This window comes from Prochlorococcus marinus (assembly GCF_001180245.1).
Lineage (GTDB): Bacteria > Cyanobacteriota > Cyanobacteriia > PCC-6307 > Cyanobiaceae > Prochlorococcus_A > Prochlorococcus_A marinus_F.
In genome coordinates, this window is record NZ_CVSV01000131.1 from 169,073 (window position 1) to 226,743 (window position 57,671).

Genomic DNA, 57,671 nt, shown 5'->3' on the forward strand with positions numbered 1-57,671 from the left:
ATCTGAAAGTCAATTTTTTAAAATTGAAAATATACTTAAATTTAGTAAAGTTTCTGAGATCAAATTAAAACCTTTAAGGAAAATTGAATATGATTCAAATTTCTCAGAATTTAATAAGTTAATAAAAAATAAGAAGGATGCATCGGATAAATATTTTTTTGTTACTAAAAATGGTAGGTGGACCGGTTTTGTTGATGAGAATATTTTAAAAACTGTTTCCTTGAAAAAATGGGAACAGAACTTTGTTGGAGATTTTAAGAAACCAATCGATAGTTTTGAAAGTGTATCTTATAACGATAAATTATGGATAACTATAGAAGCACTTGAAGAAACAAATGAAGGTTATTTATTGGTTCTAAATGCTGCAAATATCCCTTTGGGGATAATCGATAGGTCAAAAATTGGAAACTTTGTCTTGAATAAATTAGGTTTTAATTTGCCTTCAGATATTATTAACAAATTAAACTTTAAAAATAATTATCCCTTAGGAATTGAATTACCGAGAATAATTAATTCAATGAAGCAGAAAGGAGATCTTTAATAATTCTTGCCATTAAAAATTTCTATTTTTTATTATCTATGGCAATATTTTTGAAAGTTATATTTGATTTATTTTCCAGGAATGAATTTCTCAAATGTTGAACTATTTCATCATTTGTTAATTTTAAATTTATTTTTGGTGGAGCTTCTTCTTTGAATAATTTGAACCACAAATCTCTTGAAGGATTAGTTTGAATTTCTCCATGTTGAAGGAATGCACCTTTTTTACGAAATTGAGCACTACCTATTCTCTTAAACCCATCCTGATCAACCAAATCGGAAATTAATGAAGTCCCAAAACAATTCGTTTTAATACTTGATTTTCGTAAATTACCATATTGTAAGTTTAGACCTAATTCTCCAAAACTTTTAATTAACCAATTATTAACCATTTCATAACTTAAGACTTTATAGTAAGTTTTTTTAAATGTTAATGCATATGTTATGCCTCCTGAATGCAGAACAGCTCCCCCTCCAGAGGGACGTCTAACAATATTAATTTCCCCATTTGATAATAAATTTTTCCAATGAAGAGGAATTTCCTTTTGGTGAAAGCCAATTGATAGCCAATCCCCAGTCCAATAGTAGAACCTTAATGTGAGAATTATTTCGGGATTCGAAATTGTCTGATCTAAAGAATTTAAATCTAAAGCCATTTGATCAAATCCAGGTAAATTATTTGTTGAAAAAATTAAAGCCTGATTTCCAATTCCCAAAATTAACTTTGTAGGTTTATATATGATAATTTTCAATAAATTTTTTCTTTCAATTTGTTAATTACGTAACATCATTTTGTAATAGTGTTTCAAATCTTCTCTTTTCGGTGGAGAATATAGAAAATAATTTTTTTACCATGGAGCCAACTCAAACAATAAATCTTATTGCATTAAGCCTCATAGTTGTTATGCATGCAGGAGTTTTAGCATTAAGACTAGGAATTAGTTTAGGTAGGAACTAAATTCTATTAGAAAATTTAAAATTTATAAGGTAATAATAAAGTAAGACTGAATTGATTTATTCAGTAAAAATATCAATTACTTAATTTGTCAAAATCTTTTTATAAAAATAGTATTTTATTCAAAAAATATTTTGGGTCTGTATTTCTAAAAAGACAACAGAAACAGGATAATTTTGTATCATTGATTTTTTTAATTATAAAAATTAGCTTTTCCCTTTTAGCAATAATAAGCCTGATTAAGCTTGGCTATAGTTCTAAAGTAAGGTTGACCAGATTAAGGGAAATTGAAGAATCATTTTTATACGAAAAATATAGATTTAATCTTTTAAAAGATAAGTTTGATGATTTATTCTCTTATGAAGGTGCGCAAAGATTTATGAAGGATCAGGATCAAATAATTTCTAGGGACATTATCAGAGTAATATGGCGTTGATAAGGATGATCTTGAATCATCCTACTTTTCATTCTTCAATTAACTTTTTTGCTAGTGAGTAAGAACATTAAGGGTTTAGTTCTAATAACAGGAACAACTTCAGGCGTTGGATTAAATACTCTAAAACCTCTTTTAAGATTTGGATGGGAGGTCATAGCAGTAAATCGATCAAATAAAAGAGCTATAAAAATAGCTGAGGAATTCTTGACAAAAGAGGAAGTTGAAAATGTTCACTTTATAGAAATAGATCTTTCTAACTTGAATGATGTGAGAAAAGGTTGCGATGAAATATTAGAAAGATTTAAGAAGCCAATAAATTCTCTTATTTGTAATGCAGCAGTTTATAAACCGAGACTAAAGAGACCTGAAAGGTCTGCTCAGGGATTTGAAAACTCTATGGCAGTAAATCATTTTGGGCATTTTCTTATGATAAACCTACTTATGGAAAATATTTTATCTTCTGAAAGAGAAATTGTTTTAAATGGCAAATTAACTGTATTCAAGCCAAGGATTACAGTATTAGGGACTGTTACGGCTAATTATTCAGAACTTGGAGGAAGGATTCCTATTCCTGCTCCAGCTGATTTGGGAGATTTATCTGGATTCAAAAATGGTTTCTTATCTCCAATAAGTATGGCTAATGGAAAGAAATTTAAACCTGGTAAAGCTTATAAGGATAGTAAACTTTGCAATATGGTGACCGTTCAGGAATTATCAAAAAGATATCCTGAAGAGAAGATTATTGTAAATTCTCTATATCCTGGATGTGTTGCTGATACAAAACTTTTTAGAGATACACCTTGGTTATTTAGATTCCTTTTCCCGATATTTCAAAAATTCATAACAAAAGGATATGTTTCACAAAGACTGGCAGGAGAGAGAGTCGCTAAAGTGGCAACTTATAAAGAATTTGCTAAACCATCAGTCCATTGGAGCTGGGGAAATCGTCAGAAAACTGGTAGAAAAGCTTTTTCTCAAAAGTTGTCAAAAAGAATAATTGATACGAAGACCTCTCAACAAACATATGATTTAACACGCCAATTGGTTGGATTAGAGTAATTTAGACTAATCAAATCCTAATAAATCGAAAATTTCTCTATCTTTAAGTGGATTACCTTCTAAAGGCTCTACTTTTTCAAGCATATTTTTGGCAAGAGATAAATATTCATTTTGAACTTCAATAACATCTTCAGTAGGTTCCATTTCAAAAATGGTGCATTTTTTTAGTCTTGATCTTCTAATGGCGTCGACATCTTTAAAGTGGGCCATAGTTTTTAAACCTGTTCTTTCATTGAATTTATCAATTTGATCTGTTTCTTTTGATCTATTTGCGACTACCCCACCTAATCTGACTTTATAATTTTTTGCTTTTGCTTTAATTGCAGAGACAATTCTATTCATAGCGAATATCGAATCGAAGTCATTAGCAGTAACAATTAGACAATAATTTGCATGTTGCAATGGAGCTGCAAATCCTCCGCAAACGACGTCTCCTAGGACATCAAAAATAACAACGTCAGTATCTTCTAATAAATGATGTTCTTTTAATAGTTTAACTGTCTGACCGGTTACATATCCCCCGCACCCTGTCCCAGCAGGAGGACCTCCACTTTCAACGCACATTACGCCATTAAAACCTTCAAACATGAAATCGGTTGGCCTCAATTCTTCGCTATGAAAATCTACCTCCTCAAGAATATCGATAACTGTAGGAACCATTTTGTGCGTTAAAGTGAAAGTACTATCATGTTTCGGATCACATCCAATTTGTAGAACCTTTTTACCTAATTTTGAGAATGCTGCAGAAAGGTTTGATGATGTAGTTGATTTCCCAATTCCACCTTTCCCATATACGGCAATAACTAAAGCCCCTTCCTCAATATTTATTTTTGGATCTTGCTTTACTTGAACACTTCCTTCTCCATCAAGAGGTCTATTTATAGTACTTGTCATTTAAAGCATAAAACACATTATTATTTATATTCTTGCAGCGCAAATACACATGAAATATGTTTCTAAACAAATATGTATTTAATTGTATTAAAAGCCGGAAATTTGTTCTTATAACTGAATTTTTAGGATTAAATCTATTAGATTATGAGTGGAAATACTCATGACTTAATTTTAGTTTATTAGTAAAAACTAACTGAAATATGCTTTGGCATCGTAAAGAGTTTCATCGCTTATCTCTGGAATTCCTCTCAAGATTGCATATTTTTCAGTATTTGTTTTAACTTTACCTCTTACAAAAAATGGAACTTTTGTTAATTCAGCTCTACCAGATTCAGTCCATATAATTCCTTCTTTACTATTTTTTTCTTTTTTTTCGTCAGAATTTAAAATGTTATTTGTGTTTGTCGCTGTATGTCCCAAATGGCTTTGATGACCATCAACAAACTCAAAGTCATGTTTGAACATATCAATAAGATGCTCTTCTAAGCCCATCATTAGGGGATGTACCCAGTCATCAAAAATCACATTTGCTCCCTCCCAGCCCATTTGAGGGCTATATCTTGCAGGAACATCTTGAACATGCATTGGAGTACTAATTACTGAGCATGGAATGCCGAGTCTTTTTGCACTATGCCTTTCCATTTGGGTCCCTAAAACTAGTTCAGGGGCGGTTTTTTTCATGGCATCTTCCACTTCTAAATAATTGTTAGTTATCAGAGCCTCTAGATTTAGATCTTTTGCAGTTGCTCTTACTTGCCTGGCCATCTCCCTGCTGTAAGTTCCAAGACCCACAACTTCAAAACCCAATTCTTCCTTGGCAATTTTGGCTGCGGCAATTGCATGTGTTCCATCACCAAAAATAAAAACTCTTTTGCCAGTCAGATAATTTGAGTCAACTGATTTTGAGTACCAAGGAAGCTTTGATTTATTCTCTAATTCTTTTTTATTCGTCAAAGGAAGATCTAATTTCTTATGAACTTCATTTATAAATTCAGTTGTATTTTTTATTCCAATTGGAATAGTGTTTGTATATTCCATTCCAAAGTTCCGTTTAAGCCATTCGCATGATGCTTCCGCAATTTCTGGATAAAGACAAATATTTATTTCAGCATCAATTAGTCTTTTAATATCATCTGGACTAGCACCTAATGGCGCAACTACGTTTGTATCTATTCCTTGCTCTGAAAGTATGCGTTGGATTTCGATTACATCATCTCTGCATCTAAATCCTAGTAATGAAGGGCCAAGTATATTAACTTTTGGTCTCCTACCTAATTCCCTCCACCTAAGGGGATTAATTTTGTCTGAAGAACTTACTTTTTCTTTTAAAAGGGTTCTTGTTAGTTGATAAAAGGTTTCTGACGCCCCCCAATTTTCTTTCTTGCTATAAGCAGGTAATTCAAGATTAACAATAGGCATATCAAACCCCATCCCTTTAGCAAGTGCTCCAGGTTGGTCTTGGATAAGTTCTGCTGTACAACTTTCTCCGACTAAAAGAGTTTTGGGTTTGAATCGTTCAACGGCTTCCTTGATATTTTTCTTCACTAATTCTGCTGTATCGCCTCCAAGGTCTCTAGCCTGAAAAGTTGTATAAGTTACAGGAGGCCTTTGCCCCCTCCTCTCGATCATGGTAAAGAGAAGATCTGCATATGTATCTCCTTGGGGGGCATGAAGCACATAATGAATGTCTTTCATTGACGAGGCAATTCTCATAGCACCAACATGTGGTGGTCCTTCATACGTCCAAAGAGTTAATTCCATAGTTTTTAATGCGTTACTAAAGTTTTTGAAGTTAGTATTTGATTTCTTTTTAAAGGTTTGGAGAAGAGACCAGCCAAATCTGCGGCTTGATCAATTCCATGAATTGGACTAAATACCATTTCTATTGACCACTTAGTACTAATCCCCTCCGCCTCAAGTGGGTTAGCTAAACCCATGCCACAAACTACTAAGTCTGGATTAGATTCTCTCACTCGATCTAATTGTTTTTCTACATGTTGCCCTTCAACAATTTTTGTATTATCAGGTAATAAATTAATCTCCTCTCTCATTAAATCCTTATTTAGGTAAGGAGTGCCTACCTCTATAAGATCCATTTCGCATTCATTATGCAAGAATCTTGCCAAAGATATCTCTAGTTGCGATTCAGGAAGAAGAAATAATCTTTTCCCCTTAAGTATTTTTTTGTGTGAATCAAGAGCAAGTTTTGCTCTACTGATTAAAGGCGAAATAATTTCATGAACTTTAAGTTCACTAATTTTGAAAGCTTTCGCTGCAGCTAAAAACCATTTTGTACTGCCTTCGATACCTAGAGGAAATGGAGCTGAAATTATTTCACAACCCCGATGTTTGAGGTCTCGTACCGTATCACTTAAATAAGGCTGAGTTAATAATACTTTTGTATTTTTGCCAATCTTTGGTAATTCTGTTGATTGTCGTGGTGGAAAACTCTCAATATTTGAAATTCCTAAATTTCTAAAAATCTTTTTAAACCTATCCTCTACATTATTTGCGAGAGTCCCAACTAATAATAATTTTTCCTCTTTTGATGACTCCATTAATGGAATTAAAGCTTTTAAGGCGCCATCCTCTCCTTGGGTAAACGTTGTTTCTATCCCACTGCCAGAGTAATTAACGAACCTTACTTGACCTAAAAATCTTTTATTTAATTTCTCTGCGACAGTTGCAAGATCTAGTTTAATTACTTCACTTGGACAAGATCCAACTAGAAAAAGAGTTTTTATTTCTGGTCTTCTTGCAATAAGATCATTAACCACTCGATCTAACTCTTCATGAGCGTCAGCAAGACCAGCTAGATCTTTTTCTTCAAGAATAGCTGTCCCAAATCTTGGCTCAGCAAAAATCATAACTCCAGCAGCGCTTTGAATTAAATGAGCACATGTCCTTGAACCTACTACCAGAAAAAACGCATCAGGCATTCTTCTGTGGAGCCAAACAATTGAAGTTAAACCGCAAAAAACTTCCCTCGGTCCAGTTTCTTTATTAAATTCAACTTTACTCATTAAAAATTTTCAAGAGCTTATATTTCAAGCTTGCATAAACTTTTTAATTTAAGAAAGTAATTAATAAGTTCTCTTACAAAATGAACACATTTAAAAAACTTATATGAATGTTTAAATACTTAAATGGGAATTATGGAAAAAACTTTTTGGGCGTATTTTAATTTCTGTAGAAGGAACTTCCTTGACTTGTTTTTGATATTTTCCATACATTTCTAGCTATTTTCGTTGCTAATAATCCTGCTCTTTCTAACTTAGATTTTCCGGGCTTTGCTCCAATTAAAGCTGTCACTTCTGAAGTAGTTAAAGGTGCTCCAGTATTTATAGCTAATTGCGTTAACTCCAATCTATCTCTAAGGTTCTTAAGATTTACCTTCTCGATTTTATCTTCTTCTAACCAACTAAAAGATGGATCTTTCTGAGATAATTTTTGCATCAAGCTTAAGCTGACTAATCCAAGAGTTTGATCAGGAGTTAATTCTTTTTCAGTGCCAGAAACATTTGGTTCTTTTTTTTGAGAAGTTCCCATAAAAATGCATATCTTTTACTTGAAGTTATCGTTTTGTGGGAAGCATGCAAGTAAATTTAATGGAAAAAATGAACCATTATCCGTTATAGTCGCGTGAATGGAACCAACTTCTAGCTTAAACAGAGGGGAACGAAAGAAAGGGAGTTCTCTTGTCACAGGATCTGAGGTACAATCTCAGGCTAGTGGTGCAAGCTGTTTTATTACAACTGACTCAGAAAAGTCGTTGGTATCCAGACAAGCAAGTCAAGTAGAACAAATTGAGTTAAGAACATATGTTTTTTTAGATTCTCTTCAGCCTCAATTGGCTGCATATATGGGAACTGTTAGTAGAGGTTTTTTACCAATCCCTGGAGATTCATGCCTATGGATGGAAGTTTCACCTGGGATGGCCGTGCATAGAGTCACTGATATTGCCTTAAAGGCTAGTAATGTAAGACTTGGACAGATGATCGTTGAAAGAGCATTTGGTTCTCTTGCCCTCTACCATAAAGATCAAAGTACTGTTTTGCATTCCGGGGATGTTGTCCTAGATGCTATTGGTAGTGAAGTTAGAAAAAGAACCAAACCTTCAACAAGTTGGACAGAAGTTATTCGAGCTATTACTCCAGATCATGCTGTTTTAATAAATAGACAAAACAGGAGTGGATCAATGATTCAATCTGGTATGAGTATGTTTATATTAGAAACTGAACCGGCTGGGTATGTCTTAAAAGCAGCAAATGAAGCAGAAAAAGCATCAAATATAACTGTTGTTGATGTAAAGGCAGTTGGAGCTTTTGGTAGATTAACTCTAGCAGGGAAAGAAGGAGATGTAGAAGAAGCAGCAGCTGCTGCTATAAGAGCAATTGATGAAATTTCAAATTATTGAGAAATTTTTTAATTTAAACCAATTTCTTTTTTTAGATAAGGTGACATAATTTTTGCAGCTTTACCCCTGCTTCCTAGCTTACTAAGTTGCGATTGTGAGAGCTCTCCATAAACACAGTTTGCTTCTTTTACCCAAAAAATAGATTCGAACTCCCCATGTGGATATTTTGGGGTCTTAAGAATTTCTCCCCAGCATATTCCAGTTGTATCCTTCACTAAGTTTCCTGAGGGATCACATAAAACCATACAACTTATAAATCTTGCGCTCCGGTAAGGACTATCAGAAAGTTCATTAATTAATTTTTTAATTTTTTCAGCGTTGGTTTTGGCATATCGAGCAGAATATATGCCTGGTCGGCCATCTAAGATATCAACTTCAAGGCCTGAATCGTCACCTAATGCCCAAGTTTTTGTCTCTAAAGCGGCTGCTTTTGCTTTTAAAAGTGCATTCTCAAAATATGTGTTTCCAGTCTCTTCGACATTTAAATATTCTGGTTGCTTCTGAACCCTTAAAGACAAAACATCCAGCATTTCTGAAATTTCAGAAACTTTGCTTTTGTTGCCACTAGCAATAGTTAGGACTGGAAGGTTCAAAATAACAAATAAATTTATTGAGAATATTATCTTACTTTAAAGCTAGATACGGAGACAGGAAAGGTTGAACATTCCACACCTGTGTAGACAGGGCCTGCCTCGTACGGAAATAACATAATGTAAATTTTTTCTTAACACAACAGTATGTTTTGATGCACTAACTAATTTGCATAAGTATTGACATATCAATAGTACCAAGGGTGATAAGTTTAACTTATGAATGATAGAAAAAACATTAATGGAGATTTTATCGAAAACGCTTGACTTATAAGTACTTAATGAAGCATTCTTCGAATTGAACATTCCACATTTAGTATTTAGTAGACAATGGCTACAGAAACAATGGGTATCGCTCTCGGCATGATCGAGACACGCGGACTTGTACCTGCAATCGAAGCAGCAGACGCAATGACAAAGGCAGCAGAAGTTCGCCTTATTGGTCGTGAATTCGTTGGCGGCGGTTATGTCACAGTATTAGTTAGAGGCGAAACAGGCGCAGTTAACGCAGCTGTAAGAGCTGGTGCAGATGCTTGTGAAAGAGTTGGTGACGGTTTAGTTGCAGCTCACATTATTGCTCGTCCTCACAGAGAAGTTGAACCTGCTCTAGGTAACGGTGAATTTCTTGGTCAAAAGGACTAATTAAGTAAAGCAAGATTTATAAATTTTGCACAATAATTATTTTCCCTACACAGACCTAAATTTATCCTTATGAGTAAGAAGTATGATGCAGGGGTAAAGGAGTACAGAGATACCTACTGGACTCCAGAATATGTACCCCTAGACACCGATTTACTAGCCTGTTTCAAATGTACAGGTCAAGAAGGTGTCCCCAGAGAAGAAGTTGCAGCAGCTGTTGCCGCTGAATCTTCAACAGGTACTTGGTCAACAGTTTGGTCCGAGTTACTTACAGACTTAGAATTTTATAAAGGACGTTGTTATCGAATAGAAGACGTTCCTGGAGATCCTGAAGCTTTTTATGCTTTTATTGCATATCCTCTAGATCTTTTTGAAGAAGGTTCTATTACAAACGTATTAACATCTCTAGTAGGAAACGTTTTTGGATTTAAAGCTTTAAGACACTTACGTCTAGAAGATATTAGATTCCCAATCGCTTTCATCAAAACTTGCGGTGGTCCACCAAATGGAATTGTAGTTGAAAGAGATCGTTTAAACAAATATGGAAGACCTCTTCTTGGTTGTACCATTAAACCTAAATTAGGATTATCTGGTAAAAACTATGGTCGAGTTGTATATGAGTGCCTTAGAGGTGGTCTTGATTTAACGAAGGATGACGAGAATATAAATTCTCAACCATTCCAGCGTTGGAGAGAAAGATTTGAGTTTGTTGCAGAAGCAGTTAAGCTTGCCCAGCAAGAAACTGGAGAAGTTAAAGGTCACTACTTAAACTGTACTGCTAACACTCCTGAAGAACTCTACGAAAGAGCTGAATTCGCTAAAGAGCTAGATATGCCAATCATCATGCATGATTACATAACTGGCGGTTTTACTGCAAATACTGGATTAGCAAACTGGTGTCGTAAAAATGGCATGCTTCTACATATTCATAGAGCTATGCATGCTGTTATTGATAGACATCCAAAACATGGTATCCATTTCAGAGTTCTAGCAAAATGTTTGAGACTCTCCGGAGGAGATCAATTACATACTGGAACAGTTGTTGGAAAACTAGAAGGTGATCGTCAAACAACTCTTGGTTACATTGACAACTTAAGAGAGTCATTTGTTCCTGAAGATAGATCAAGAGGTAACTTCTTTGATCAAGATTGGGGTTCAATGCCAGGAGTATTTGCCGTCGCATCAGGTGGTATTCACGTTTGGCATATGCCTGCACTCTTAGCAATTTTTGGAGATGATTCTTGTCTTCAGTTCGGTGGAGGAACACATGGTCATCCATGGGGTTCAGCTGCAGGAGCTGCAGCTAATAGAGTCGCTTTAGAAGCTTGTGTAAAAGCACGTAATGCTGGTCGCGAAATCGAAAAAGAGAGTAGAGACATTCTTATGGAAGCTGCTAAACACAGTCCTGAATTAGCTATTGCTCTTGAAACTTGGAAGGAAATTAAGTTTGAATTTGATACCGTCGACAAACTAGACGTTCAAGGTTAAACCAGATTTCAATATTGAGGAGATTCTCCTTCTCCTCAAACTTCTACAAACCTCGTTCTATTACGAGTATTTTCATTCACATTTAAATTAATTATGCCTTTCCAGAGCACAGTAGGCGACTATCAAACAGTTGCAACCCTGGAAACATTCGGTTTCTTACCACCGATGACCCAGGAAGAAATATACGATCAAATTGCATACATAATTGCTCAAGGCTGGAGTCCTGTTATTGAGCATGTTCATCCTAGTGGAAGTATGCAAACTTATTGGTCTTATTGGAAGCTCCCATTTTTTGGGGAAAAAGATCTTAACTTGGTTGTAAGTGAATTAGAGGCATGTCATAGAGCATACCCTGATCACCATGTAAGAATCATCGGATACGATGCTTACACTCAAAGCCAAGGAACAGCTTTTGTAGTTTTCCAAGGACGTTAAATCTACTTTATGTAGTAAGTATCTTTCTCCAAAAAATATTTTTGGAGAAAGTTTTTTCAAAAGAGTTTCACATTTGAAGATTATGTCAAAAAAAACCAGTAGAGAGATTGCATTAGAAAGAAGAAAGGCGATGAGTGATAGCGGTAAAAAAGCTGCTGCTTATTCTTCAACTACTAAAGATAGAGTTCGATCTTCTCAAGATATACAGATTTCTGGGACTCAGTCTTCTCCTAATAATCAAAATATTTCTAAACCAGCTACAAATCATATTCCAAAAACTCAGGTTAACAGAAAGTCTTCTTCAACAACTTTATCTAGTAAAGAGTTGGTAATAGAGAGAAGAAAAGCAATGTCTACCCATGGCAAATCAGCTATAACTTCATCCGATAGAACCCGTACTGATGCTAAAAAAGAAAGTCCTGTAACCACAGTTAAATCAACAATAAGTAAAAAACAAGAAAGTCAAGGTTCAACTATTACAGAATCTAAGTCTCTAAAACCAAACGTTAAAAGAAGAATTAATCAGAAGAGAAAACCTATAACTAATACAAGTAGAGATATTGTTTTAGCGAGAAGAGAAGCTCAATCTAAGCATGGAAAATCAGCAACTAAACAAAATACCAGTGCAGCTTCTTTAGCGAGAAGGGGAGACCCAGATTTAAGTAGTAGAGAGATTTCTCAGAGAGTGAGAGAGCTAAGAAGTAAAACTGGTGCCACAGGCAAAAAAGGTAATGGTAAATGTAGACCATGTGGTCCAAATAAAAATGGAGCTAAACAAAATATTGCTGACGCTAGCTGGAAAGTTGGTAAAAGTGAAACTGATTCCGGTCAAATAGTTACTGGAACACAAGCTAATAGATCTGTAAAAACCACAGGTAATGAAGCAAGTACATGCAGAACTGTCACTGGCACTCAATATATGGGAGCAGAAGTAGTTGACCAATTTTGTCAAGATAGACCAAGTTATAAACAACCACTTAGATCTACTGTTACCTCTACAACATCAGGTAATAAAGTAACTGGAAATGAAGTCGGTAGATCTGAAAGGGTCACAGGCGATGAGCCAGGGACTTGTAAAAACCTTACAGGTACTGAATATGTATCTGCCAATCAATCACAGAAGTATTGTGGTGATGTTTCAAAAAATCCTTCAAAGGTTAAACATAGTACTACAACTGATGGATTAAAAGTATCTGGATCACTTCCTGGTAGATCAACTCTTGTTACTGGAGATGAATCTGGTTCTGGACATCAGTTAACTGGAGATCAATATCTTGGCTCAGAGCCAAATCCAAAAGGTAAGGTATTTGAAAAAGTAGGGAGTTACAACACTCTTAATGGGAATAATGTAACTGGTACAGGTGTAGGACGATCAGACCATATGACAGGTAATGAACAGGGGAGTTGCAAAAATGTAACTGGTGATGAGTACATAGGATCTCAACAATATGAGAAGTTTTGCGGTTCAAAACCAAAACCAGAAGCTAGAAAAGTAGGTTTAAGCCTTTCTTCAAAGTCAAATTTAATAAGCGGGACTATGACAGGAAGATCAAAAATAGTAACTGGAGATGAACCAGGTTCATGCAAAGTGTTAACAGGAACACCATACGCAGGCTTAGATCAGATTAATGATAATTGTAGTACTGAGATTTCTGAAGATATGAAATCCCGATCAACAGTTAATTCTGGAAATAATTCAAATGCCAGACTTACAGGACAACAACCAGGAATTGGAGGAGTAATGACTGGTGCTAAGAAAGGTGCGTGTAAAAATCTAACAGGGACTCCTTATGTTGGTGGAGATCAGTTCTCACAAGCTTGCGATAATCCTCCAAATGATACTGCTTATGCAAATCCAGAAAAATCAGCAGGTAACTCTTGGAATGAATTCTCTGTTAAATCACCATCAAGAGATAAATATTCTGAAAAAAATACTCAAGGAGTTACAGGTAATGAATATGAAAATGGTTCAAAGGTAACAGGACCTTTTGATATGGCAGTTGATAAGGTCACTGGGACTGAAAAATTTAGATTTGAACCTAATAAAAATATTACTTATAAACAAAAAATGGAAATTGAAGAGGCAGACCGTGTTGCAAAGACACCTGAAAAAAGAGTCGCATCAAGGATTACTGGTGAAGGACAATCAGTAGGAAACGTAACTGGAGATGATTGGGATCGCGGCGATAAGGTAACAGGTACAGAAGGAGCTTCCTCTAGAAAGCGAAATCCATCAAGAGCAGGATTTATGAGCGCAATGCCCCCTATGGAAGTTAAAAGAAATGAGGAAACAGAAAAACCAGATTTCTTGATAACTGGATCTAGTGGAAATACTCGTGAAGGACAACTTGTTACCTTTTCAGGTGGTGCAAGAGGTTAAGTAAATAATGCCTTTAAGAGGACTGGCTAAAGCCAAGAACTTCACATTGGGGCCAACAGCTCCAATGAAAACTTTTACTGAAAATATCCATATACAAACTAAAGAATCAAATAATTTCCCAAATTCTGGAAAGTCTCATAAATTAACCAACAATATCCAAAATGAAAATCTATTTAGGTATGAAAGTAAAATAAAAGGTGATTTTGACGAAATTGTTCCAACTCTCAAGGAAATTGCTCGAATTCAACATCACGAAGATTTTATAAATAAGGCTCAGAAAATATCAAGAAAAAATTTGGGAATAGATTTACCCCTACATGTATTAGATAAATCCTGGGTTAAACCTCTTGATATGAGGGCTTTATATGCATGGTGTGCTTTCAAACAGCATGAGAAACTTAGCGATAATTTTTTTAACAATGATCCACTTGAAGGTGCTGCTGGAAGTAGGGATGCGGAAGACTTTGAAAAATTTCTCTTAGATTGTGGAATACATTTACTTGATATAACTCCTTGTTCAGATGGAAGATTAGCTCATTCAATTGCTTATGTAATGAGAATACCTTTTAGTTCAGTAAGAAGAAGATCCCATGCTGGAGCACTATTTGATATTGAAAATACCGTTAATCGATGGGTAAAAACTGAACATAAAAGATATAGAGAGAATATCCCTAATGAAGCGCATAATGATACCAGGTATTTAAAAGTTGTAACTTATCATTTTAGTTCTGTAGATCCTTTGCATCAGGGATGTGCAGCTCATGGGAGTAATGACCAGTTAGCGGCAGAAGAAGGTAGAAGTAAACTATATGCTTTCAAAGAGGCTGTAGAGAATAGCTTTTGCTGTGGTGCTTCTGTGGATTTAATGTTAATTGGACTTGATACAGACACTGATTCATTAAAAATACATTTGTCAACAAGGGATGGAGGGATTGATTTAGAAAAAACTATTTCTACTTTGGAAATTTATAATTCAACAATAAACTTTTCACAAGAGGATGCAGAGAGAGAAATTTGTCAAATAGTTTCTAAACAATCTTCAAAAGATAAACTAAGTGGACTAGAAAAATTTATGTATAAATTAATTGTCAATAATATTTCTCAAATTGATTATGTTAAGAGTTTTCATAATGGTTCCTATGAAGATATTGGACATGCAGAGAGGTTTATTGGAGTAGGTATAGGTTTTAAAGAAGTACATCTCAGAAATTTAACTTATTTTGCTCATTTAGATACAGTCGAAGAAGGGGCTCCAGATTTAGATGTAGGAGTGAAGATTTTTTCTGGATTAAATGTTTCTCAAGATCTACCTATTCCAGTAGTAATAAGATTTGATTACTCTGGAAAAGTGCCTGGTGCAAAAGAGAGGGCAATAAAAGATTGTGAAAGAGTTAATAATGCGATATCAATTAGATATAAAAATTTAGTTGATCAAGGTTTGTTACATACTTGCTCTACTATTAGAGATAGGGACAACATTCATTCCGCCAAAATTATTGGAATGTCTTTAGATAAAAAAACAGAGGAGGCTCACTAATTATGTTGATTTGCAAGGTTGTAAAACCACTTGTTTCTACCAATAGGATTCCTGGTTTTGAACATAAACATCTGCAGGTTGTATTAGATGGTTCTTCTAAAAAAGTTGCAGTTGATGCTGTTGGCTGTAAGCCAGGAGATTGGGTTATTTGTGTTGGAAGTTCTGCTGCTAGGGAAGCAGCTGGAAGCAAATCTTATCCAAGCGATTTAACGATTGTTGGAATAATTGATCATTGGGATCCTGACAAGTCATAAAAAAAGGAGGATATAAATTATGGAAATTATGAAGGTATTAGGAAGAATGGTATGTACTCAAAGAGTCGCTGGCTTAGGACATATGAATTTAAGAATTTTGGAAAATAATAAGGGCAAGAAATTAGTTGCAGTTGATCCTGTTGGTGCCAGAGAAGGTAACTGGGTTTTTACTGCCAGTGGCTCTGCTGCGAGATTTGCATGCCCTAACCCAGAAGTTCAAACGGATTTAACAATTGGAGGTATTATTGATTATTGGGAGAGTGACTAAAAATTTTAACTTCAAAAATTTATTGAGAAACTTTGTTGAATGTATAGTGTAATTAGTCTTGAATAAAGAATGTAATGTGGAATGAAAGAGAATCACCTTTGAGGATTGAAAAAAGATTTGAATTTGATCAATACTCAAAAATTAGTAAATTCATGGGGGAAATTGAGAAATTATGCAAAGAAAGGGATATCTATCCAAATATCAGCTTCGGTAAGAATTTTGTAAGTCTTTCAATATTTTTAGATAATAAAGAAATATCAGAAAAGGAAAAAGACTTTTCAATGGATATTGATAAATTTTATTTAGAGTATTAGTCCTTTTTAATAATTATTAGGCTTTGCAATATCTCTTTTGATTAAAGCCATTAAATATGTTGGGGCTTTATATCTACCAGGTAGACATCTATTTAAAGTCTCAAGATGCGCCCAACACACTGTCTTTTCTATATCTTTAACTGAGTTTCCTTTTAAGATTAATAGTCTAAGAGCTTTGCAAAATAAAGGATAACCTGCTTCTAGTTCATCTATATTAAGCTTTGCTGCTGACATAGATCAAAGATGAATTATCAACTAATAATCTATACAACTATGGTGCACAATTGGTTCATATTTCAAATTTCTCAATAATTAGAAATTAATCTAGAAATGCTACGCAATCTATTTCAACTAAAACGCCTTTTGGTAGAGATGAAACTTCCACACAGGCCCTTGCTGGAGGATTCTCTATATTAAAAAAATCACTATATATTTTATTGACAATTTGAAAATTACCTAAGTCCGTTAAGTAAATAGTTGTTTTTATTACATCCTCTATTTTGGCTCCACCAGCTTTAAGAACTTCTGCAAGATTTTTTAAAACTTGAATAGTTTCCTTCTCTATATCACCTAAACATGTTATTTCATTTAAAGCTGGATCTATAGCAATTTGACCAGAACAATAGATAAAATCCCCAGCTTTTATTGCTTGATTATAAGGTCCTACTGGATCTGGAGCATTTGATGTTTTAATTACTTGTTTGGGGGACATTTGTTTAAGAAGATACCTATCTATTTAAACCCATAAATCTTTATTTGCTCTTAAAAAAGTAAATTCTTCTAAATTTTTTGCTCTTAAGAAAAGGTTTATTTTCATCTCTTCATCAAGTAAAAATGGAATTGTCAATTCATTAAGTGAAAGTTTTTTTTCAACTTCCGAAAGTTTATTTTTTATATCTTGATCTTTTGGCTTGAGATTCAATGCCCACAATATATTTTCCTTTGTATATTCATGTGCACAATATATCAGAGTATTTTTTGGTAAAGATTTGATTCTTTCTAGTGAAGAATACATTTGTTGATAAGTTCCTTCAAAAATTCTTCCACAGCCTCCAGAAAATAATGTGTCACCAATAAAAAGAACAGGATCTTCCCCATTCAAAAAGTAGGCAATATGTGAGTTTGTATGACCTAATACTTCAATTATTTTTACTTCTTCCCCTAAAATATTTAAAGTTTCTCCATCTTCAACAGATACATTTTGAAAAGGGATTCGCTTTTTTTCTTTGGAGGAAGCAATCACCTTTACATTTGGCCATTTTTCAATAAGAGACTTCGTCCCTCCAATATGGTCTGAATGATGATGAGTTTGCAAAATAGCTTCTAAGTGAAAATTGTTTTCATTTATATATCTAATAACAGGTTCGTGTACAGATGGATCTATAACTACAACGGATTTATCTTTTACCAACAACCATATGACGTTATCACTTAGAACTCTAAGTCCGATTATATTTCGAGCTTTATTAAATTCCATTGTTAAATTAGAATGAAGAATCCTTGGAAGAAATTGATCTATGATTACTATAGCTTTACCAAAAGGAGCTCTGTTAAAAGATTCAATTTCAACTTTTAAAAAAGCTGGGTTAGATTTCTCTAATGCGTTGGAAGAAAATAATAGATCATTAACCTTTGAATCAAATTGTAAACGGGCAAAAGCTCTATTAGTACGAAATGGAGATGTGCCTGTTTATGTAAGTTATGGTCAGGCTGATTTGGGTATTGTTGGGTATGACGTTTTACGAGAATCTGAATTGAAAGTAGCAAAATTATTAGATTTAGGATTTGGGGGTTGTCATATGTCGTTGGCGGTTAAGAAAAATAGCAATTATTTAAAACCAACCGATCTTCCAGCGAATTGCAAAGTAGCAAGTAAATTTATAAAAACAGCAAGATTTTATTTTGAAGAATTAAATATTCCTGTAGAAATAGTTCATTTGACGGGATCAGTCGAGCTTGGTCCTATTACAGGTATGGCAGAGGCAATAGTTGATTTGGTGGCTACCGGAAAGACTCTCAAAGAGAATGGTTTAATTAAAATAGATGATCTTTATTACTCGACTGCAAGACTAATTGGAAATCCTTTATCTATGAGGTTAGATGATAATCATCTCAGAGATACAATTTTATCAATAGAATCAACTAATGCTTTATAGAAGATTAGCTAAATGTTTTTTAAAGATTTTAGAAGGATTAAAAAGTTAGGTAAATATTTAACAAAAGATAAAAAAACAATCTATCTAATCTTGATAGTTTTGTTACCTGTTTCTTTCTCTGGTGCTATTCAACCATTATTAGTGGGTCAGGCAATTACCATTCTAAAGAACGAAACTACAGATGTTTGGCTAAGTAAAACTTTCTTTGGGCAGTCGATAAATGCCATTATCGTAACTTTATTTATAACTGTTTTATTCAGATTAGTTCTGCAGGGATATCAAACTTACAATATCCAAGCAGTGGGACAACGTTTGACAGCAAGAATAAGAAGAGAACTTTTTGATCATTCAATATCTTTATCTCTTAAGTATCACGATAAAATGCCTGTTGGGAAATTATTAACAAGATTAACAAATGATGTTGATGCTTTAGCCGAGGTTTTTGGTAGCGGGGCAGTAGGAGTCATTGCTGACTTCGTTAGTCTGATAGTAATTTCTTTGACAATGCTTTCAATTGATCGGGGCCTTGCCATTTTATTACTTTTGACTCAAATCCCAGTTTCATATTTTATTATCTGGCTTCAAAAACGTTACAGAAGAGCCAATTATCAAGTAAGGGAAGAATTGTCTCAACTAAACTCTGATTTTCAAGAGAATCTTCAAGGTTTAGAAGTCGTTCAGATGTTCAGAAGAGAGGCTTTTAATAGCAAGAAATTTTCCAAAACTGGAGTTGCTTATAAGAAAGCAGTTAATGGAACAATATTTTATGACAGTAGTATTTCGGCGTTTATAGAATGGATTTCTCTTGCTGCAGTTTCCTTGGTTTTGGCAGTTGGGGGATATCTTGTTACTTCTGGAAATATTGGTTTAGGAACATTAACAACTTTTATTTTATATTCTCAAAGACTTTTTGAACCTTTAAGGCAGCTTGCAGAAAGATTTACTCAAATACAAGGAGGTTTAACAGCTGTAGAAAGAATAAACGAATTATTGGATGAAGAAATACAGATTAAGGACTCTACTTCCGCAAAACATTTTTTAGAAAATGCTAAAAATGTAAATAAAAAATTTAAGGGCAAAATTGAGTTCAAAAATGTTAATTTTTTCTACAACGAAGGAGAGCACATTATAAAGAATTTATCTTTCAAGATTAATCCAGGTGAGCATGTGGCTTTTGTCGGTCCAACTGGTTCAGGTAAGACAACCATAATAAGACTATTGTGTAGATTGTATGAACCTCAATCGGGTCAAATTTTAATCGATGATATAGATATCAAAGATATTCCTATTGCAACTCTTAGAAATATGTTGGGAGTAGTTTTGCAAGATACCTTTATCTTTAGTGGAAATGTCGCAGATAATTTAAAACTGAATTCGAATCTGGACAATCTTGAATTAGAAAATCTTTGTTACGAATTAGGGTTAGATAATTTGTTAAAAAAATTACCAGAAGGTTTGAACACCTCACTAAGAGAAAGAGGGGCAAATCTCTCTTCTGGAGAGAGACAACTTCTTTCCGTAGCTCGAGTAGCGATTAGAAATCCTGTTGTTTTAATAATGGACGAAGCAACAGCGTTTATGGATCCCTCAACAGAAGCTACTTTGCAGAAAGATCTTGAGAGAATTCTGTCAAAAAGAACAGCATTAGTAATAGCTCATAGATTAGCAACTATTGAAAGTTCTGATAAGATTTTAGTCTTGAAAGGGGGATCATTAGTTGAGGAGGGAACGCATAGTGAATTAAGACTTAAAAAGGGTTTATATTTTCAGCTCTCTGAGCTTCAACAAAAGGGATACGTGAATTTTTAATGATTTTTAGAAACCAAGGATCGTTAATAAAAAAATCAAACAGCATATCAAAGGATGAGCTGATAGATCTCTATGGTTTAAATTCTTATGAATTCACTCAAACAACTAAAGAAGAAATATTTGTATGTAGTAAAAATAAAGATTTAGATCTAATAGAACTAGATCAACTTTTGCAAACTGTTGGTTGGAGCAGAAGGCCTATAAGGAGAGTAAAAAGAGCTTTAGATTACAGTATTTTGGTTGTTGGGTTATGGCGTCATGATGATAAATTTCCCAGACTAGTTGGATTTGCAAGATGCACTGGCGATGGAATTCTAGAAGCAACAGTTTGGGATGTAGCTATTAACCCTGTCTATCAAGGACTTGGATTGGGGAAAGAGATAATGAGATATGTTCTAAAAGAATTGAAAAATATTGGCATTTCTAAAGTAACCCTTTTTGCTGATGCTGAAGTGGTTTCATTTTACAAAAGACAAGGTTGGATCTTAGAACCTAGAGGGTCGAAATGTGCTTTTTGGTATGCAAATTAATCATTTTTTGTAGTAGTCAGAATATATAGATTTTAACGATTCGCCTTTTAACCATCTTCTTCTAAAGTGCCAGTTCTTAATTGCTTGGAGAAAAATATTAGTTCTTTCCCATTTCCTTGAACTTATAAAAATAGGAAAATTTAATTGTTTTAAATCTTTTTTTTGGTTTAATCTCATTAAAAAATCTACATCTTCCATCAAAGGTATATTTCTAAATCCATTATTCTTAAAATAGATTGTTCTATGAATTATTAAACCTTGATCACCATACGGTTGTTTAAAAAATTTACTTCTAATATTCACGAGAATTTCGAGAACTCTATAAATTATCTTTTTGTGATTAATTTTGAATTCAAAATAGTAAATAATATTCTTGTTTCCCTTTAAAAATGAGTTTATTTTTTTAAACCAATCATGAGTTAATCTTGTGTCTGCATGTAAAAATATGAGCCAATCTCCTTTTGAATTTTTAGCTCCAATATCTAATTGTAAACCTCGATTCCTTTCTTTGGATATAAATACTTTCGCTCCATAAATATTTGCTATATCGATAGTTTTATCTTCACTTCCAGAATCAACAATTATGATTTCGCCCTCTTTCTGAATACTTGACAAGTCTGAAAGCAATAATGGCAAATTACTAGCTTCATTAATAGTTGGAATGATAATTGAAATTTTTGACAAGTCGATTATTTTCTATTTTCAATATCAATAATTGTATCTATATCTATTTTTTTATCTAGAAACTTGTATTTTAATTTTTTAGAAGCAAAATTATCAATTGTATTTTGCAGAACATTTTCTGTTCCCCACTTTATGTTGATAAAAGGTAAATATGTATGTGATAACATTATTTTTTCTGATAAACCGATAAGCCAATATCCTCCATCGTTAGATGGTCCTAAAATAAGATCATTATGTTGAAGCTCTTTTAGAGTATTCAATAAATCTTGATGACATAAATCTGGAAGGTCAGTACCAATAAAAATAATATTTTTGATCTTATGCCTTGCACAAAATCTTTTGTTGACAATTATTTGCCGTTTCATTCTTTCTCCCAAGCAGCCTTTCCCCTGCAAATTAAATTTTTTGATTCCTAATTCTCTAGACCATTTTCTACAATTTCCTACTCCCAAACCAGTTATGGCAATAGAAATATCAAGCAGTTTATTTTCTTGAAGAAATTTTGCAACTGAGATAGTGTGTTTGGTCATTACACTTTGTATTTTCGCCGAATTACTTTTACCTATATCTTTTGATAATCTTGTTTTGCATCTTCCAAAACCATGCCATTTCGCCATGATAATAAGTAATGCTTTATCCAATAATTTAGTGAAATTTAAAATAATTATATGCCTATTAAAAAATATAAAATTTATTTTTATAAATTTAGTCGATTCTTTGTTAAATAATTTTAAATTTGTCGTGATCTTGTGATTTGATAATGGCCAATTATTAAATTCCAACTAGATTAATAATCTAGAGAATAAAACTTTGCAAGCAACTAATCCTATTTGGGCGGAAGTTCAACAATCACTCCAAAAAACTTTAAGTAAGCCTTCATTTGAGACATGGATAAGGCCTGCTAAGTTTAATTGTTTTGAAAATGGCTTATTAACTTTAATCGCCCCAAATACATTTTCTAGTGATTGGTTGAGAAAGAATTATTGCGAAACTATTGAAAAAGCTGCGAAGGAAATCTGCGGTCATGATGTAAAAGTTGTTTTTAAATCTGAAACGAATACCAGCAGCGATTTAACAAATGAAGATAAAGCTAACGAAAAGAATATTCATCATAAAACAAGATCTTATCCTAGTAATAACCAAAATAATTCTTCAAAAAATCAATTCAAAAATCCTAATGGTTTAAATTTACGCTACGTCTTTAAAAGATTTGTTGTAGGTCCAAATAGTAGGTTGGCTCATGCCGCAGCTTTAGCCGTTGCCGAATCTCCTGGGAGAGAATTCAATCCATTATTTATTTGTGGAGGAGTAGGCCTTGGTAAGACTCATTTAATGCAAGCAATAGGTCATTATCGAGTAGAAATAGATCCAGAAGCAAAAGTTAAATATGTATCTACAGAGACTTTTACAAATGATGTTATTAGTGGTATTAGAAGAGATGGAATGACAGCTATTCGAGATAAATATAGAAATGTAGATTTGATTTTAATAGATGATATACAGTTCTTAGAAGGCAAAGAGTATACACAGGAAGAATTCTTTCATACTTTTAACGCACTTCACGAATCAGGAAGTCAAATAGTTATTGCAAGTGACAGACCACCAAATCAATTGTCGGGAATTCAAGAGAGATTAATTTCTAGGTTCTCAATGGGTATGACCGCAGATATTCAACCACCTGACCTTGAGACGAGGACAGCCATCCTTCAAAAAAAGGCGGAACAAGAGAGGATGAGTCTTCCAAGAGATTTAATTCAATTTATTGCAGGAAGATTCACTTCGAATATTCGAGAATTGGAAGGAGCATTTACTAGAGCTGTTGCATTTGCATCAATAACAGGTTTGCCAATGACAGTTCAATCAATTGCTCCAATGCTTGATCCTAATAGTGTTGGTGTAGTTGTTACTCCAAAACAAGTTATTAATAAAGTGTCAGATTTCTTTAAAGTTTCTACTGATGAATTGATCAGTTCAAGTAGGAGAAAACCAGTAAGTCAAGCTAGACAAATAGGTATGTATCTTATGAGACATGGTACGGATCTAAGCCTACCAAGAATTGGAGATGAGTTTGGGGGTAAGGACCATACAACAGTTATGTATGCTATCGAACAAGTTGAAAAAAAGTTATCGATTGATCCAAATATTGCAAGTCAAGTTCAAAAAATAAGAGATTTACTTCAAATAGATTCAAGAAAAAATTTATAGTTTTACTTATAACTAGAAATGAAATTTATTGGATCTTGATCATATCTATGCCTAAAAGGTATCTTATCTATTTCATTGATATTACTAAGCGATTCAATTTTATTTAATGATTGCCTTAATAACCTTGCTGAAATAATTGGCATATCTCTTGGAACTGAGATCCTGTTTTTTAAGTATCTTAGAGAGATTCCTGAAAGTTTTTTAGGGATTAATACTTCACCTGTGATCATATGGCTCAAAGCTGATCTCAATGATTCGTCAAAGGCTTCTTTATTGTATGGGTTTACCTTTATTAAATTGTCCTTATGCTTTATCACTCTTTTAAGAGCAATTGTTGCATAATATTTTGACTCATAATTTTGGTTTAATTCATAATTACCTAAACCCTCCCCAGTATCTATTAGCTTAGAGAAAGTAATCTGTTGTTCATTGCTTTCTTTATAGCATCCTCCCATTTGTGGGGGTAAATCATGAGAATGAGTATGAAAATCTCCTTGAGTGCCTCTATAAGCACTTGTCCCCTCAAAAAGGGTAAGCCAGTTATCTACATGACGATAATTAGATCTTAAATTAAACCCTTTATAATAAATAAGAGATGCATTCATTCTCTCGATATAGGGAATAAAAATTATATCTCCAACACCAGGCTCTATATCACCCGTGTTAGAAACTGATGGATCAACAAACCCTGATTTTGATCTACTTAAGATTTCATCGAGTTTAGAAATGGATTCTTTAAATCTTTTTTTTCTAAAAGAGTTATCTATAAAATTAAAGCTTTCTCGGCAGAGCCAATTACACCAGGATCTGAAAATTTCTCTTTCTAACTCTCGAATTTTGATGAGGTGACTAGATGTTAGAAAAGATCCAAGTGCTCCAAATTCATTTTCTAAAAAAGCAATGATATCGTCGCTTTCAGTTATAACTTGTCCTTTAAATTCAATTGCAGGTAATTTCCCTGATCTGACTTTTTCAAGGAACCAACTTTCCTTTTGGCCGTAGCAAAACATATTTATTTTCTTGACTTTGTATGGAATTTTCTTAAATTCAAGCCATAACCATATCTTCTGACAGTAAGGACACCAAGAATGCCTATCCCTATAAAGGGTAACTAATACATCATTTTCGCTATGTCCAAATAATCTTAAATTTGCGTAGGAATTATTTATACCATGGACTCTATCAAGATCTTCAATTTCAAATTTATTTAAATCATCCCATGTCAAAATCCCATTCATTATTTGAATTAAAGCTATAAACTAACGTTATAATAATTGATTAAAAAAAGTCTTGGAATTTGAATTTGATTTAGTTGTTGTTGGCGCTGGATCTGGAGGACTCGCGGCGGCTAAACGTGCGGCTAGTTATGGAGCAAAAGTCGCAATCATAGAAGCAAATCAAATAGGAGGAACTTGTGTGATAAGGGGATGTGTGCCTAAGAAATTAATGGTTTATGCAGCTAAAAGTAAAAAAAATATGGATTCTTCTGAAGGATATGGATTAAAAAATGAAGGTATTAATTTTGAATCAAATATTTTGTTGAAGAATGTTAGGGAGGAGGTTTCTAGATTAAGTAATTTACATAGAAATTCTTTAAAAAAGATGAATATAACTATTTTTGAAGGCTTAGGAAGATTTATTACTGAAAATGAATTAGAAATTATTTGTTCAAACACAAAGAAAATTAAAAACAAAATAAATTCAAAAAAAATTCTTATTTCAGTTGGAGGTAAACCAAAGAAATTAAATATTCCTGGGGTAGATTTGGCATGGACTAGTGATGATATTTTTGAATTAGAAAAGTTTCCCAAATCAATATTAATAGTAGGAGGTGGATATATTGCTTGTGAATTTGCTTCTATTTTCAGAAATTTAGGTACTGAAGTAACTCAATTAATTAGAGGTCAACATTTACTTAATGGTTTTGATGAGGATCTTTCTTCATGCCTAGAGGAATCACCTACTTTTACTGAAATCAATATAATCTCCAATACTCAATTAAAGTCTATCAGGAAAGTAAATGGAAATCTGGAATCTACCCTAGACTCGGGAGACAGACTCATAACTAATAATATTCTTATTGCTACAGGAAGAGAACCAAATCTTTTGCCTTTAAATTTAGATTTTTTAAATCTAAAGATGGATGGCCAATATTTAGATGTCGATGAACTTAATCAAACAAGTAACGCAAATATTTTTGCAGTTGGCGATATAATAAATAAGCCAAACCTAACTCCAGTAGCAATAGAACAAGGGAGAGTTTTTTCGGATAATTTTTTTAATGATCAAAAAAGAAAAGTAAATTATGAATATATCCCTAAGGCCGTTTTTACTATTCCAGAAATTTCAACAGTTGGCTTAAGTGAGAAAAGAGCTAAAGAGATTTACTCTGAAAAAAATATAAAAATTTTCAAATGCAAATTTACCCCTATGTCTAATACCTTTAAAAAGAATAAATCAAAATGTATGTTGAAGATTGTAGTTCATAAGCTAACTGACAAAGTCCTAGGATGTCATATGTTTGGAGAAACATCGTCTGAGATTATTCAAATGGTATCAATTTCATTAAATGCAGGGATAACAAAAAAAGACTTTGATATTACAATGGCTTTGCATCCAACTATCTCAGAAGAATTTGTGACTATGTATGGATAAAATTATGATTTAGAAAATTTTAATTTTTCTTGAACAATTAGAAATACTATAAGTAAGGCAAAGTAAATAAATAAACCTATCCTTAATTCAGAAAGGAAGTTAAATTCATTCAGGAACAGTATCTTATCGAGAATGTAGAAAATATAAAGATTAAGCAAAATAAATCCTTCAATTCTTGTGATTTCCCCTTTGCTCCAGAAAATTGGTAAGCATGCAAAGGTAGTTAAAACCATAAAAGGTAAGTCAACTTTTATTAGACTCTGTTCAATTACTAAACCTTTAAATCCTGAAAAAATACTGCAACTTCCAAGGATTAAAAGTTGATTGAGTAAATTACTTCCTATTACATTCCCAATCGCAAGATCTGTTTTGCCTTTAAATGCAGCAATTATTGAAGTTACTAATTCTGGTAAAGATGTCCCAGTTGCGACGATAGTTAAACCAATAACAATTTCATTTACGCCCAAAAGGGTAGCGAGCGTTTGAGAACCATTTACTAAAATATTTGAACCAAAGCTTAAAAGAAATATCCCCAATATTAACTTTAGTAAAATATTCATTTTCCCTTTATGGTTATCTTTTAATTCTTCTATCTCTGGTTCAGCATCTTTTGTCTCCTCTCCTTTCTCATTGATGGTATTGATTTCCCATATTGTATTTAAGATTAAACAAAATATTAGAAATATCCCTGCTTGCAATGTTAATAAGCCTGTTGATGACATAGCCCAAACTGCACAAGAAATTGCCATTAAAAGAGGCACATCTCTTCTGACTATTCTGCTTTTTACTTTAAGAGGTGTTATCAATGAGCTTATGCCCAAAACAACGAGAACATTAAAAATATTGCTTCCAATTACATTGCTTGCCGCAAGCGAATCACTGCCTTTTAAAATTGAACTCAAACTTACCAACAATTCAGGAGAGCTTGTTCCAAGAGAAACTACTGTCAAACCAATTACTATTTGAGGTATTCCTAAAATTAATGATAAAAATATGGCTCCTTGAATAAAGAACTCTCCTCCAGCAAAAAGTAGAACTACGCCTAAAAATATTTCTATTATTGGAAATAAAAAATCACTCATATTTAGGATTAAATTTAGATAATAAAAATTTTCATAATTGGTTAATAACTATCCTCGAATATCTACAATTTATTGTCAATTTTAATTTGTTGTTAAAATTGATTAAATAGAAAAAATTTTGAAGACTTTAAACATAATAAAACCTGATGATTGGCATTTACATTTAAGAGAAGGTCTTGTATTAAAAAATATCATTCAGTTTACTTCGGAATATTTTGGAAGAGCCATTGTTATGCCAAATACTAAAAGTCCCATAACATCAATCAATAGCGCTATTTCTTACAGGAAATCTATTTTTGAAGCGCTACCAGAAAGTTCTAAGTTTGAACCATTAATGACAATTTATCTAACAGATGACACTGATGAAGGGGAACTAATTAATGGTTTTAAAAATAATGTTTTTTTTGCAGCAAAATTATATCCTGCTAATGCCACAACAAATTCCAGTCATGGAGTTAGGAAAATAGAAAATCTATATAAGATCTTTGAATTAATGCAAGATTCTGGAATGCCTCTTTTAATTCATGGGGAAGTGACTGATTCTGAAGTAGATGTATTCGATAGAGAAGAAGTTTTTATAGATAAAGAACTTTCTCAAATAACCAAAAGATTTCCAAAATTAAAAATCGTTCTAGAACATATAACCACCTCTTATGCAGTGGATTTTGTGCAAGAAAATAATATTGGGGCTACTATTACTCCGCATCATTTGCATATAAATAGAAATGCAATGTTTTTTGGAGGCTTAAATAGTGATTTTTACTGCTTACCAGTTGCTAAGAGGGAAAATAATAGACTCGCTTTAAGGAGAGCGGCAACAAGTGGGAAAAAATGTTTTTTCTTGGGGACTGACTCTGCTCCACACCTTAGGAAGTGGAAGGCGTTTTGTGGATGTGCAGGCATTTTTAATTCGCCAGTAGCAATAGAAAGCTATTTAACAGTTTTCGAAGAGGAGGATGCTCTAGATAATTTTGAAAAGTTTGCAAGTTTGAATGGCCCTAATTTTTATAATGTCCCACCAAATAAAGAAAAATTAAAATTAGTTTCTAGACCTAACAAAATTAAAGAATATATTGATGTTGTTGAAGAAAAAAATATTGTCGGACAAATAAAACCATTTCATGCAGGTGAAACTTTACAATGGCAAGTAGAAGGAATAGTAAATTAAAAAAAATTAGATTTAATCTGACAATTAAAAGTGTAAATATTCCAATTTTTCTTGGTTAAATGGGTTACTTTCAGCTACGATTAGAAAGCGCAAATTCCTTTGGGAGTGTGGCGGAATTGGTAGACGCGCCGGACTTAAAATCCGTCGAGCGATTTAGCTCGTGGGGGTTCAAGTCCCCCCACTCCCATTATTTAATTATTTATTTTTAGTTCTGACGATAACTTCCAATAGTTGTTATGTTTTAACTAAGCAACCATAAATCAAAATGGAAAGTTTTTTCAATAATTCACTCGCTACTTTAATTGCTTATATTGGAATTTTTTCTACATATTTATTGGTTATTCCATTATTACTATTTTACTGGATGAATAATAGATGGAATATTATGGGTAAATTTGAAAGATTAGGAATTTATGGCCTTGTATTTCTTTTCTTTCCAGGTTTAATTTTATTTTCTCCATTTTTAAATCTCAGACTAAAAGGAAGCGGAAAAGGATAAATAATTGACTAAAGGTAAAGTTATACAAATAGGTTTTTTTATTTCATTAATAGGATTAATTAGTTATAAATTTGCACCGCAAATTGGTATCGATAATTTTACAGCCACTACTCTCTCAAGTTGCATCTTAATTGTGATTGTTATTACTTGGGTAACATCTTATGTTTATAGAGTTGTGAATGGAAAAATGACTTTTATGGAACAAAGGAAGCGTTATAGAAAGGAGTATGAAAAAGTTGTTAATGATAAGCTAGAAACCAAATTCAACTCATTGTCAAAGGAAGAGCAGCAAAAACTAATGGAAGATTTAGAGAAAAAAACATAAATTTTTATGGAAAATATCAAAAAATTATGAAAGATAACAAAATGCAAATTACTAAAAATGAATCTTTATCTAAGGTAGATGAGATGTTTTGTGAGTTAAAAAATAAGAAAAAATTAGCTTTGATGCCTTTCATAATGGCTGGAGATCCTAATATTGAAATAACCTCTGAGATCCTATTAAAGTTACAAGAAAATGGAGCTGACCTGATTGAATTAGGTGTCCCTTACAGTGACCCCCTTGCAGACGGACCTGTTATTCAAGTGGCGGCCTCTCGCGCCTTAAAGTCAGGAACTAGCCTAAGAAAAGTAATAAAACTTTTAGAGTCTTTAAAAGGTAAATTAAAGATTCCCATCATCCTTTTTTCTTACTTAAATCCATTACTATGTTTTGGTTTTGAAAAGTTTTGTGAGATGGCATCTAATGCTGGAGTTTCCGGACTAATAGTTCCTGATCTCCCTTTAGAAGAAGCTTATAAATTTTCTAAAATAGTTAGTAACCATTCTATGGACTTAATTTTATTGGTAGCTCCCACAACTCCTTTTGAAAGAATGAAAAAGATATCAAATCATACAAAAGGCTTTACTTATTTAGTAAGTGTTACAGGCGTCACTGGTGAGAGAAACAAAATGGAAAACAGAGTAGAAAATCTTATTTCTAAATTAAAAGATGTAAATAGCAATCCAATTGCTGTTGGTTTTGGAATATCCACTCCAGAACATGTTAATAAAGTTCGTGAGTGGGGAGCAGATGGAGTAATTATTGGAAGTGCATTTGTAAAACGAATTTCTGGTTCAAGTGAAAAAGATGTTGTCGATCATGTTGGTAAATTTTGTAAAGAAATGCGTTTAGCTGCTGATCAAAAAAAATAAATACAAAGATTATTTATAAATTAAAAGTACTTATTAGAGAAAATTAATTAAAATTTTATATCCAATTTATTTTTGTTGTCTTTAAGATTATTCTGTAGGTAATAATCTTATTTGTTTTCTTCCGAGCTTAATTTCGAATTCATCACCTGCTTTTAAGTCAAGAAGTGCTGTATATGCTTTCCCTATCAGAAGATTTCCATTTCCTTGAACTGTAGCTATGTAACTAAGTTTTCTTCCACCTTTTCCAATACCCGAAACTCCAGAATCACCAAGATTAACCCCTTTTGCTTCTAAAAGTGCTTCATAAAATGCAGTAAAGTTTAAGCGTTCACCTCCGTTTTTCTTGGTGGAAACATATCCACAGGCGCGAACTAGGTCAGATTTGCTAGCATCACCCAGTTCTTTAACTTTTGAGAGGAGATCGCTACCAGTTAGCATAATTAATTAAAAGAAAGTTGTATTAAATAACATAGCAATTTGGGTGTAATATATGCAATTATTTAGTATATATTTATCCAATTATTTATATTTAAAAATGGAAAAGTTTGTAGTTTTTGGAAGTTACTGTGAAGATGCAATTTTTAAAAGGGAACCATTTCGTGAACAACATCTTAATAGACTTAAAAACTTAAAAGATCGCGATATTCTAGTTACATTAGGGCCAACAAAATGTACCAAATATTTGTTTGGAATTTTTAATGCTAATAATGAAAAAGAGTTGAAAGATCTCATTGAGGAGGATATATATTGGGAAAAAGGTATATGGATTAATTATGATATTTATCCATGGATTCAGGCATTTTAAATATGATTTAAAAAAAAATTTTAGTAATTATTAACTATTAATTAAAAAGAATCAATTACAGAGAAAATACATAATATTTTTGCTTTAATAATTCAATGATTTTTCATATTTAGGAGTTAAAACAATATTAAATTAAGAGTTAGTTTTAAAATGTTTTTTAATTTTTAATTAAAAATATAATATTTTTAAATAACATTTATTTACTAGTATCTTGATTTATCTGGTTTACTAATGAGTCGATATCTAATTGACTATAAGGTGGTGTTTGTTTTATTTTTCGATAATTGTTCTTGATATTGTTTAACCATTTTTGCTCAATTTTTATAAGATTTTTTGCAATATTGAACATGCCGCCTTTTTTATATAATTCTTTCATTTTGAGAATAATCTCCGAGGTTCTGCTCGATTTAATATTTAATTCATTTGCTAAGTCTTTTTGGGTAAATCCATGCGATTTTAACCAATCTTTTATGAAGGAGACAAGTTCTTTTTCTTCCTGTATAGATAATTTACTCATTCAATAAAAGGGAAATAATTTATTAAGCTTATTTTCTGCTCTTGCCCTTATTGAGGGAGTCATGTATTTGCTCCATATACTGAGTACTGCTGTAAGAGCTACGAAATCATCACTAAAACCAACTAAAGGCATAAAGTCAGGAAAAAGATCAAATGGCATAATCAAATATGCTAGAGCAGCCATTAATGAAACTCTCACTTGTGCTGGAGTATAAGGATCTAAAGCCATCTCCAAAACTTCTAAGGCAGGCTTGGCAATTGTTCTTCCTGCTTTAATAAGAATCTTGATAATGATATTTTCATCAAATGTTGAACTCTCTAAAACTTCAGCATCATAGATCTTTTCTTGGGTTTTGTAATTCTCTTTCATCCTTATAAATGAAATTTAAATTTTTTAATGGAATTTTTAGGTAATACTATCAACTAATCCATTCTGTATTCCTGCTTTTCTAAGTTTTCTTAAAGCTCGTTGAACAACTTGACGGCAATATTCCCTGCTGCAACTCATATGTCTTGCAACTTCAGCTAAAGTTCTCCATTCATTTGAACCGTCTAAACCAAATCTTAGACTTACGATCTTTCTTTCTTTTTCTGTTAAATTTGCTTTATCTAATAACTTCCAAGCAGAGGCGGTCCTTTCGGCTAATTCGGCTAATTCCATTGGGGGAGTTTGATCACTTGGAAGAATATCAACTAACTCGGAAGGATCTGATTTTGATTTAACAGTACCTTGGAGGCTAACAGTGATGCTTCTTAATTCACAAGAAAGAAGTTCGTCAATTTCCTCTTTGGTTATTTTCATTTCTTCAGCTAGCTCATCACTATTGGGTGGAATACCCTTAAGTTGCATAAGCTTTGATTTTGCTGCTCTTAGTTTTGTAAGTTTTTCATTAATGTTAACAGGGATCCTTATCGTTCTACTTTGAGTTGACAATGCTCTATTTAAACCTTGCCTAATCCACCAATAAGCATAGGTAGAGAATCTATGTCCTCTCGAAGGATCATATTTTTCTACGGCCCTTGTTAGACCTAATGTCCCCTCTTGGATTAAGTCCAGTAATTCTAATCCTTTCCCTTGGTATCTCTTGGCAAGGTTGACAACTAGTCTTAGGTTGGCTGTTATCATCTCGTTTTTAGCTTTTTCACCAATTTTGATCTTTTTTCGCTCAGCTTCGGAATATTCACAAGCGGGACCTTTGCCTCCTGCCTGTTGACATCTATTAACAAGTACAACCATTTCTTGGACTTTTCTGCCCATTGTGAGTTCTCTTTCAGGAGTCAAAAGTTGATGACGACCTATTTCACCAAGAAAATCGCTTAATGAACTCACGATTTACCTCTTTGTTGATATATTCAACTTATAGTCAATTTAGTAATAAGCCATACATGTAATAATTAATTAATAATTAATTAATAATTATTAATTAGTTAATTAACATTATTTTTTAAAATTTTAGGTTAAAAAATTATAAATTATAAATTTTTATTATTTAAATTTTTCTTCTTGATTCTAGAACAGCAAGTACATCTCTCCACTCAACGCCCTTATGCATAAGGGCTACTTGCAGATGATAAATTAAATCAGCAGCTTCATTTGAGATTGAATTTTTATCATTATCTTTGCAAGCCATTATAAATTCTGCAGATTCCTCTCCTATTTTTTTCAAAATAGTATTACTACCTTTTGTTAATAAATGATTTGTGTAACTTTTTTCTGATGGATTAATTAATCTTTCTTTAATTGTATTGAATAATTCAGAGCAGATATTTGAGAAGGGAGTTGTTTTTTTCTCTTTTTTCTCACTTTGATGAATTTGGATTTCGTTGAAAAAACAACTTTTTTCCCCAGTGTGACATGCTCCTGAACCATTTTGTTTAATCAAGAGTATTAGTGCATCATTATCGCAGTCAAATCTTATCTCCTTAAGTATTTGGGTACTTCCACTTGTAGCTCCTTTTCTCCAAATTTCGGATCTTGATCTGCTCCAATAATGAACGTTTTTGGTTTCAAGTGTCATTGTCAAAGATTCTTTGTTCATCCAAGCAAGCATAAGAATTGATCCGTCAAGCCAATCTTGTGCTATTGCAGGGATTAATCCATAATTATCAAAGCGTAGATCCTCTACCGAAAAATTAGTTGAATAAGTCATTATGTTCGTTATGTTAAATGCTACTCAATGAGTTTTACTAAAAATTATCCTAACAGTTAATTGATGTATATTCATTCTATGAAATTTTCATGCAGCAAAAGTTATGAGGATTTTCCCTGTTCTCATAGGCAATGGCGCCATGAAGGCCACTGCAGATTTGTGCATGGATATTCAAGATCATTCACCTTTTGGTTCACTGCAAAAAAATTAGACCTAAATGGTTTTGTTGTCGATTTTTCAAGTCTAAAGCCTCTAGAAAATAGACTAAAGGAGCAATTTGACCATACTTTTTTAATAAATAAAGATGACCCCTTGCTGAATTACTGGGAAAAATTACATGACTTAGATGCTTTAGATCTTAGAATTATGGATAATGTGGGGATGGAGTTCACCTCTGAATTAATTTGGAGATGGGCTAATGAATACTTACAGGATAAGGATAAGGGCAGAACATGTTGTTGGAAAACAGAATCAAAAGAAAATAAATCTAATAAAGCAAGTTATGAGGAAATTCCTGATTGGTTCAAATCTTAGATTAAAATTTTTAAATTTTAAGTTATATAGGATTATTTAGATCTTTAATCAACAATTATCTCTCCATTAGTAAGATAAATATTAATCTCGTCTTTATTGAGGTAATTATTATTCAATATATTATTTGAAATTTTTGTCTCAATTTGTTTTTGGATAATTCTTTTTAAAGGCCTTGCACCATATGCATGATCAAAACTATTCTCGACAAGTTGGGTAATTGCCTCATCCGTAATTTTTAATTTTAAATTTTTCTTGTTAAGTCTTTTTTCCAAATATTGAAGCTGGATTTTTGCAATTTCTTTCATGTCATTTAATTCTAAATTATTAAAAATAACTATTTCATCAAGTCGATTTAAAAACTCTGGCTTGAAAAATTTTTTTATTTCATTATCTACAACTTTTTTAATTTCATTTGTATCTTCTTTTCTAACTGATAAATCATTTATTGATTGACTTCCTAAATTACTTGTGAGAACAATGATTGAATTTTTGAAATTGATTGTGCGACCTTTACCATCAGTAATGATTCCATCATCAAGAACCTGTAAGAGTATGTCTAAAATATCTTTGTGAGCTTTCTCTATTTCATCAAGAAGTATCAATGAATAAGGATTTTTGCGTATAGCTTCAGTTAGTTGACCGCCTGATTCGAAACCTAAGTATCCAGGAGGAGCACCTATTATTTTGCTCACTGAATGCTTTTCCATATATTCAGACATATCCAGTCTTGTAATTGAAGAATTTGAATCGAATATTATTTTGGCTGTTACTTTACTTAGCTCTGTTTTTCCAACACCAGTTGGACCTAAAAAGAGAAAACTGGCTAATGGCTTGCTTGGATCATTTAGACCAGTCCTTGATCTCTTAATGGAATCTGCAACAGCCCTAATTGCGCTATCTTGGCCAATAATTTTTTCTTTAAGGATTGACTCTAGGCTCAAGAGTTTATCTTTTTCTGACTGGTTTAAGTTCTGTACTGGAATAGAGGTCCACTTTGAGACAACTTCTGCAATATCATCAAAAGTCACCTCTTGTCTTAAAAGACTTGTGTCTCCATTTTTTTGGGAATTTACTAGAGAATCACTTTTTTCTTTCAATTTTTTTTGCAAAGAATTTAAAGTTCCAAATTCTAATTCTGCTGCTTTGTTGAGGTCAAAACTCCTTTTGGCTTGATCTATTTGCAACTGAACAGATTCAATTTCTTCTTTTATGGTGCTAATCTCATCAATTTCATCTTTTTCTTTTTTCCATTGAGCGCCTAATTCTGCCTGTTTATCTTTAAGGGATATAAGTTCATTATTGATTTTTTTTAATCTTTCTATAGAGAAATCATCCGTTTCTCTTTTTAAAGATAATTTTTCCATCTCAAACTGTAGAACTTTTCGATCAATTTCATCAATTTCTTCAGGTTTGGAAGTTATGACCATATTTAATCTTGAGGCTGCTTCATCGATTAGATCTATTGCTTTGTCAGGAAGAAATCTATCGTTAATATATCTTTCGCTAAGGGTTGCAGCAGCAACTAAAGCATTGTCAGAAATTCTCACACTATGATGAACTTCGTATCTTTCTCTCAATCCTCTTAAAATGGATACTGTATCATTTATTGAAGGAGCATCAACTTTTATTTTTTGAAATCTTCTTTCTAAAGCAGGATCTTTTTCTATATTTTGTTTATGTTCATTAATAGTTGTAGCACCAATACATCTAAGTTCTCCTCTTGCAAGCATTGGTTTTAACAGGTTGCTTGCATCTAAAGAACCTCCACTAGCGCCTGCACCAACTACCGTATGAATTTCATCAATAAAAAGAATAATCTTACCGTCTGATTCTTTCACTTTCTTAAGAATATTTTTTATTCTTTCTTCAAATTCTCCACGATATTTTGCTCCAGCTAAAAGTGTACCCATATCTAATGAAATTAGTTTCCTATCTTGTAGTGCAGAAGGCACATCGCCATTAATAATTCTTTGAGCTAACCCTTCCACAATGGCTGTTTTGCCAACCCCAGGTTCTCCAATAAGAACTGGATTATTTTTTGTTCTTCTACTCAATATTTGAATTGTTCTTCTAATCTCTTCATCCCTACCAATAACTGGGTCTAAAATCCCATTTCGTGCAGATTGAGTTAGATCAATACCATATTTTTCCAAAGACTCATTAGAACTATTAAATTCATTTTTTACTGCAGGATCTGACTTCATTTTCTTTGTAATTTCAAGAAATTCTGGAATACCTTTTTGATTTAAAATTTGAAATCCATATTTATCATCATAAGTGAAACCGTAAACTAAGTGTTCTGTTGATATCACTACATCATTTAAAGTATTTTTAATATCATTCGCCTTCAAAAATATTTTGTGAAGAGTCTCACCAATATATAAATTATCTTGTTTATTTTTCATTTTTGCCTTCGCACTTAATGAAGAATTTATTTCCCTCTCAAGATCTTTTAGATTTAAATTATTTTTTTTTAAAATATTTTTTGTAATATTGTCCTGTCTTATAAGAGCTAATAATAAATTATCAGAGTCTACGTTTTGTTGATAATTTTTATAAGCAATTTCTTTGGCAAAAATAAAACAGTCCCAAGCAGAATTTGAGAATTCTCTTGGGACTATTTTCATAAATCAAAATATGACCGTAATAAATATTTAGACAAAATAGTGTTTAACTATTTAGAAAATTTATTCAACGATAACTTTACCTACCATTCCAGCGCCTCTGTGTGGCTCGCAATAGTAATCATAAGTTCCAGCAGTATCAAATGTTTCTTCCCAAGACTCTCCTGGAGCAAAAGCTAGGTCCGCATGACTTAATTCCTCATGCCCATCAAAAACAGCATTGTGAGGAGCAAGTTTATTATTGACGAATTTTACTGTATCACCAGCACTAATAGTTACTGTACTTGGTTCAAACGCAAGCATTCCAGCATCCGTTCCAAGTTTTACTTCAACAGTCTTTGCTGAAACTGATGAAATACCTAGACCTAGAGTTAAAACTATTGCAAATAACCCTGCAAAGATTGAACGTAACATAATAAAAATTTACTTTTTATATATATTACAAGGCTTTGGTAGCCTAACTGCGAGAATTTTAATTGTTATTACAGCTTGGTAACTTTGATAACCTTAAAATATCATTCAGTGACTTGGCATAACTTTTAAGTTTGAAAGTCTCAGGATTAGTGATGGGGACATGATTAAAGTCATATTTTTTGATACTGAAGCTATCCCATGGAGTAGTTTGGATGGGGAGAATTCTTAATAATATTTTTAGAATTTTTTTTGTAAGCGGTATCGCAAAAAATCTCCTCATATTATGTCTTTTTAACAGTGTAATTATGGCATCATCAATTGAAATGAATTTTTGACCTAGCACAAATTTTCTAAAGCCTTTGTATTGTTCTTCTTTATGATTTTTAATTAGAAAACCGCAAATCTGTGCGATATCATTTGCGTGTATAAAGTGAAATTTAGAGTCGAGTTTTAAAAATCTTGCTAACCAAAGCCATTTCCTAATTTCTTTCAATCCACTAGTTAAATAACTCACAGGATATTTACTTTTTTTTCCAAGATTCCCTCCAAAAACCAAGGTAGGGAAAACAGCGAATGTTTTTTCTGCAAATAAGCTTTCTCTAAGTCTCTGGAAACATTCATATTTTGTTTGAATGTACTCTGTTCCATAAATCAATGATTCCCTCATTAATTCTGTTTGGGTATCAAGAATACTAGCTGTTGAAAAATAAATAATCTTTTCTAACTTTTCAATATCAAGCATTTCTAGTAATTTTTCAAAAGCTTTAATATTTACTTCATAGGCTCTTTTTGGATCTCCCCAAGCTGTAGCAGTATGTATTAGGTAATTAATTTGACTAATTTCCTTTTTATACTTATTTGATTCCCTGATATCACACACCATTAACTTGACTTTTTTATTTTCTTGAACAGAAATTGGTAACTTATTTTTGTCTCTTACCATGAGATAAAGCCTGAATTTTGTGTTTTTCAAAAACCAATCAACTAAATATTGGCCAACACATCCATTAGCGCCTGTTATTAATAAGTTTTTATATGCCAAGACTTTGACTAGTAGGTGAGTTTTTTTCCATGTTCAAAAAATGTTTGAGCATTTTCTTCTGGCGTCCCAGGTAAAATCCCATGACCCAAATTAAGAATATATTTCCTGTCTTTAATTTTATTGAAAGTGTTATCTATCCTTTCTTTTATTGATTCTTTGTTTCCGAATAAAATGCCAGGGTCAACATTACCTTGAATTCCAATCCCCTTGGGGATTCTTTTACAAGCCTCTTCAATATCTACTGTCCAATCTAATGAAATTATATCAACCCCAGTTTTTGCCATTCTTTCCAGTACCCCAGCACTTCCTGAAATGTAAAGAATTATTGGTGTTTCAGGGTATTCAGCTTTTACAATTTCAACAACTTTTTTTTGATACGGCCCAGCAAAGATATCATAATCTTGTGGGCTTAGTTGGCCTGCCCATGAATCAAAAATTTGTACTACTTGCGCTCCAGATTTTATTTGATATTTAAGATATTCACCAATAGATTTTGCAAAATGATCAAGAAGTTTATGAAGTAAATCTGGTTCATTAAAAGCCATTGATTTTATTAATGAATAATTTTTACTGCTTTTACCTTCAACTACATATGCAGCAAGAGTCCAAGGCGCGCCAACAAAACCTAAAACTGTTGCCTCATTATTCACATCTTTTTTTAGTGAAGAAAGAACTTCCCCAACAAAGCTTAAACTCTCGCTTGGATTTAATTCTCTTAAATTTTCTACCTGATTAAGATTTCTTATTGGGTCCTCAATAATTGGACCTTTACTTTCTATTATTTCAAAATTAATGCCCATCCCTGGAAGAGGTGTGAGAATGTCTGAAAAAAGGATCACACCATCCGGTTTGAAAGCATGAAAAGGTTGCATTGAAATTTCATATGATAGTTCTGGATTTTCAGACCTCTCTCTAAAGCTTGGGTAACGCTCCCTTAAATCTCTATAGATTTTCATATATCTTCCTGCTTGCCTCATCATCCATACTGGAGGCCTATTTACTTTTTTACCTAATGCGGCAGAAAGTAGTAGTGGTAAATCTTGAACCATTTTTCAATTCGATATTTTTAAAAAATTAAAATCCAACTTAAAAATCTTACAATGTAAAGCAGAGTAAAAGCGTTATATGAACATTTATATGAAGCACTAAGTTAAATGAGTCTTCTTATTTTTTTGATTGATGTTTGAAGATACTCACGCTTAATGGGGGCAAAGCAAGTTCTAGAGCATTTTGATAATCATGAATATTGTAATTTATAGTTTCTTTACCCCCCATATTTCCTTTGTTACTGCCCCCGTATCTAGACCCATCTGAATTAAATATTTCTTTATAAAATCCTCCTAAAGGAACACCTACTTTATATGACCCATGAGTATTAGGTGTAAAGTTGGCAACTACAACAAGCCACTCATTGGTATCGTTTTCTCTTCTCATGAAACTTATAACTGAATTAGATTTGTCATTACAATCAATCCATTGAAATCCATAAGGATCAAAGTCATTTTTCCATAATGCAGGTTCATTTTTATAAAGAACGTTTAGGTCATCAATCAAGTTTCTGATACCTTTATGAGGCTCAAATTCTAGTAAATCCCATTGTAGATCATCCCAAACATTCCATTCTTGTCTTTGCCCAAATTCCATCCCCATAAATATCGTTTTTTTACCAGGGTGAGTCCACATATAAGTAAGTAATGCTCGAGTATTTGCATATTTCTTCCAGTCATCGCCTGGCATTTTATGCAAAAGATGACTTTTTCCATGGACAACTTCATCATGACTAAGTGCAAGCATAAAGTTCTCTGTATAGTTATACGTAATTGAGAAAGTTACACTATTTTGATGGAATTGCCTAAACCAAGGATCTATTTCAAAATAATCAAGCATATCGTGCATCCATCCCATATTCCATTTCAAGTTAAACCCTAACCCTCCCATGTCAGTTGGTTTGGTTACCATTGGCCAAGTTGTTGATTCTTCAGCGATAGAAAGTGCACCTGGGAAGTGTTGGAAGAGTACATGATTAGCCTGTTGAAGAAATTTAACGGCCTCTATATTTTCATTCCCACCATTTTCATTGGGTATCCATTCTCCATCTGGGCGTAGGTAATCTCTGTAAAGCATTGAAGCTACAGCATCCACTCTTATGCCATCAATATGAAACTCTTCAAACCAATAAACGAGGTTGGCTACTAAGAAATTCCTTACTTCGTTTCTGCTGTAGTTAAAGATTAGGGTTCCCCATTCTTTGTGCTCACCTATGCGTGAATCTCCATGTTCATAAAGATGACAACCATCAAAAAATGCTAAACCATGCTTATCTTTTGGAAAATGACCAGGCACCCAATCAAGAATTACGCCTATGCCCTCTTCATGACATTTATTTACAAACTCTCTAAATTCATTTGGAGTGCCAAATCTACTTGTTGGTGCATACCAGCCTGTGACTTGGTATCCCCATGAACCATCGAATGGATGTTCAGATATTGGCATTAGTTCGATATGAGTGAATCCTCTCTCTTTTACGTAAGGGATGAGTTTCTCCGTTAATTCTGGATAAGTTAATAATCTTGTTCCAGGTTTTAAATCAGCAGCAGGCACTGGGTCTCTTGGTTCACCACTGTCCTCCAAATATTTATTATCGGCTGATTCATGGAGCCAACTTCCTAAATGCATTTCATAAACTGAAATTGGCTTGTTAATTTGACTAGAAGAATCTCTATTTGAAATCCAAGAACTATCATTCCAATTAAAGTTTTTTAATTTTGAAACTATTGAACCATTTTGAGGTCTGATTTCATGAAGGAAACCATATGGATCAGCTTTCTCATAAATATGACCTTGCTGTGTTCTTATTTCGTATTTATATGTATCGCCCTCTTTCATTGTTGGCATGAATAGTTCCCAAATCCCCCCTAATCTTTTTTGCATTGGATGATGTCTTCCATCCCAAGAATTTGTATCTCCAATTATCGAAATTGATTTTGCATTTGGAGCCCAAATGCAAAACATTACTCCTTTTTGATTCTTTTCTTCAATAAGATGTGCTCCCATTTTTTCCCAAATATGATGATGATTACCTTCTGCAAAAAGATGTCTATCAACTTCTCCCATCCACTCATCTCTATATGACCAAGGGTCATGTTGTGTATGTGTGATCCCTCCTCGTGAAATATTTATTTCGTAATTATGATTCGGATTTTCAGGCAGAATAGCTTCAAAAAGCCATTTATGATTTATGCTTTCCGCCTTATAGGTATTGTTTTTAAAATTTATTTTAACTTCGTCGGCTTCAGGCATCCATACCCTAATTACCCATTGTTCTTCATAAAAATGCGGACCTAATATTTTTAATGGATTATCATTGCAACAATTTTCTAGGTTGATAGCTTCTGATTTAATCCAGTCTGCTTGAATTGTCTCGATCATGACTGGTAGATATTAACGATTAATAATATCAAATGATTAACCAAAAAAATAATTATTTATAAAAAAAAGGGGTCATTTTCATAAATGTTTTATCAAGGCTAAAACTTAGAGTAATAACTCTATGATTTGCTGAAGGCGGTCCAACATTTCCCTCCCCAAATCCAGGATTAACTCCAATAGCGGGATAAGCTGCTGCAGATATAGATAAGCGAAGCTTGCTATCTTTAATCAAACAAATATTTGTTGGTTGCATTGTGATTTGGTAAGTGCATTCTTCACTTATTTTGGAGTTTTTAACCCTTAAGAATCCGGTTGAAAATTGATTCACCTTTTCATTACCTTCTTCAACTAGAGATAAAGCAAGGCAGATATCGAAATTGGGCTGATCACTTTTTACTTGGATTTCTAATGTTGGAACTCCTCTTAAATATTGATCTTCTTCAAAAGAATTGGTTTGAAAAACACCTACATCTAGGCGTTTATCAATAATACTTCTATTAAACTTTCCTGGATTTGGACCTAAATGACCACCGTCAGATGGAGTAGGTCTCCATGGGTCATTAACAATTGTGAACCATCCTGATCCTTTTGAATTTATGGTCAGACTTCCATCTTCAACCTCTACATTTGCAGTGCCATCACTTTTGAGCCCAAAAATAAATTCAGGCTGAAATTTATTATCTAACTCTTCCCATTTATCTAATGAAATATTCCATATTTTTTTCTCATATTTAAATTTCTTTGAATTAAGATTTTTATCTGATTTTAAATATTTATCAAAAAATTTTAATAAAGATTCTTGTGATCCCTCCCACCAATTTAGATGTGTCGCATTCCCAATAATAATCTCTGGGCGTCCCCCAGCTTCTTTAGATTTTTTATAAAGATCAAAGGCACCTTTTAAATGTGGATCCCAAAGTCCTCCAATAATTAACATAGGTTGTTTAATCCATGTTGAAATTGGTTTAAATTCTTCAAATGGGAGAGCATTATTTAAATTTTTAAGCCATTCCAAAACAAAGTTATTAGGATCATATTTTTTTAAAGTATCAATTCCTTCTCTTAAATAACTTTTATTTTCTAAGGCAAATCTTATCTTTTCCCACTCAAGCAATTTATTTTCTCTTTTCATTTTTAGTGCTGCGATTTGAAGTCCCCATGCAATATTGTTATGCCACCAATATGCTCCTCCATCTGAGCACCAATGATCCTTAATATTCATCCCAGTCATTGCTGGAGATAAACAATCGGGCGGCTTTGAATTTAATTCACCAGTTAGTTGAGTAAATCCTTGATATGAAAAACCATATAAGCCAAGTTTCCCATTACATTCTTTTAGAGACCTTACCCATTCATGTGTTTCTGTAGTGTCGCTAGCTTCTTGATTAAAACCATTAAAAATTCCTTCAGAAGAACCCATACCTCTGACATCTTGAATTATTACCATATACCCTTTGGAGGCCCACCATTTAGGGTGAGAATATGTAATAGTTGAAGCTATTTCCCTGCCATAAGGTTGTCTCATTAATAATGCAGGCCATGGCCCATTACCACTAGGTAACCAAATCCTCGATATAAGTCTCACTCCATCTCTAAGTACTAGAGACTTGTCAAACCATCTTGAACCAATCATCTAGGCTTTAGAAAATGTCTGGACAGTGCAGCCCAATGACATAAATAGAAAAGATCTCTGCGTTAACGGGAGTTAACTTTTTTTTATTTGCTACATACTTTACAACTTCAATTGAACTAGCTGAATCACCTTTTGAATTAAACTCTCTAAACTTATTACATAAATTTCTTGCTTCGTCGGGATTCTTTTTTACACTTTCTAATAAGTTAGATTGACTAAAAACAGGGTATAAAGAGTTGGAAAACAAAAATAACAAAAATAATAAAGGTTTCATTATTACTAGTTTTTTCTGAATTCTACATTAAAAAAATTTTTTAACCAAGATTTCAAATGAATTTGTCGATTTGACTAGCTTTTTTAATCCATTCTTTCAAGAGACTATAAGTTGTGCCTGTCTCATTTTTTACTCTAAGAATTCTTTCTAATCTACCAATTTTGTGTTCTATTTCGGAAGGAGTAGATAGTGATAAAGATTTTATAGAAGATATACCGCAATGTAAAAGAAGATATGCTTGGGGTGGAGAAATTCCAATTTCTTTTTTAAAAAGAGCTATAGCTCTAATTTTCTTTAGATTATTCAGCGTACATAGTGAAGATTTTCTTTGAATCTCATTTAACTCTAGGTCCGAAAGATTACTTAATTTTTCAAAGTCAGTTAGATTATTTTTAATAAAAAAAGATTTCTCATGTCTAAAATTAGTTGGCAAAAAATCTAAAAAGGCTTCGCTTTGCATTGTTTAAAAGATTAATTCATTTTGACATTTTTCTGAACTTCTCCTATAACCACTGGCTTACTTACACCATCTGAAATTTTTTCAAGCTTTCTTATCTTTATTTTTACATTCGCACCAGATCTGCTTCCTTTCATTAAGTTTTTTGATAATTGTTCTAAAGTGGGCTCAATAGATTCTTCTGGAAAGTCATCATCTGCTTTAGCAATAATCAAATCGAACCCATTGTCATAAACAATTGGAACATATTTTGCTCCTTCTATTGCAACCTTTTCGGTGTAACTCTGTATAAATGCCCAACTACTCAAAGAAAGCAATAATGAAAAGATAGTTGCTCCAATTATTCGAAATTTAAAACCAAAATTAAATATAAAAGCTGCTATGGTGCAAATGAATAGAAATATTCCAATGAATCCAAAAATTTTGGGTGTATTCTCTAATAGTTCAAAAAAAGACATTTAGTGGCTTTGACTTGATTAATTTCTTATATTTTGTAAGCCTACCCTATTTTTGGGCTCTAACTTGAAAAAAATTAGATCTCTAAATTTAAATGCTAAGATTCTTTTAGTAGGGATGCTTGTCCCATTAGGTTTTTTAGGTACTTTTTTATTAAATAATTTTTTAAAAGAAACTTATAGTTCCAAAAAATTAGAATTAGAAAACAGTATTGAGAATCTTTTAGAAAAAAATGTTGATTTGGGTGATTATGTCGGTATTAGATTCCTAGGTTTTTCTTTAGGTAATTCAAAAATTAGTGATAAAAAAGATTTAGATTCTGAAATTAAAGCTAAAAATGTATATGTGGGCATTATGCCTCTTAGATCTTTTTTTAAACAAAGATGGATAGTAAAAATAAGTCCTAAGGAAGCTGCCATAAATATAGATAGAGATTTCTTTAAAAGGGATAAATCTCATAAAAAAGGTAGAAGTATAAACAAATCAAAATTTAAATATGACTTGAATTTTAACTTTGATAATTATTCAATTCTAAACCTTAAAAAATCAGGATTAAAAACAAAAGTAAAAGGCAATGTTATCTACAAGTCAAGCAATAGAAAAATCATGGCAAATATAAAATCTAATTTTGATGAAAAAGGTTTTTTAGAAATTAAATTTAATACAAAGTTAAATCAAGATTTTTCAAGGCTTGAAGTTTTTTCTAAAGGATTAAATCTCAACGGCTCCGAATATAATATTATGAATAGAAAAATTGAATTTAGAAATGGGAATTTAAAATCTAACTTTAAACTTTATAAATCATCAAATAAAATATTTTGTAAAGGAAGTTTTGTCTTTGATAATTTAGATATTAAAACTAATGGTTTCTCAGAGAATATAAGTTCAGATTTGACTGGTCTTTTTTGTAAAGATAATAATTTACTAGGAAATTCAAAAAACCTTAATTATGGTTCTTTAACTTCAAATTTCAACCTAAATGTTCCATTAAGCAAAAGTTCTAATAATATTTATTTAAAAGGAAGTGTTGGATACAAAAAACGCCCGAATCCAGATCTTAAATTAACGGGAAATATTCCTTATTGGATTGATAGTAGAGGGATCAATTTTGGAAATATCGATTCTAGTTTTAAGTTAAATAGAACTCAATTAGCAAATTTAAATATTTTCCAAAAAAATGGCATAGACGGTTTCATTACTGCTGCAGGAGAATTAAAAGGAAAAATTAGTGATCCTAAAATTTCTATAAACTTTGATGTTACTTATCCACAATATAACGGGATCCGAATTAGAGATACTTGGGAAGGAGTTATTGAAAATGACAAAAATGAATATTTTTTAAATATGAAAAATAAATACTATTCTACAATCCCCTCATATCTCTCAATTAATTTCGATTCTAGGCTTAAATTAGATAATTTAAGTTTTAGTAGAGTTTTTAACTCTGATAAAGGTAATATAAAAATAGTCAAGGAGAATAATAGTTATGTTTGGAGAGCTGATAACTTCCCTCTTGATGAGCTTGAATTATCAATAAATAAAAATAAATACGATAGGATTGAAGGAATTATTAATGGTTCGGGATTAATAGCTTTAGACCAGTCTTATCTTGATGGGCGAATTGCTTTAAGTTTAGGTAAATATGGAAATATAAAGTTAGCAAATTCATTATTTGATTTTAGCTTAAAAGATAATTCTTTTTATATTGACTCTTCATTATATCCAATTGATGGTGGAATAATTGAGGTCAAGTATAATTCAGAAAAAAATAGTTTAATTAATTTAGACTTCAATAATATAAGTTCAAGCTGGACTATTCTAACTGCCATAGAGATTTTTAAATTTGATAATAAAAAAGTTATCCCAACAAGTAATTCTAATATCTTGGATGATTTAGAAATAAATAAAGATAATAATTCTTTGAAAGAGAGGATAGATTTTATAAATAAAATCAATGAAAATAATAATAATTTAAGAGATAAATTTAACTTGCAAAAATACTTTAATAAATTCAGTAGCAGATATGATGCAAAGCTAACTATTAAGGGTGATAAGCCAAGTAACTACAAATTAAATGCAAAAATGAATGGTTATCTTAATGTCCCTGGAGATGAGAACAAAAATAAGAAAGAGGAATTTTCCATTGATCTAGAAGGGGGATTATTAAGAGGTAAAGGTTCTCTAAGAATTAAAAAACTACCATTAAGTACTGCAAATATTTTTTTAAATCAACCAAGAGATTTTATAGGAGGGTTGGATATGAATTTATTTTATGATCTAGATTCAAAATCTTTCTCTAGTGAAATTTCTTCTAATAATTCATCGATAAAAAATAAAAAAATAGTATTTGATAAAGGACTAATTGAATTTAATAATTCTATTTTTGATATTGATTTTTCATTACTCAAAAATGAGTCCCAAATTCCTCTTATTATTAAAGGAGAAATACCTATAAATAAATCAGAAAACTTAGATCTAAGATTTAGTGGAGATGGAAAAATACTTGAATTAATAGAAAATTTTACAGATGAATTCTTTACTTTCAAAAAAGGTGACTTAAATCTAAGAATGATATTAAAAGGAACTATTAACAAGCCTATATTAAATGGATTTATTGTAATTAAAGATTCTGAAATTGATCTTTATAACAATAAAATCGTAGATATCAATAGTTCGATAATTTTTGATTTTGAATCTTTAGAGATTGAGAATCTACAAGCAATGTCTGAAGATTCTGGAAAATTTTTAGTAAAAGGTTCTATGCCTTTTTATAAAAATAACTCTAAATCAGGTCAGATTAATTTGCAAACAAATAGATTTAACGTAAAAACAGATAATTTAAATTTTTTATTAGATTCAGATTTAGATTTAAGCGGATCATTTGAAAATCCTGTGTTGGGCGGTTATCTATCTTTAAATAATGGATTTATAAAATTTAATAGCAATAATCAAAATAATAAATTAGAAAAAAATATTAAACGCAAGGTAGATAAAAACGATTGGGAAGAACTCTATTGGAATAATAAGCAGAATATTGAAATAATTTCAAACGAAAAAATATTAAATTCAGTTCTTTTTGTTGAAACATTGCCTAATTATTTAGAAAACTTGTTTTTTGATAATCTTAAATTAAAATTAGGGCCAGAATTTAAACTACAATATTCGGAAATAGTTGAAGCTTATTTAGAAACAGTTTTCGACATTACTTTAAATGGTGAAGTTGTAAAAGATTTAAATGCTTGGGGAATTATTGATATAAAAAAAGGTAGAGCAAATCTATACACTACACCTTTTAAACTTGATAAATATAAAAACATCTCTGATCTGTCAACTTTAGAAGATATAGAAATACTAATGCAATATTTGAAAAATAAAAAAAATTATATTGCATTTTTACCAAGTCGTGGATTAGTTCCATACATTAATTTTTCACTAGTCAGTAAAGTTCCAGATTCTATAATTCCAATAAGAGAAAATAATCAGGATTCAAATATATCGAGTGATATTGTCGCAGATAATACTTCAAGTGGCTTTGGAGCATTTGGAATTGGTAATTCAAGGCTTATCAAAATTGAAGCTTCTTACGAAGGATTTTTAGATCAACTATCTTTTGAAGATGAAAATAAAAGAATCCAATTAAGGAGCACGCCAAGTTATAACAGATCACAAATTATTGGTTTGATTGGTGGTAACTCTGCAAATTTAATAAATAGAGCATTTATTTCACAACTGAATAATGCAGAAGCTTTTAGTGAAAGATTTCAGTTATCTTTATATCCAGCATTAATAGAAAATAATGATTCTTTAAATAATATTTTTTCCAATGAAAATTTAGATCTAGAAAATGATGGGCAATCATCTTCTAATGAGGAATTTTCTTCTCAAGCTTGGGTAGCTGAAATAGGATTTGATATTACTGATGCGATAAATTTTGCCTTTCAAACTGTTCCAGGAAGAGATGACGTTCCACCGACAGGAATTTTGACTTTTCAGGCCAATCCAAACTTAGAATTATTAGGTTCTTATGATTCAGATGGGGATTGGAAAAGTCAAATTCAATTATTTTTAAGATATTAAATCATAAAGAAAGTTAGTTTAAAGAATCTTTAATTTGAATTATTATTAAATTAAATAAAAATATTATGGCTAATACCTTTGAAGTTCCTAAACCAGGAAATGATCTTTTAGAAAAAGCTGATCAAGTTCGTTCGGCATCAATAAAAATAAGTCAGGCTGATAATCAAAATAGAATTAAAGCCTTAAATTTTATGGCTGATTATCTAGAAAAAAATACTAAAGAAATTTTAGATGCTAATTTTGAGGACTATAAAAGAGCAGAAAAAAAAGGAATTTCAAAGGCTTTACTCTCTAGATTAAAGTTATCAAAAGAAAAATTAAATTCAGGAATTGATGGGGTAAGAAAAGTTGGTGAATTGGCTGATCCTGTAAATCAAGTTCAAATAAAAAGAGAGCTTTCAAAGGGCTTGATTTTAGAAAGAAAAACTGTGCCAATTGGAGTCTTAGGGGTTATTTTTGAATCAAGGCCGGATGCCGTGATGCAGATTAGTTCCTTAGCAATAAGATCAGGTAATGGAGTTATGCTAAAGGGAGGAAGTGAAGCTAATTTAACAAACGCTGCAATAGTCAATGCTTTACAAATGGGGTTATATGAATCAGGTCTTGATAAAAATTCAATATGCTTACTTACAAGCAGAAAAGATAGCATGGCTATGTTAAATCTCGAGAACTATATCAATTTAATAATTCCAAGAGGAAGTAATGAATTAGTAAAATTTATTCAAGAGAATACAAGAATTCCAGTGCTAGGTCATGCTGATGGAATTTGTCATTTGTTTATAGATAATGATGCAGATCTTGAGATGGCTTTGTCAGTAGCTTTGGATAGTAAAATTCAATATCCTGCAGCATGTAATGCTATTGAAACTTTATTAGTTCACAAAGACATTGCACCATTTTTTCTTGAAAAGGCTATACCTTTATTTAATTCAAATGACGTTAAATTAATCGGTGATAAAAGATCCGTTGAATTAGGTTTAAAGTATGAAGCTAGTCTAGAAGATTGGCAAACTGAATATTTGGATTTAATTTTATCGATAAAAATTGTTGATGATCTGGAGGAGGCAATCACGCATATTCAAAAATATAGTTCAAAACATACTGATGGAATAATTACTGAAAATTTAAATACCGCTAATAAATTTATGAATGAAGTTGATAGTGCTGGTGTTTTTCATAATTGCTCCACTAGGTTTGCAGATGGTTTTAGATATGGATTCGGAGCTGAAGTTGGTATATCTACTCAAACTCTTCCACCTAGAGGACCTGTAGGTCTTGAAGGTTTGGTAACTTATAAATATTTCCTAAAAGGTGATGGGAATATAGTTGATGATTTTTCATCAGGAAAAGCTATCTATACACATAAAGATCTTTAAAACTTTTCAAGATGGAAACTTTTTTAAAAATTGAGAATATTAAACTTTGGGCTAGAGTTGGGGTTCTTGATGAAGAAAGGGAATTAGGACAGTTATTTATTTTAGATATATTTTTGTGGACTGATTTTGAAAAATGTACAGTAAAAGATGATATAAAAAAAACAGTTGACTATTCAAAATTAGTTCAAATTTTAAAAGATCAATCAAAGAAAATATATTGTTTCACAATTGAAAAATATTCAAACTCAATTTTAGAAATCATTAATCAGGAATTTAAGCTTTCTAAAATTAAAATTATTTTGACAAAATGCAATCCTCCAATCACAGGTTTCGATGGGAAGGTCTCAATAGTAAGAATTCTTGAAAATAATTAAAGTTTTGGAAAAAAAAAATCCCATTATATTGATTCATGGTCTTTGGAATACTTCAAGTATATTTTCTTCTATTACATCAAAACTTGATGATATTGGCATTGAATATTTTGCCCCAACTCTTAAGCATTCATTTGGAATGACTTCAATTCTGGATTTGACTAATAAATTAAACGAATTGATTTTAGAGAAATATGGTTTAGAAAAAGAAATAGATATTTTGGGATTTTCTATGGGAGGAATAATTGGAAGGTCCTGGCTTCAAAAATTTAATGGGTGTAAAAGAACAAGAAGATTAATATCTGTAGGCTCCCCTCACAAGGGAACTTTGATGGCTCAATTAATACCTAGATACCCTTTTAGAGGAATATCAGAAATGAAAATAAATAGTAAGTTTTTAAGGGAACTCGCAAATAATGATTTTTTGCTTGATGATATTGAGTGTATAAATTTTTTTACTTATTGGGATATGATGGTTTTTCCTGGCTGGTGGACAAATTTAAAATTTGGAAAAAAAATATCAGTAAAAGTATATAAACATAGAAATCTAGTAAGAAACAAATCTGTGGTCGACAAAATAATCGATGAAATTATTATGTAGCTTCTGAAAGGCCTAAGTGTCTTATTAAAGAATCTGTTTGTGGCTCTCTTCCTCTGAATAGTTTAAATATGTCTAATGGAGGTAAGCTTCCACCTAAACTAAGTATTGTATCTTTAAATTTCTTTCCTATTAAATTTAAATCTTCAGAGTTTTCTAGATCAGCTTCTTCAAACATTGAAAATGCATCAGCACTTAGAACTTCAGCCCATTTATATGAGTAATATCCTGCAGAATAGCCTCCTGCAAATATATGACTAAAACAACAAAGAAATTGATCTTCTTGAATAGGTTCAATAACTGTAGTTTGTTTTGCAATTTCTCTTCTTATTTCATCTGCGGTTTTACCTTCGTTTATATCAATACTACTGTGCAATCTGAGGTCTGTTATTGCAAAATGCAGTTGTCTAAGAGTAGCCATACCACAATTAAAAGTTCTATTCTTTAGGAGCTTCTCAAAATTCTCATCGGATAACTTTTCTCCTGTTTTGTAGTGCTTAGCAATATTCATAAGTGTATTTTTATGAAAACACCAGTTTTCCATAAATTGACTTGGAAGTTCGACTGCATCCCACTCAACGTTGTTGATGCCAGCTGCTTGAGGAAGATTTACAGTAGTAAGCATGTGTTGAAGTCCATGACCAAATTCATGGAAAAGTGTCTGAACTTCTTCAAAACTCATCAAACTAGGTTTATCTTTTGATGGTGGAGTCTGATTACAAACGAGATAAGCTACCGGGAGGGTCTTTTTGCCAACATTATTTTTATTCAAACATTCATCCATCCAAGCCCCTCCCCTTTTTGATTCAGGCCTCGAATATGGATCTAGGTAAAATGATGCTATTTTGTCATTTTCTTTATTGAGGATATTAAAAAATAAAACGTCATCATTCCATAGAGGTGCCTCATCGGTTGCCTCGACTACTTTAATTTCAAAAAGCTTTTCACTTAATTTAAATAAACCTTTTAAAACATCATTTAGTGGGAACCAAGGTCTCAAAGACTCTTGATCCAAATTGAGCTTTTCCTTTCTAAGAAGTTCGGACCAATAACTAACATCCCATGGCTCGATATTCTGTGATTTTGGAAATCCATTAGCTTTAGAAAACTTTTCGAGGGTTTCTAATTCAATTTTTGCGGTTTTAAATGCTGGCTCTCTCAATTCTTCTAAGAGGTTTTCAACATTTTTAATTTCTTTCGCCATCTTCGTTTTCAAACTTAGTTCTGCCCAACTTTTATAACCGAGAAGATTAGCCTGTTTAGTTCTAAGAGATAATATTTCTTCAATGATTTGAGAATTATTTTTTTCTCCTTGAGATGCCCTACCAACGAATGCCTTATAAAGTTTCTCTCTAAGGTTACGGTCAGTGGCATATGTCATAAATGAAGTATAAGTTGGAATATCTAAACTTAATTTCCAAGGACCATTTTTAATATCAACTTCTTCATCTTTTTTTAAGTGATTGTGTGCAGAAATTGCCATCAATTCAAGAACTCGTTCAGGAAGACCATCGACTTCAGATTTTTTATTTAAAATTAAAAACCATTCGTTAGTGGCATCAAGAACATTGTTACTGAATTCAGTTGATAGTTCTCCAAGCTTTTCTGAAATTTTGTTGAATTCTTCTTGATCATTCTTTTGCAGTGAAATTCCTCTATGTTGCATCTCAAGAATTTCTTTATCTAAAATTCTGTTTTTAATTTGATCAAAGTTATTTGTTTCTTTAAGCTTGACTAAAGAATTGTAAATTATTTTGCTTTGCCCGAATTTATTACTCAAGCTAATAATCTCTGGAAGAAATTTTGAATAAATATCTCTTAAACTTTCAGAATTATTTACAGCATTTAGGTGACTTATCACTCCCCAACTCCATCTAAGAATTTCATTTACTTCATTTAAAGGATTTATTACCTTATCCCAATTTAAATCATTTTGAATCAAATAATTAGATAAATTTTTTTCTATGTTTTTAAATTCTTCAGCTATCTTTTTTAGTACTACTGGGAATTGTTTACTTATATTTTCGGGAGTAAATTTTTTAAATTCTGGTAATTCTCCATATTTAAAAATTGAGTTATCCATTTATTAAAGTAATTTAATTAATTAAAATTGGTATTAACCCGACTAATTTAGCTAGAGTGAGCTGCTGACTGAGAGCATTCGTTGAAGATTCGTATAAATTTATCGCGATTTTTGGCCAAAAACCTATCACCAAAGTAGGCAACAATAAGCTGAAACCAATCGTCAATTCTCGACCATTCATCTCTTTAACTGTAGCTAGGGCAGGAATTCTAGGGCCAAAGAATACTCTTCTACACATTGATAGTAGATATATTGGTGTTAGAACTAAACCTATAGCTGCAATAAGAATAGTGATTGATCTAAAGATAGAGCTAAAGCCTTCTTGACTAGTTATTCCTAAAAATACAGTTATTTCACTTATAAATCCGCTCATCCCAGGTAATGCTAAAGAGGCCAAAGAACTTGCTAAGAAAAAAGCAAAAGTTATTGGCAAGACCTTTGCCAATCCACCCATGTTTGGTATCGAAAGAGTATTTGTTCTCTCATAAAATGAGCCCGTAACAAAAAACATAGCTGCAGCTATAAGTCCGTGACTTATCATTTGGAGCATTGCTCCGCTTATACCTAAAGCATCTACTGCTCCAATTCCTAATAGAACAAAACCCATATGACTCACAGAGCTACATGCAATTCTTCTTTTAACATTATCTTGGGCAAATGCATTAAGAGCGCCGTAAATTATATTGATAATTCCAAGAATAATTAGCGCAGGTGCAATTTGAAGATGTACTTCAGGTAGTATTTGAACATTAAATCTTAAGAGAGCATAACCTCCCATTTTTAAGAGTATTCCAGCTAATAGCATTGAAACTGGAGCATTAGCCTCTCCATGTGCATCAGGTAACCATGTATGTAATGGAAAGATAGGAAGTTTTACTCCAAAACCAATTAAAAATCCTAAATAAGATAACAAAGCTAGGCTGCCCGATACATGTTTATTCGTTAAATCAGTAATATTTAAAGTAAAGGTATCACCACTCAGGGCAAGAGCTAACCCACTTATGAGTATTAATAAAGAAGCTAAAGCTGTATAAAGAATGAATTTAGTTGCCGCATATAATTTCTTTTTCCCGCCCCAAATCGCAATAAGAAGATATACCGGAACTAATTCAAGTTCCCAGGCCAAGAAAAATAATATGAAATCTTGAGAAAGGAAAACTAGTGCCTGTGCTGATGATTGGACTAATAAAAGAGCAAAATATAGATTAGATTTTTTTTTAATTTTCCAACTAGCCGCAGCTGATAAAAATGTAATTAACCCACTTAAAGCTACTAAAGGAGCAGATAAACCATCTACTCCAAGAGACCACTCTAAGCCTATAGATGGTAACCAGGAAGCTCTCTCTACCAGTTGTAGTGAGCTATCTGAAGTATTGAATTTTTGAAAAAGGACGCCGACTATTAGTAAAAAATCTATAAATAAAAAACTTAATGAGATATTTCTAGGGAGTGTATTATCTTCTCCTTCTTTTGAACTCAAGAAAGGCATTATTAATGCCCCAATTAAAGGCAGTAAAACAATAGATGATAGCCAAGGAAAAGATTCTAAATTCATTTATGTAATGAATAATTTTTTTATTCTAGTTGAAGTTGTACTAGCTTGAGACTATAACATTAAAAATGCCTAAGTAAAACTACTTACCAGAGATAGTGCTAAATTGGCTGCCGATTGTTTGAACGTTTAAAAACGGCGCTCTGCTTGCTACACCTGATTTCTCCCATGCTTTCACCATGGCTTGACTGACGTTTTTACCATTTTCTTTTTTACATAAAGCCAAGATACTTGGCCCAGCCCCACTAATTGCACATCCTAAAGCACCTGCATTTAGTGCGGCCTCTTTAACTTCTAATCCTCCCTTAATAAGTTTCCATCTGTAGGGTTCATGTAGCTTATCAAACATTCCCTCTTTTATCAGTTCTGCATTCCCTGCTTTTAAGCCGTTAAGTAACAAAGTAAGTGCTCCCATATTTGTCACTGCATCTGATATAGGTACATTTCTGGGCATAACCTTTCTTGCTTCACTTGTACTTAGACGAATTGCAGGTATTGCCACAACAGCTTTAATTGAATCGTGCCAATCACATCTAATGATTCTCCATCTCTGAGAAGAAGACCTGGCTGTCAAACAAAGCCCACCCAGAAGAGAGGGAACTACATTATCGGGATGACCTTCTATATCAATGGCAAGTTCAAGGAGTTTTTCTTTGGACAATGGAGAGTTCATTATTGCATTAGCTCCGATTAGTCCAGCAACTATTGCTGTAGCACTACTTCCTAGCCCACGTGCAGGCGGTACTGCCAATTTAACTCTTGCTTCAAGTGCAAAAGGATCCATATTTGCGCTCTCCCAAACTTTCTGAGCTGCTCTAAAAACTAAGTTTTCAGGTCCTCCTCTTAGGTGATTACCATCTGTACTTTCCATTATTAAATCAAATCTATCTCCACCACCTTCAATTCTTGTAAAAATAAACTCATTATACAAATCTAATGCTGCTCCAAGACAATCGAATCCAGGCCCTAAATTAGCAGTTGTGGAAGGCACTGTTACCCTTATTTTTTTACCTACTTCAGGAATAGACATGTTTGTTATTAAGTTTTTAAAAGCATTTTTGCTCTGCAGGCTGCACTAAAAAGTCCAAACTCTTCATCTAAAATTACTTTCACTGGTATTGTTTTAAGAATATCTTTTAATCTTCCCTTGTCGAAAAATTGTTTCATAAATAAATCTGATTTAAAGTTTTTGAAATGTTTTGATGCGGTTCCTCCAGAAATCCATAACCCGCCAAAGCACAATTCTTGAAGAGCAACATCTCCCAGTAAAGAGGCATACGCACCTAACCAAATCCTCTCAACTTCAATCATTAGCTGATCACCTTCTCTAGAAAGATTACAAATTTTTTCAGGGAGTTCTTTTCTTTTTTCATCAAAAATTTTAATTTCTTTTAAATATTTTTGTAGAGGATGTTTTTTGGCATCAGATTTGCTTAGTCTCCATTCGGCAATTCTTGATAAACCAGTGCCGCTAATAATTCTTTCACAAGATATCCTCTCAACTTTTAGATAATTCTTAAGCCAAATTTTTAATTCCCATTCTAATTTTGACTTTGGCGAGTACTCAACATGACCACCTTCACTAGCTAAAACTTTTATCTTTTCGCCTGATATTATTCCTCTTGCGATGCCCAAACCAGTCCCGGCTCCAACAATGGCATGCAAATCATTATTAGCACCTGCAGAGTGAGATACACTTTGGATAGTAGAATATTGATCTTTTTTTAAGTAAGGTATTCCATAAATTTGGACTGCGAAATCATTTATTAGCTCGCAGCTTTTAAAATTAAATTTTTTCTGTAAGGTATTTCCAGAAATATCCCATGACAAGTTAATAATTTTTGCTTTGTTGTGAGATAAAGGACCAGCTACGGCGAAACATGCATAAGAAGGATAGGTAATATTTTTGCATCCAATTTTGAGAAAATCTTCTAAGATTAGATCAAAAGAATTCCAATTAGTAGAGATATATTTCTTTTTAAAAATTAACTTAGGTGAATCGTCATTTTCATCTCTTTTATATATTCCCAATAGAACCTTAGTACCTCCTAAATCACATGCGAGAAAATTCATACACTAAAATTATTCTGTTCTCCCTTTTTTTTCTATTAATTCATCCACTAATTTGTATAGGTTAGGTAAATTGAAAATTCCTAAATTGGTTCCATCCAAAGCTCTCAAGGCAACTGAATCAATTTCCTCTTCTTTATCACCAATTACTGCAATTAAAGGAACTCTCCCGAGAGTTGCCTCTCGTATTTTATATCCTATTTTTTCATTCCTAATATCAACTTTTGATCGGTAACCATTATTATTTATTAATTCATTAAACTTTAAACATTTTTCAATATTTCTATCAGTAATGCTTAATAAAATTATTTGATAAGGCGCAAGCCAAATTGGGAATTTTGCCTCATATTGTTCAATTAAGATTCCTATAAATCTTTCAAAGGATCCTAAAATTGCTCTATGCAGCATAACTGGATTTCTTTTTTCATTATCAATATCTATATAAGTTGCGTTCAATCTAATAGGCATTGAGAAATCAACCTGAATAGTTCCGCATTGCCAAACTCTATTAAGACAATCCTTTAACGAAAATTCTATTTTTGGACCATAAAAAGCACCTTCTCCAGGTTGTAGTTCCCATTTTAGATTCTTATTATCAAGAGCTTTGGTAAGAGCCTCTTCTGATTTATCCCAAATATCTTCACTACCTACCCTTTTTTCAGGACGAGTGGACAATTTGATAATGATTTCATCAAAACCAAAAGTTTTATAAACCTCGAAAACAAGATCTATAAAAGTAGATACCTCTTCTTGAATTTGCTCTTCAGTGCAGAAGATATGTGCATCATCTTGAGTAAAGTTTCTTACTCTCATTAGGCCGTGTAGTGCACCAGAGGGCTCGTTTCTATGGCAAGAACCAAATTCAGCAAGACGTATAGGTAAATCCTTATAACTTTTTAAACCTTGATTAAATACTTGAATATGACATGGACAATTCATTGGTTTAATTGCATATGTTCGATTTTCTGATGCGGTAGTGAACATATCGTCTCTAAATTTTTCCCAATGACCAGATTTTTCCC

The 57,671-nt window shown here is 32.3% G+C and carries 60 protein-coding genes and 1 tRNA gene (2 of these 61 running past the window's edge); 29 read left to right on the top strand and 32 right to left on the bottom strand.

All coding sequences use genetic code 11. The annotated features are described in order from the left end of the window. Window positions 1-541, top strand: the final stretch of a protein-coding gene (locus AMO19_RS06185; RefSeq protein WP_075507737.1) for a site-2 protease family protein. It extends 683 nt beyond the left edge of the window; 541 of the gene's 1,224 nt are visible here — the last part of the coding sequence; the start codon falls outside the window, past its left edge; the stop codon is at window positions 539-541. 22 nt (window positions 542-563) lie between these two features. On the opposite strand, the gene AMO19_RS06190 is transcribed toward AMO19_RS06185, so the two are convergent. Next, window positions 564-1,292 carry a lipoyl protein ligase domain-containing protein gene (locus AMO19_RS06190; RefSeq protein WP_075507738.1) on the bottom strand — a complete coding sequence of 243 codons (729 nt, stop codon included), beginning with the start codon at window positions 1,290-1,292 and terminating at the stop codon, window positions 564-566. 101 nt (window positions 1,293-1,393) lie between these two features. On the opposite strand from AMO19_RS06190, the gene psaM reads away from it, so the two are divergent. The 3 genes from psaM to AMO19_RS06205 all read left to right on the top strand — a co-directional run bounded on the left by psaM (window position 1,394) and on the right by AMO19_RS06205 (window position 2,990). Then, window positions 1,394-1,498, top strand: a complete 105-nt coding sequence (gene psaM / locus AMO19_RS06195) for a photosystem I reaction center subunit XII (protein WP_025887817.1) — start codon at window positions 1,394-1,396, stop codon at window positions 1,496-1,498. A gap of 265 nt (window positions 1,499-1,763) precedes the next feature. Beyond that, a complete protein-coding gene (locus AMO19_RS08790) occupies window positions 1,764-1,931 on the top strand; it encodes a hypothetical protein (protein WP_257008971.1) in 168 nt (55 codons plus the stop codon). A 54-nt stretch (window positions 1,932-1,985) separates the two neighbouring features. Then, window positions 1,986-2,990 carry a protochlorophyllide reductase gene (locus AMO19_RS06205; RefSeq protein WP_075507740.1) on the top strand — a complete coding sequence of 335 codons (1,005 nt, stop codon included), beginning with the start codon at window positions 1,986-1,988 and terminating at the stop codon, window positions 2,988-2,990. 6 nt (window positions 2,991-2,996) lie between these two features. Here AMO19_RS06205 and bchL read toward each other — a convergent pair whose 3' ends face one another. The 4 genes from bchL to AMO19_RS06225 form a co-directional block, all read right to left on the bottom strand. Continuing rightward, complete coding sequence (gene bchL, locus AMO19_RS06210) at window positions 2,997-3,884, bottom strand: ferredoxin:protochlorophyllide reductase (ATP-dependent) iron-sulfur ATP-binding protein (protein WP_032519374.1); 888 nt, start codon at window positions 3,882-3,884, stop codon at window positions 2,997-2,999. A 189-nt stretch (window positions 3,885-4,073) separates the two neighbouring features. Beyond that, a complete protein-coding gene (locus AMO19_RS06215) occupies window positions 4,074-5,645 on the bottom strand; it encodes a ferredoxin:protochlorophyllide reductase (ATP-dependent) subunit B (protein ID WP_075507741.1) in 1,572 nt (523 codons plus the stop codon). 5 nt (window positions 5,646-5,650) lie between these two features. Further along, a complete protein-coding gene (locus AMO19_RS06220; protein WP_075507742.1) occupies window positions 5,651-6,907 on the bottom strand; it encodes a ferredoxin:protochlorophyllide reductase (ATP-dependent) subunit N in 1,257 nt (418 codons plus the stop codon). 157 nt (window positions 6,908-7,064) lie between these two features. Beyond that, on the bottom strand, window positions 7,065-7,433 hold the full coding sequence (locus AMO19_RS06225) for a hypothetical protein (protein WP_075507743.1): 369 nt from the start codon (window positions 7,431-7,433) through the stop codon (window positions 7,065-7,067). A gap of 97 nt (window positions 7,434-7,530) precedes the next feature. On the opposite strand from AMO19_RS06225, the gene AMO19_RS06230 reads away from it, so the two are divergent. Beyond that, window positions 7,531-8,301, top strand: a complete 771-nt coding sequence (locus AMO19_RS06230) for a hypothetical protein (RefSeq protein ID WP_011818055.1) — start codon at window positions 7,531-7,533, stop codon at window positions 8,299-8,301. 8 nt (window positions 8,302-8,309) lie between these two features. Here AMO19_RS06230 and AMO19_RS06235 read toward each other — a convergent pair whose 3' ends face one another. Beyond that, the gene (locus AMO19_RS06235; protein ID WP_075507744.1) at window positions 8,310-8,894 is read right to left on the bottom strand and encodes a non-canonical purine NTP pyrophosphatase; all 585 of its coding nucleotides are present in this window, start codon (window positions 8,892-8,894) and stop codon (window positions 8,310-8,312) included. A 327-nt stretch (window positions 8,895-9,221) separates the two neighbouring features. Here AMO19_RS06235 and AMO19_RS06240 point away from each other — a divergent pair, with 327 nt between their 5' ends. The 8 genes from AMO19_RS06240 to AMO19_RS06275 all read left to right on the top strand — a co-directional run bounded on the left by AMO19_RS06240 (window position 9,222) and on the right by AMO19_RS06275 (window position 16,206). Next, window positions 9,222-9,533, top strand: coding sequence for a BMC domain-containing protein (locus tag AMO19_RS06240; RefSeq protein WP_002807869.1), 312 nt, complete (start codon window positions 9,222-9,224; stop codon window positions 9,531-9,533). A 69-nt stretch (window positions 9,534-9,602) separates the two neighbouring features. Further along, window positions 9,603-11,018 carry a form I ribulose bisphosphate carboxylase large subunit gene (locus AMO19_RS06245; protein WP_002805854.1) on the top strand — a complete coding sequence of 472 codons (1,416 nt, stop codon included), beginning with the start codon at window positions 9,603-9,605 and terminating at the stop codon, window positions 11,016-11,018. Window positions 11,019-11,111: 93 nt separating this feature from the next. Further along, window positions 11,112-11,453, top strand: a complete 342-nt coding sequence (locus AMO19_RS06250; protein ID WP_011376108.1) for a ribulose bisphosphate carboxylase small subunit — start codon at window positions 11,112-11,114, stop codon at window positions 11,451-11,453. An 82-nt stretch (window positions 11,454-11,535) separates the two neighbouring features. Further along, window positions 11,536-13,833, top strand: coding sequence for a carboxysome assembly protein CsoS2 (gene csoS2, locus AMO19_RS06255; RefSeq protein ID WP_075507745.1), 2,298 nt, complete (start codon window positions 11,536-11,538; stop codon window positions 13,831-13,833). A 7-nt stretch (window positions 13,834-13,840) separates the two neighbouring features. Next, window positions 13,841-15,370 carry a carboxysome shell carbonic anhydrase gene (locus AMO19_RS06260; protein WP_075507746.1) on the top strand — a complete coding sequence of 510 codons (1,530 nt, stop codon included), beginning with the start codon at window positions 13,841-13,843 and terminating at the stop codon, window positions 15,368-15,370. Between the two features lie 2 nt (window positions 15,371-15,372). Next, on the top strand, window positions 15,373-15,624 hold the full coding sequence (locus tag AMO19_RS06265; protein WP_025971882.1) for a carboxysome peptide A: 252 nt from the start codon (window positions 15,373-15,375) through the stop codon (window positions 15,622-15,624). Between the two features lie 19 nt (window positions 15,625-15,643). Next, window positions 15,644-15,892 (top strand): carboxysome peptide B, encoded by a 249-nt coding sequence (locus AMO19_RS06270; protein WP_011376112.1) that lies wholly within the window; start codon window positions 15,644-15,646, stop codon window positions 15,890-15,892. A gap of 74 nt (window positions 15,893-15,966) precedes the next feature. Then, window positions 15,967-16,206 carry a 4a-hydroxytetrahydrobiopterin dehydratase gene (locus AMO19_RS06275; RefSeq protein ID WP_025971883.1) on the top strand — a complete coding sequence of 80 codons (240 nt, stop codon included), beginning with the start codon at window positions 15,967-15,969 and terminating at the stop codon, window positions 16,204-16,206. Window positions 16,207-16,212: 6 nt separating this feature from the next. Here AMO19_RS06275 and AMO19_RS06280 read toward each other — a convergent pair whose 3' ends face one another. The 3 genes from AMO19_RS06280 to gloB form a co-directional block, all read right to left on the bottom strand. Continuing rightward, on the bottom strand, window positions 16,213-16,440 hold the full coding sequence (locus AMO19_RS06280; RefSeq protein WP_025953582.1) for a DUF3136 domain-containing protein: 228 nt from the start codon (window positions 16,438-16,440) through the stop codon (window positions 16,213-16,215). A gap of 85 nt (window positions 16,441-16,525) precedes the next feature. After that, the gene (locus tag AMO19_RS06285) at window positions 16,526-16,918 is read right to left on the bottom strand and encodes a Rid family detoxifying hydrolase (RefSeq protein ID WP_075507747.1); all 393 of its coding nucleotides are present in this window, start codon (window positions 16,916-16,918) and stop codon (window positions 16,526-16,528) included. Window positions 16,919-16,942: 24 nt separating this feature from the next. Next, complete coding sequence (gloB, locus tag AMO19_RS06290) at window positions 16,943-17,683, bottom strand: hydroxyacylglutathione hydrolase (RefSeq protein ID WP_075507748.1); 741 nt, start codon at window positions 17,681-17,683, stop codon at window positions 16,943-16,945. A 40-nt stretch (window positions 17,684-17,723) separates the two neighbouring features. On the opposite strand from gloB, the gene hisG reads away from it, so the two are divergent. From hisG to AMO19_RS06305, 3 genes are read left to right on the top strand one after another with little or no spacing between them, the layout of a single operon-like run. Further along, window positions 17,724-18,362 (top strand): ATP phosphoribosyltransferase, encoded by a 639-nt coding sequence (gene hisG, locus AMO19_RS06295; protein ID WP_075507749.1) that lies wholly within the window; start codon window positions 17,724-17,726, stop codon window positions 18,360-18,362. A gap of 12 nt (window positions 18,363-18,374) precedes the next feature. Beyond that, window positions 18,375-20,171: an ABC transporter ATP-binding protein gene (locus AMO19_RS06300; protein ID WP_075507750.1), complete on the top strand. Its 1,797-nt coding sequence runs from the start codon at window positions 18,375-18,377 to the stop codon at window positions 20,169-20,171. Next, entirely contained in the window at window positions 20,171-20,701 is a 531-nt protein-coding gene (locus AMO19_RS06305; protein WP_011818066.1) for a GNAT family N-acetyltransferase, read from the top strand. Before AMO19_RS06300 ends, AMO19_RS06305 begins: the two co-directional genes overlap by 1 nt. Here AMO19_RS06305 and AMO19_RS06310 read toward each other — a convergent pair whose 3' ends face one another. Further along, on the bottom strand, window positions 20,702-21,385 hold the full coding sequence (locus AMO19_RS06310) for a TIGR04283 family arsenosugar biosynthesis glycosyltransferase (RefSeq protein WP_075507751.1): 684 nt from the start codon (window positions 21,383-21,385) through the stop codon (window positions 20,702-20,704). A 5-nt stretch (window positions 21,386-21,390) separates the two neighbouring features. Continuing rightward, on the bottom strand, window positions 21,391-22,002 hold the full coding sequence (locus AMO19_RS06315) for a TIGR04282 family arsenosugar biosynthesis glycosyltransferase (protein ID WP_075508045.1): 612 nt from the start codon (window positions 22,000-22,002) through the stop codon (window positions 21,391-21,393). Between the two features lie 193 nt (window positions 22,003-22,195). Here AMO19_RS06315 and dnaA point away from each other — a divergent pair, with 193 nt between their 5' ends. Continuing rightward, entirely contained in the window at window positions 22,196-23,590 is a 1,395-nt protein-coding gene (gene dnaA, locus AMO19_RS06320; protein ID WP_075507752.1) for a chromosomal replication initiator protein DnaA, read from the top strand. A gap of 2 nt (window positions 23,591-23,592) precedes the next feature. On the opposite strand, the gene AMO19_RS06325 is transcribed toward dnaA, so the two are convergent. Further along, the gene (locus tag AMO19_RS06325; protein ID WP_075507753.1) at window positions 23,593-24,828 is read right to left on the bottom strand and encodes a glutathione S-transferase; all 1,236 of its coding nucleotides are present in this window, start codon (window positions 24,826-24,828) and stop codon (window positions 23,593-23,595) included. A 52-nt stretch (window positions 24,829-24,880) separates the two neighbouring features. On the opposite strand from AMO19_RS06325, the gene gorA reads away from it, so the two are divergent. Beyond that, the gene (gene gorA / locus AMO19_RS06330) at window positions 24,881-26,245 is read left to right on the top strand and encodes a glutathione-disulfide reductase (protein WP_075507754.1); all 1,365 of its coding nucleotides are present in this window, start codon (window positions 24,881-24,883) and stop codon (window positions 26,243-26,245) included. A gap of 2 nt (window positions 26,246-26,247) precedes the next feature. Here gorA and AMO19_RS06335 read toward each other — a convergent pair whose 3' ends face one another. Beyond that, window positions 26,248-27,327 (bottom strand): calcium/sodium antiporter, encoded by a 1,080-nt coding sequence (locus tag AMO19_RS06335; RefSeq protein WP_075507755.1) that lies wholly within the window; start codon window positions 27,325-27,327, stop codon window positions 26,248-26,250. A gap of 118 nt (window positions 27,328-27,445) precedes the next feature. Here AMO19_RS06335 and pyrC point away from each other — a divergent pair, with 118 nt between their 5' ends. From pyrC to trpA, 5 genes are all read left to right on the top strand, one after another. Then, window positions 27,446-28,495 (top strand): dihydroorotase, encoded by a 1,050-nt coding sequence (gene pyrC, locus AMO19_RS06340; RefSeq protein WP_075507756.1) that lies wholly within the window; start codon window positions 27,446-27,448, stop codon window positions 28,493-28,495. 101 nt (window positions 28,496-28,596) lie between these two features. Further along, window positions 28,597-28,682: transfer RNA gene (locus AMO19_RS06345), tRNA-Leu, on the top strand. A 78-nt stretch (window positions 28,683-28,760) separates the two neighbouring features. Continuing rightward, window positions 28,761-28,994, top strand: coding sequence for an NAD(P)H-quinone oxidoreductase subunit L (locus AMO19_RS06350; protein WP_075507757.1), 234 nt, complete (start codon window positions 28,761-28,763; stop codon window positions 28,992-28,994). Window positions 28,995-28,998: 4 nt separating this feature from the next. Next, window positions 28,999-29,319: a DUF3007 family protein gene (locus AMO19_RS06355; RefSeq protein WP_075507758.1), complete on the top strand. Its 321-nt coding sequence runs from the start codon at window positions 28,999-29,001 to the stop codon at window positions 29,317-29,319. Between the two features lie 26 nt (window positions 29,320-29,345). Then, window positions 29,346-30,188: a tryptophan synthase subunit alpha gene (gene trpA / locus AMO19_RS06360; RefSeq protein ID WP_075507759.1), complete on the top strand. Its 843-nt coding sequence runs from the start codon at window positions 29,346-29,348 to the stop codon at window positions 30,186-30,188. An 87-nt stretch (window positions 30,189-30,275) separates the two neighbouring features. On the opposite strand, the gene AMO19_RS06365 is transcribed toward trpA, so the two are convergent. Beyond that, window positions 30,276-30,626 carry an AbrB family transcriptional regulator gene (locus AMO19_RS06365; RefSeq protein ID WP_075507760.1) on the bottom strand — a complete coding sequence of 117 codons (351 nt, stop codon included), beginning with the start codon at window positions 30,624-30,626 and terminating at the stop codon, window positions 30,276-30,278. A gap of 97 nt (window positions 30,627-30,723) precedes the next feature. On the opposite strand from AMO19_RS06365, the gene AMO19_RS06370 reads away from it, so the two are divergent. Then, window positions 30,724-30,993 (top strand): YciI family protein, encoded by a 270-nt coding sequence (locus tag AMO19_RS06370; RefSeq protein WP_075507761.1) that lies wholly within the window; start codon window positions 30,724-30,726, stop codon window positions 30,991-30,993. A 196-nt stretch (window positions 30,994-31,189) separates the two neighbouring features. Here the strand turns inward: AMO19_RS06370 and AMO19_RS06375 are convergent, their stop codons facing one another. The 4 genes from AMO19_RS06375 to hisIE all read right to left on the bottom strand — a co-directional run bounded on the left by AMO19_RS06375 (window position 31,190) and on the right by hisIE (window position 33,659). After that, the gene (locus tag AMO19_RS06375; RefSeq protein WP_075507762.1) at window positions 31,190-31,510 is read right to left on the bottom strand and encodes a hypothetical protein; all 321 of its coding nucleotides are present in this window, start codon (window positions 31,508-31,510) and stop codon (window positions 31,190-31,192) included. Beyond that, window positions 31,511-31,879 (bottom strand): YkvA family protein, encoded by a 369-nt coding sequence (locus AMO19_RS06380; protein WP_011818080.1) that lies wholly within the window; start codon window positions 31,877-31,879, stop codon window positions 31,511-31,513. It abuts the gene before it with no gap. Window positions 31,880-31,915: 36 nt separating this feature from the next. Continuing rightward, complete coding sequence (locus AMO19_RS06385) at window positions 31,916-32,839, bottom strand: sigma-70 family RNA polymerase sigma factor (RefSeq protein ID WP_075507763.1); 924 nt, start codon at window positions 32,837-32,839, stop codon at window positions 31,916-31,918. Window positions 32,840-32,999: 160 nt separating this feature from the next. Then, a complete protein-coding gene (hisIE, locus tag AMO19_RS06390) occupies window positions 33,000-33,659 on the bottom strand; it encodes a bifunctional phosphoribosyl-AMP cyclohydrolase/phosphoribosyl-ATP diphosphatase HisIE (RefSeq protein ID WP_075507764.1) in 660 nt (219 codons plus the stop codon). A 63-nt stretch (window positions 33,660-33,722) separates the two neighbouring features. Here hisIE and AMO19_RS06395 point away from each other — a divergent pair, with 63 nt between their 5' ends. After that, window positions 33,723-34,193, top strand: coding sequence for a 6-carboxytetrahydropterin synthase (locus AMO19_RS06395; RefSeq protein ID WP_075507765.1), 471 nt, complete (start codon window positions 33,723-33,725; stop codon window positions 34,191-34,193). A gap of 44 nt (window positions 34,194-34,237) precedes the next feature. Here AMO19_RS06395 and AMO19_RS06400 read toward each other — a convergent pair whose 3' ends face one another. The 9 genes from AMO19_RS06400 to AMO19_RS06440 all read right to left on the bottom strand — a co-directional run bounded on the left by AMO19_RS06400 (window position 34,238) and on the right by AMO19_RS06440 (window position 44,524). Continuing rightward, complete coding sequence (locus tag AMO19_RS06400; RefSeq protein WP_075507766.1) at window positions 34,238-36,820, bottom strand: ATP-dependent Clp protease ATP-binding subunit; 2,583 nt, start codon at window positions 36,818-36,820, stop codon at window positions 34,238-34,240. A 60-nt stretch (window positions 36,821-36,880) separates the two neighbouring features. Beyond that, window positions 36,881-37,231, bottom strand: a complete 351-nt coding sequence (gene petE, locus AMO19_RS06405) for a plastocyanin (RefSeq protein ID WP_025894221.1) — start codon at window positions 37,229-37,231, stop codon at window positions 36,881-36,883. Between the two features lie 58 nt (window positions 37,232-37,289). Next, entirely contained in the window at window positions 37,290-38,273 is a 984-nt protein-coding gene (locus AMO19_RS06410; protein ID WP_075507767.1) for an NAD-dependent epimerase/dehydratase family protein, read from the bottom strand. Between the two features lie 8 nt (window positions 38,274-38,281). After that, window positions 38,282-39,322 carry a uroporphyrinogen decarboxylase gene (hemE, locus tag AMO19_RS06415; RefSeq protein ID WP_075507768.1) on the bottom strand — a complete coding sequence of 347 codons (1,041 nt, stop codon included), beginning with the start codon at window positions 39,320-39,322 and terminating at the stop codon, window positions 38,282-38,284. 115 nt (window positions 39,323-39,437) lie between these two features. After that, on the bottom strand, window positions 39,438-41,702 hold the full coding sequence (gene glgB, locus AMO19_RS06420; RefSeq protein WP_075507769.1) for a 1,4-alpha-glucan branching protein GlgB: 2,265 nt from the start codon (window positions 41,700-41,702) through the stop codon (window positions 39,438-39,440). A 52-nt stretch (window positions 41,703-41,754) separates the two neighbouring features. Then, window positions 41,755-43,335 (bottom strand): CocE/NonD family hydrolase, encoded by a 1,581-nt coding sequence (locus tag AMO19_RS06425; RefSeq protein WP_075507770.1) that lies wholly within the window; start codon window positions 43,333-43,335, stop codon window positions 41,755-41,757. Window positions 43,336-43,342: 7 nt separating this feature from the next. After that, window positions 43,343-43,609 carry a hypothetical protein gene (locus AMO19_RS06430; RefSeq protein WP_075507771.1) on the bottom strand — a complete coding sequence of 89 codons (267 nt, stop codon included), beginning with the start codon at window positions 43,607-43,609 and terminating at the stop codon, window positions 43,343-43,345. 52 nt (window positions 43,610-43,661) lie between these two features. Next, window positions 43,662-44,069 (bottom strand): DUF4332 domain-containing protein, encoded by a 408-nt coding sequence (locus AMO19_RS06435; protein ID WP_075507772.1) that lies wholly within the window; start codon window positions 44,067-44,069, stop codon window positions 43,662-43,664. A gap of 11 nt (window positions 44,070-44,080) precedes the next feature. Continuing rightward, a complete protein-coding gene (locus AMO19_RS06440; protein WP_075507773.1) occupies window positions 44,081-44,524 on the bottom strand; it encodes a DUF2518 family protein in 444 nt (147 codons plus the stop codon). A gap of 115 nt (window positions 44,525-44,639) precedes the next feature. Between AMO19_RS06440 and AMO19_RS06445 the strand changes: the two genes are divergently transcribed. The 4 genes from AMO19_RS06445 (at window position 44,640) to AMO19_RS06460 (ending at window position 50,947) form a co-directional block, all read left to right on the top strand. Further along, complete coding sequence (locus AMO19_RS06445; protein WP_075508046.1) at window positions 44,640-48,599, top strand: translocation/assembly module TamB domain-containing protein; 3,960 nt, start codon at window positions 44,640-44,642, stop codon at window positions 48,597-48,599. A gap of 65 nt (window positions 48,600-48,664) precedes the next feature. Then, window positions 48,665-49,975 (top strand): glutamate-5-semialdehyde dehydrogenase, encoded by a 1,311-nt coding sequence (locus AMO19_RS06450; protein ID WP_075507774.1) that lies wholly within the window; start codon window positions 48,665-48,667, stop codon window positions 49,973-49,975. A gap of 11 nt (window positions 49,976-49,986) precedes the next feature. Beyond that, window positions 49,987-50,349 carry a dihydroneopterin aldolase gene (gene folB / locus AMO19_RS06455; protein WP_075507775.1) on the top strand — a complete coding sequence of 121 codons (363 nt, stop codon included), beginning with the start codon at window positions 49,987-49,989 and terminating at the stop codon, window positions 50,347-50,349. Window positions 50,350-50,353: 4 nt separating this feature from the next. Beyond that, window positions 50,354-50,947 carry an esterase/lipase family protein gene (locus tag AMO19_RS06460; RefSeq protein ID WP_075508047.1) on the top strand — a complete coding sequence of 198 codons (594 nt, stop codon included), beginning with the start codon at window positions 50,354-50,356 and terminating at the stop codon, window positions 50,945-50,947. Here AMO19_RS06460 and AMO19_RS06465 read toward each other — a convergent pair. From AMO19_RS06465 to thrS, 5 genes are all read right to left on the bottom strand, one after another. Beyond that, window positions 50,940-53,027, bottom strand: a complete 2,088-nt coding sequence (locus tag AMO19_RS06465) for a M3 family metallopeptidase (RefSeq protein WP_075507776.1) — start codon at window positions 53,025-53,027, stop codon at window positions 50,940-50,942. The genes AMO19_RS06460 and AMO19_RS06465 overlap by 8 nt on opposite strands. Window positions 53,028-53,040: 13 nt before the next feature. Beyond that, complete coding sequence (locus tag AMO19_RS06470) at window positions 53,041-54,582, bottom strand: NAD(P)H-quinone oxidoreductase subunit 4 (RefSeq protein WP_075507777.1); 1,542 nt, start codon at window positions 54,580-54,582, stop codon at window positions 53,041-53,043. Window positions 54,583-54,661: 79 nt separating this feature from the next. After that, window positions 54,662-55,609: a homoserine kinase gene (thrB, locus tag AMO19_RS06475; protein WP_075507778.1), complete on the bottom strand. Its 948-nt coding sequence runs from the start codon at window positions 55,607-55,609 to the stop codon at window positions 54,662-54,664. Between the two features lie 8 nt (window positions 55,610-55,617). Then, entirely contained in the window at window positions 55,618-56,652 is a 1,035-nt protein-coding gene (locus tag AMO19_RS06480) for a glucokinase (protein ID WP_075507779.1), read from the bottom strand. A gap of 9 nt (window positions 56,653-56,661) precedes the next feature. Further along, on the bottom strand, window positions 56,662-57,671 hold the 3' portion of the coding sequence (thrS, locus tag AMO19_RS06485) for a threonine--tRNA ligase (protein WP_075507780.1). It continues 907 nt past the right edge of the window; 1,010 of the gene's 1,917 nt are visible here — the last part of the coding sequence; its start codon lies beyond the right edge, outside the window; it ends in the stop codon at window positions 56,662-56,664.

What these genes read in the sequence shown, in the direction of transcription:
- psaM (WP_025887817.1), top strand. Translation starts at nt 1,394, where the DNA reads ATGGAGCCAACTCAAACAATAAATCTTATTGCATTAAGCCTCATAGTT.
- bchL (WP_032519374.1), bottom strand. Translation starts at nt 3,884, where the DNA reads ATGACAAGTACTATAAATAGACCTCTTGATGGAGAAGGAAGTGTTCAA.
- AMO19_RS06215 (WP_075507741.1), bottom strand. Translation starts at nt 5,645, where the DNA reads ATGGAATTAACTCTTTGGACGTATGAAGGACCACCACATGTTGGTGCT.
- AMO19_RS06220 (WP_075507742.1), bottom strand. Translation starts at nt 6,907, where the DNA reads ATGAGTAAAGTTGAATTTAATAAAGAAACTGGACCGAGGGAAGTTTTT.
- AMO19_RS06225 (WP_075507743.1), bottom strand. Translation starts at nt 7,433, where the DNA reads ATGGGAACTTCTCAAAAAAAAGAACCAAATGTTTCTGGCACTGAAAAA.
- AMO19_RS06230 (WP_011818055.1), top strand. Translation starts at nt 7,531, where the DNA reads ATGGAACCAACTTCTAGCTTAAACAGAGGGGAACGAAAGAAAGGGAGT.
- AMO19_RS06240 (WP_002807869.1), top strand. Translation starts at nt 9,222, where the DNA reads ATGGCTACAGAAACAATGGGTATCGCTCTCGGCATGATCGAGACACGC.
- AMO19_RS06245 (WP_002805854.1), top strand. Translation starts at nt 9,603, where the DNA reads ATGAGTAAGAAGTATGATGCAGGGGTAAAGGAGTACAGAGATACCTAC.
- AMO19_RS06250 (WP_011376108.1), top strand. Translation starts at nt 11,112, where the DNA reads ATGCCTTTCCAGAGCACAGTAGGCGACTATCAAACAGTTGCAACCCTG.
- csoS2 (WP_075507745.1), top strand. Translation starts at nt 11,536, where the DNA reads ATGTCAAAAAAAACCAGTAGAGAGATTGCATTAGAAAGAAGAAAGGCG.
- AMO19_RS06260 (WP_075507746.1), top strand. Translation starts at nt 13,841, where the DNA reads ATGCCTTTAAGAGGACTGGCTAAAGCCAAGAACTTCACATTGGGGCCA.
- AMO19_RS06265 (WP_025971882.1), top strand. Translation starts at nt 15,373, where the DNA reads ATGTTGATTTGCAAGGTTGTAAAACCACTTGTTTCTACCAATAGGATT.
- AMO19_RS06270 (WP_011376112.1), top strand. Translation starts at nt 15,644, where the DNA reads ATGGAAATTATGAAGGTATTAGGAAGAATGGTATGTACTCAAAGAGTC.
- AMO19_RS06275 (WP_025971883.1), top strand. Translation starts at nt 15,967, where the DNA reads ATGTGGAATGAAAGAGAATCACCTTTGAGGATTGAAAAAAGATTTGAA.
- AMO19_RS06280 (WP_025953582.1), bottom strand. Translation starts at nt 16,440, where the DNA reads ATGTCAGCAGCAAAGCTTAATATAGATGAACTAGAAGCAGGTTATCCT.
- AMO19_RS06285 (WP_075507747.1), bottom strand. Translation starts at nt 16,918, where the DNA reads ATGTCCCCCAAACAAGTAATTAAAACATCAAATGCTCCAGATCCAGTA.
- gloB (WP_075507748.1), bottom strand. Translation starts at nt 17,683, where the DNA reads ATGGAATTTAATAAAGCTCGAAATATAATCGGACTTAGAGTTCTAAGT.
- hisG (WP_075507749.1), top strand. Translation starts at nt 17,724, where the DNA reads ATGATTACTATAGCTTTACCAAAAGGAGCTCTGTTAAAAGATTCAATT.
- AMO19_RS06300 (WP_075507750.1), top strand. Translation starts at nt 18,375, where the DNA reads ATGTTTTTTAAAGATTTTAGAAGGATTAAAAAGTTAGGTAAATATTTA.
- AMO19_RS06305 (WP_011818066.1), top strand. Translation starts at nt 20,171, where the DNA reads ATGATTTTTAGAAACCAAGGATCGTTAATAAAAAAATCAAACAGCATA.
- AMO19_RS06315 (WP_075508045.1), bottom strand. Translation starts at nt 22,002, where the DNA reads ATGGCGAAATGGCATGGTTTTGGAAGATGCAAAACAAGATTATCAAAA.
- AMO19_RS06325 (WP_075507753.1), bottom strand. Translation starts at nt 24,828, where the DNA reads ATGAATGGGATTTTGACATGGGATGATTTAAATAAATTTGAAATTGAA.
- AMO19_RS06335 (WP_075507755.1), bottom strand. Translation starts at nt 27,327, where the DNA reads ATGAGTGATTTTTTATTTCCAATAATAGAAATATTTTTAGGCGTAGTT.
- AMO19_RS06350 (WP_075507757.1), top strand. Translation starts at nt 28,761, where the DNA reads ATGGAAAGTTTTTTCAATAATTCACTCGCTACTTTAATTGCTTATATT.
- trpA (WP_075507759.1), top strand. Translation starts at nt 29,346, where the DNA reads ATGAAAGATAACAAAATGCAAATTACTAAAAATGAATCTTTATCTAAG.
- AMO19_RS06365 (WP_075507760.1), bottom strand. Translation starts at nt 30,626, where the DNA reads ATGCTAACTGGTAGCGATCTCCTCTCAAAAGTTAAAGAACTGGGTGAT.
- AMO19_RS06370 (WP_075507761.1), top strand. Translation starts at nt 30,724, where the DNA reads ATGGAAAAGTTTGTAGTTTTTGGAAGTTACTGTGAAGATGCAATTTTT.
- AMO19_RS06375 (WP_075507762.1), bottom strand. Translation starts at nt 31,510, where the DNA reads ATGAGTAAATTATCTATACAGGAAGAAAAAGAACTTGTCTCCTTCATA.
- AMO19_RS06380 (WP_011818080.1), bottom strand. Translation starts at nt 31,879, where the DNA reads ATGAAAGAGAATTACAAAACCCAAGAAAAGATCTATGATGCTGAAGTT.
- hisIE (WP_075507764.1), bottom strand. Translation starts at nt 33,659, where the DNA reads ATGACTTATTCAACTAATTTTTCGGTAGAGGATCTACGCTTTGATAAT.
- AMO19_RS06395 (WP_075507765.1), top strand. Translation starts at nt 33,723, where the DNA reads ATGTATATTCATTCTATGAAATTTTCATGCAGCAAAAGTTATGAGGAT.
- AMO19_RS06400 (WP_075507766.1), bottom strand. Translation starts at nt 36,820, where the DNA reads ATGAAAATAGTCCCAAGAGAATTCTCAAATTCTGCTTGGGACTGTTTT.
- petE (WP_025894221.1), bottom strand. Translation starts at nt 37,231, where the DNA reads ATGTTACGTTCAATCTTTGCAGGGTTATTTGCAATAGTTTTAACTCTA.
- hemE (WP_075507768.1), bottom strand. Translation starts at nt 39,322, where the DNA reads ATGGTTCAAGATTTACCACTACTACTTTCTGCCGCATTAGGTAAAAAA.
- glgB (WP_075507769.1), bottom strand. Translation starts at nt 41,702, where the DNA reads ATGATCGAGACAATTCAAGCAGACTGGATTAAATCAGAAGCTATCAAC.
- AMO19_RS06425 (WP_075507770.1), bottom strand. Translation starts at nt 43,335, where the DNA reads ATGATTGGTTCAAGATGGTTTGACAAGTCTCTAGTACTTAGAGATGGA.
- AMO19_RS06430 (WP_075507771.1), bottom strand. Translation starts at nt 43,609, where the DNA reads ATGAAACCTTTATTATTTTTGTTATTTTTGTTTTCCAACTCTTTATAC.
- AMO19_RS06435 (WP_075507772.1), bottom strand. Translation starts at nt 44,069, where the DNA reads ATGCAAAGCGAAGCCTTTTTAGATTTTTTGCCAACTAATTTTAGACAT.
- AMO19_RS06440 (WP_075507773.1), bottom strand. Translation starts at nt 44,524, where the DNA reads ATGTCTTTTTTTGAACTATTAGAGAATACACCCAAAATTTTTGGATTC.
- AMO19_RS06445 (WP_075508046.1), top strand. Translation starts at nt 44,640, where the DNA reads ATGCTTGTCCCATTAGGTTTTTTAGGTACTTTTTTATTAAATAATTTT.
- AMO19_RS06450 (WP_075507774.1), top strand. Translation starts at nt 48,665, where the DNA reads ATGGCTAATACCTTTGAAGTTCCTAAACCAGGAAATGATCTTTTAGAA.
- folB (WP_075507775.1), top strand. Translation starts at nt 49,987, where the DNA reads ATGGAAACTTTTTTAAAAATTGAGAATATTAAACTTTGGGCTAGAGTT.
- AMO19_RS06465 (WP_075507776.1), bottom strand. Translation starts at nt 53,027, where the DNA reads ATGGATAACTCAATTTTTAAATATGGAGAATTACCAGAATTTAAAAAA.
- AMO19_RS06470 (WP_075507777.1), bottom strand. Translation starts at nt 54,582, where the DNA reads ATGAATTTAGAATCTTTTCCTTGGCTATCATCTATTGTTTTACTGCCT.
- thrB (WP_075507778.1), bottom strand. Translation starts at nt 55,609, where the DNA reads ATGTCTATTCCTGAAGTAGGTAAAAAAATAAGGGTAACAGTGCCTTCC.
- AMO19_RS06480 (WP_075507779.1), bottom strand. Translation starts at nt 56,652, where the DNA reads ATGAATTTTCTCGCATGTGATTTAGGAGGTACTAAGGTTCTATTGGGA.